Consider the following 57,133-nt stretch of genomic DNA (forward strand, 5'->3'; position numbering starts at 1 on the left):
TGCCGAAGCCACCCGGCACGCGCATGGCCTCGACGAGCAGCTCGTCGCTGGTGCGGGTGCCGTCGCCGGCGAGCTCCTGCTGGCGGAGGCTCAGCCGGAGCCGGCGGAGCGCGATGGCGTCGAGCCGGCCGAGCGGGCCGGTCAGGATCTCCACGGCGGCCGGGGCGGTGAGCTCCCTGACGCCGATGGCGACGGATGCCGCGGCCAGCAGCTGGGCGGCGGCCGGGTCGTCGCGGAGCGCCCGCCTGGCCGTGGCGGCCCGGGTGGGCACGTCGCTGAGGGAGAGCCCGCGCTCCAGCCCGGCGATGTCGGCGCCGGAGCGCACGACGACCGCCATGCGCGCCCACGGCATCCCGCGGAGCAGGTGGTGCTCGCGCAGCAGCCGGGCGAGCTCCCCGCACTCGGCGGCGTGCGAGCTGGCCTCGATGCGCACGGTCGCGGCGTACCCGATCCGTTCGGAGGCGCCCGGCGCTGCAGTCGTCGATGGGTCGGCTTCCGGGGCTCCAGCATCCGGGACTCCGACGTCCGGGGCTCCGGCATCTGTCGCGACAGCCGTCTCGCCCCTCGCGGGGCCGGCGAACGCCGACGGCGCCAGCTCGGCGCGCCGTTGCAGCCCGGCGAGCGCGGTTCCGATGTGGCCGACGACGGCGCCGACCAGCTCGCGCAGCTCCCGCCGGCCGCGGTAGACGGTGGAGAGCACGAGCCGAGCCGTTCCGGGCACGCCGAGCGCCTCCCCCAGCCGGCCGAGCACCTCCGAGCGGGCCCCGCGGAACGCCGTGCTGGCGACATCCGGGTCACCGAAGGCGACGATTGCGACGCCGCGGGCGGCGAAGGCCTGCAACAGCGCGATCGTCGAACCGGTGGCGTCCTGCGCGTCGTCGACGGCGATCAGGCGCACCCCGGCCAGCGGCCCGAGGGTGGCCGCCCCGGCGGCGCCGGGCTCGGCGCGCGCCACGTACACGGCGGCCTCGGTGGAGAGCTCGGCCGAGTCGTACTGGCCGGGCCGGGCCTGCTCCTTGTTGTCTGCGTAGCCATCGAGGAACTCGGCGGCCGCCACCCACTCCGGGTGGTCGTGGGCGCGGCCGAGCTCGGCCAGCCGCGGCATCGACACCCCGTGCTCCGCGCAGCGCATGCTGAGCTCGCGCAGCTCGGTGCGGAACCCGCGCATCTGGCGCACCTCCTCGCCGAGCGGGTGCGGCCAGTCCGGGCCGGCCTGGTCGAGAATGTCGCCGAGGAGCAGCTCGGACATGATCGAGTCCTGCTCGCCGCCGGTGAGCAGGGTGACGGGCTGCTCGGATGCCGCCCGCACGACCTGGAACGCGACCGAGTTCGCCGTGCGTGCGATCGGGCCGGCGCTCGGCACGCCCAGGCGCACCGCCAGCCGGTCGCGCAGCCGAGTGGCCGCGAGGCGGTTCGGGGCCAGCACGAGCACCTGTTCAGGGGCGAGGCCATGGTTCAGCACCCGGTCGGCGATCAGCTCGACGAGGGTGAGCGTCTTGCCGCTGCCCGGGGCGCCGAGCACCGCGGCCGTCGCGGTCAGCGGCAGCTCCAGCACGGCCCGCTGCGCGTCATCAAGCACCGCGGCGCCGACGGGATGCCCCGCCCCGGCACGGGGCACGAAGGCGCGCGCTTCTGGCGCCGGTTTCTGCTCTGTTCTGGCCACGTCTCCCACGGTAGCGCCCGGCACTGACAGGCCCCCGCGACAACGCCGTGCGCGCGCGGTTGCGCCAACAGTGAACGGGCAGCGAGCGGCGCCCGATCTGGAATACTCTGACAGGAACGCCCTGGCGTCAGGGCAAAGGAAAGGCACACCCGGTGGACATTCGCATTGGCATCCAGAACTCTCCTCGCGAGATCAACTTCGAGACTTCCCAGCCGGTCGCCGACATCGAGACCGCCGTTGCCGCGGTGCTCGCCGGGGAGACCGGTTACCTGAAGCTCGGCGACGACAAGGGCAACACCTACATCGTGCCCTCCGCGACCTTCGCGTACATCGAGATCGGCACCGAAGAGAGCCGCCGCATCGGATTCGTGGGCTAACCATGGAGCTGCTCTTCGTGGCGCTCGGCGGGGCGATCCTTGGCATCGCAGCCCGGTACACCCTGCCGCGCCGCGCCGAGTACGGCGTGGTCGTGGTGCCGGCGATCGGCACCGCCGCCGCGGCGATCCTCTGGGTTGCACTGACCTGGCTCGGCATGGCGTGGGACAGCGGCTGGATCTGGCTGATCACGCTCGTCGGCGCTGCCGCGGTCTCCGCCGGCGCCGCGCTGCTGATCGGCCGCAGCCGTGCGGCATCCGACGAGCGCCTGCTCGCCGCGCTCAGCTCCGGAACCGCCACGGCCTGAGGCCCGGCGATGACCCCGCAGGAGCTGGAGAACCTGGCACACCTGCGCCGCGCCCGCGACCTGATTGACCGGGAGTACGCGCGGCCCCTGGACGTGCCGACGATGGCGGCGCGGGCGCTGATGTCGCCCGCGCACTTCTCCCGGCGCTTCCGTGCCGCCTACGGCGAGACGCCGTACAGCTACCTCATGACCCGCAGGATCGAGCGTGCCATGGCCCTGCTCCGGGGCGGGGCCAGCGTCACCGACGCCTGCCTCGCCGTCGGCGCCACCTCGCTCGGCTCGTTCAGCTCGAGCTTCACCGAGATCACCGGCGAGACGCCATCCGCGTACCGTCGCCGCGAGCACAGCGCGGTGCGGGCCATGCCCAGCTGCATCGCCCAGGCGCACACGCGCCCGGTGCGGGCCGCTCGCCCCGCGCGGCCCGCGCGCGAATCGAGCAGGATCGAAGAAGCGGGCGGATCGGCCGCGGCGTAGTGTCGCGGGCATGACACTCTCACTCCAGTTCACCAATGTGACGGTCAACGACGTCGACGAGTCGATCGCGTTCTACAGCGGTGCACTCGGCCTCGACGTGCAGAACGACGTCGGCTCCGGCGGGCACCGCTGGGTCACGCTCGGCACCCCCGCGCAGCCCGGCCTCGGCATCGTGCTCTCCGAGCCGCACGCCGGCCGCTCCCAGGCCGACGGCGACGCGCTGCAGGAGCTGCTCACCAAGGGCGTGCTGCCGATGCTCGTGTTCCGCACCGACGACCTCGACGGCCTCTATGAGACGGTGCGCGCGTCCGGCGCCGAGGTGCTGCAGGAGCCGATGGACCAGCAGTGGGGCCCGCGCGACTGCGCCTTCCGCGACCCGTCCGGCAACACCGTCCGCATCGCGCAGGCGCCCGCCGCCTGAGCCCACAGCCCGTGCCCGCGGCATCCGCGCGCCCGTGCCCGCGGCATCCGCATCGACTCGCCAGGAAACGTCCCACAACTGCGGCCTTGGCACGTTTTCTGGCGAGTCGATGGCGCGGATGCCGGGCGGGCTCCGGCCTGGCACCGGGCTGTGGATAACTTCTGCGAGGAGCGGGTGCTTCGCGGCATCATGAGGCATGCCCCGTCGTGTTCCGCTGCCACCCAGCCTCACCGGGCGCGCGTTCACCGTCGATGAGGCACGCGACGCGGGTCTGAGCCCGGAGCGGCTGCGCGGCGAAGACCTGAGCAGCCCCTTTCACGGAGTGCGCGTCGCTGCCCCGGACGGCGGCGCTCTGCTCGATCGCTGCCGTGCCTACGCCACGCGGATGCGACCGGGGCAGTTCTTCAGCCACCTGACCGCCGCCCGGATCTGGGGCGCGCCCCTTCCCGTGGCCTTCGGCCCCGAGGAGAAGCTCCATGTCGCCAGCTTTGCGCCGCAACGCCCGCCGCGCACCCGCGGGGTGATCGGGCATGAACTCCCGCCGGGGTCGGCGCCGCTCGTTCTGCGCCACGGGCTTGCGGTCAGCAGCGCGGCCTCGAGCTGGGTGCAACTGGCCGGGCTCCTCCCCTCCGACGAGCTCGTGGTGGTCGGCGATCATCTCGTGCTCAACCCGGCGCTGCTCGACCCGGTCGACCCGCGCCCGTTCACGTCCGTCGACGAGCTCTCCGAGCGGCTGGCCGGCTACGGCGGACGCGGGAAACGCGTGGCCCTCCGCGCGCTCGCCCGAGTGCGCGCGGGCGCCGAGTCGCGGCCAGAGACATTGCTACGCCTGCTCCTCGTGGATGCCGGGCTGCCCGAGCCGCTCCTCAACCAGGTGCTGCGAGACCCTGCGGGGCGCTTCCTCGGTCGCGTCGACATGGTCTACCCGGAGTGGCGGCTGGTCGTGGAGTACGACGGCGACCAACACCGCACGAGCACCACTCAATACGAGCGCGACCTGAGCAGGCTCGAGGCCATCCGCCGTGCGGGCTGGACGGTGGTCACGGTGCGCAAGCACGGGCTGTTCGTGCGCCCAGACCTCACAGTCGCGCGGGTGCACACGGCCTTGATCGAGGCGGGCTGGCGCCGGTGAAGGTCGCCCGCGGCATCCGCGCTCCTGCGACACGATCGACTCGCCAGGAACTGTCCCAAAACTCGGACCTTGGCACGTTTTCTGGCGAGTCGATCGCGTGAGCGGCGCAAGGCCAGCGGATGCCGCAGGCTAGAGCAGCGCGCTCAGCTGAGCCCGCACCTGCCGGCGCAGCACCTTGCCGATCATCGAGCGGGGCAGCTCCTCGACGGCCACGATCTGCCTGGGCACCTTGTAGGCGCTCAGACGGCCGCGGCAGTGCTCGCGCAGGGCCTCCACGTCGAGGGTGGCGCCCGGCTGCAGCACGACGGCGGCCGTGACGGTCTCGCCGCCGCCCGGCGCCGGCAGTCCGACGACGGCGGCATCGGCCACCGACTCATGCGAAATCAGCGCGTCCTCCACCTCGCTCGGCGCGACGTTGAAGCCGCCCGTGATGATGAGCTCCTTCATCCGGTCGACGATGGTGATGAAGCCGTCGGGCGAGACCGAGACGATGTCGCCGGTGCGCAGCCACTGGCCGCCGCCGTCTCCGGAGGACAGCAGCACGGCGAGGGACTCCTCCGGCCGGTTCCAGTAGCCGGAGAACACCTGCGGGCCGCGCAGCAGCAGCTCGCCCTCCTCGTCGAAGCCGCGGTCGATGTGCGGGTTCTCCGGGTCGACGACGCGGATCTGGGTGCTGGGGAACGGCACCCCGACGGTGCCTGCCCGCCGGGCGGGGCTGAACGGGTTGCCGGCCGCGACCGGCGAGGTCTCCGTCATCCCGTAGCCCTCCACCAGCTGGCCGCCGGTCGATTTCTCCCACGCCTCGACGGTCGCGAGCGGCAGGTTCATCGCCCCCGAGATGGCGAAGCGGATGCTGCTCAGGCTGACCCCGCGCTTGTCCGCCGCCTTCGACAGGCGCTCGTAGATCGGCGGCACGGCGGGCAGGAATGTGGGCGGGCTGGAGCGCACGGCATCCAGGACCAGGCCCTCGTCGAACTTCGGGAACAGCACCAGGCGGGAGCCCGTGCTCATCGCGAAGGTGAGGCAGAGGGTCAGCCCGTAGGCGTGGAACATCGGCAGGACCGCGTAGACGACCTCCTTGCCCGGGCGGAGCCCCTGCACCCACGCCTCGCCCTGCAGCGCGTTCGCGCGCAGGTTCGCGTGACTGAGGATCGCGCCCTTGGGCGCCCCGGTCGTGCCGCTCGTGTACTGCAGCACCGCGGTGTCGGCCGGCGCCGGGCGCGGGTGCGACTTCTTCAGCTTGCGGGTCTCGAGCAGGTCCTCCCAGCGCAGCGCGTTCTTGGCCCGCGGCTGCCCGGTCAGCGCCGCCCTGGCGTCCTTGGCCTTCTTCACCGGCAGCCGCAGTGCGAGGCGCTTCATCAGCGGCATCGCCCGGGTCAGGTCGACGGCGACGACGTGCGCGACCCCCATGTCGTCCGGGAAGTCGATGACCGTGTCGTGCACCTTGTCCCAGACGATGGCCGTCGTGGCGCCGTGGTCCTCGAACTGGTGCCGCAGCTCGCTCGGCGTGTACAGCGGGTTGTGCTCGACGGCGATCGCGCCGAGCCGGAGCACCGCGTAGAAGGCCACGATGTGCTGTGGGCAGTTGGGGAGCACGAGCGCCACCCGGTCGCCTGCTCGCACGCCGAGCTTGCGCAGGGCGTTGGCGACCCGGAGGATCTGCTCCCCCATCTCGGCGTACGTGGTGGTCTCGCCGAAGAACTCCAGGGCGACGGATGCCCGGTACGTGCGCACCGCGGCATCGATCATGTCGACGAGGCTTCCCTTCGGCGGCGTGATGTCGAACGGGACGCCCGGCGCGTACGCGCTCAGCCAGGGGCGGCTCGAGAAGACGGATGCTGCGGTCATGGCGACCTCTCTCAAATCTGACGCGGCAGGCTCAGGCGGTGAGGCCGAGGCCGTCCATGCGGCGGGTGTGCGCGGCGATGAGCTCGGTGAAGACGGGTTCAATGTTCGCCTCTGCGGCGTGATGCGCCGCGCTTCCGGGTGAGTCGAGGTTGGCCAGGGCCGAGCGGGCGACGAGGAGGGTGTCCCCCACCAGCCGGCGCCCCCACATGGCCAGACTGGAGGTGAGCTGGGGGTCGGCGTTGATGGCGCTCTGCAGCAGCTGGCGCAGCTCCTCGGCCCCGGCATCCGCGGCCAGCAGGGTGGCGACGCGCTTGCCGACGTCGCCGCCGATGCCGCGGGCGAGCTGCTCGAAGAAGTCGCCGAGCATGCCGGCGCTCAGGTAACAGGTGAGCAGCAGCTCACGCCAGTCGCTGCCGGTCGCCAGCGTGCGGTAGTGCTCCAGGGCCTCGGCGAAGGGGCGCATCAGCGCGTCGGGATCGGCATGCAGCGCCCGGATCTCCGCCACCAGCTTGTGCTGGGCGGCGAGCACCTGGGAGGCCGCGTAGCTGATGCCCTGCTTGGTCTCGAGGCTGGGCGCCGCGGCGAGCGCGCGGGCCAGGTTCTCGGCGACCTCGAGGTGCACGGCCGCGGCCTGGCCGAGGAACGGCAGCAGTTCGGGGGTGTACTCGGCGAAGTCAACCTTCGTCGCCGAAGACTCCCCGCGGGCTTTGAGCCGCGGGATCTCCACGCGGATGTTGCTCCGACCGAACCATGAGACCACGAGTTCAGCTTAGGGCGTGCGCGGGGCGAGCGTGCCGGGAACAACCCCTCGCCGACCCGGAACCGGTGCCGCGAACCATCCACGGCGGGCTCCCGCACCGGGTGACAGGGCGAGGGGCCGGGCGTAGACTGCGCTCAATGCGGCCGGGACGATGCCGTCCCCGTCGCGCCCCCGGCCGTCCACCGCCGAACCGCCACCCCTCCCGAAGCCTTGTGCGATCTCCGACGCGTGCCTGAACCACGCCCATCCAGGGCGCGCTGAGAAACACCGATCAAGGAGGTCATCATGTCAAGCCTCGTGCGCAAGAGTCTTGATTCGCCCGACGAGACGCGGAAATTCGAGGCCGGGGCCGGCCAGCTCCAGCTCGTCGAGGCCACAACGGGCGGCGTCGGCCGCGCCACCTTCCAGCCCGGCTGGCGCTGGTCTGAGCACGTGAAGCCGATCGCCAAGACCGACAGCTGCCAGACGGCGCACGTCGGCTACTTCCTGTCCGGCCGGATGAAGGTCGTCATGGAGGACGGGGAGGAGATGGAGTACGGCCCCGGCGACTTCGCCAGCATGGCCCCCGGCCACGACGCGTGGACGCTCGGCGACGAGCCGTGCGTGTTCCTCGATTGGAACGGCTACAGCAACTACGCGAAGGCGTGAGCCGCGGCATCCGCACGCAGAGGGCCACGCCCGGAATGCCGTGGCCCCGTTTTTGCCTCCCGCCCGCGCGGCGTCAAGCGGCCACCCAGACACGCCGCGCTAGGCTGGAGGCATCCCGCGGGCGATGGATCCGCGGCCGTGCGCCTGATGACACAAGGGCGCATCCTCAGTGAACGCAGTACGACAGGCCTAAAACACGTGACTACATTTTCAGATCTGACCATTGAACAAGACATGGTCGACGCCCTCGCCTCGAAGGGCATCATCGAGCCGTTCCCCATTCAGGAGCAGACGATCCCGCTGGCTCTGACCGGCCAGGACATCATCGGCCAGGCCAAGACCGGCACCGGCAAGACCTTCGGCTTCGGCCTCCCGCTGATCCAGCGCCTCGGCCTGAACCCGGAGCCCGGCGTGCAGGCACTCATCGTCGTGCCGACGCGCGAGCTCTGCGTGCAGGTTGCCCAGGACCTCGAGCTGGCGACGTCCAACCGTGCGACCAACATCGTCGCGATCTACGGCGGCAAGGCCTACGAGGGCCAGATCGAGGAGATCAAGGCCGGCGCGCAGATCGTCGTCGGAACCCCCGGGCGCCTGCTCGACCTCGCCTCGCAGCGACTGCTCGACCTCGGCAAGGTGCGCGAGATGGTCCTCGACGAGGCCGACAAGATGCTCGACCTCGGCTTCCTCGCCGACATCGAGAAGCTCTTCGCCAAGACCCCGGCCGACCGCCACACCATGCTGTTCTCCGCGACGATGCCCGGCCCGATCGTGGCCCTGGCCCGCCGCTTCATGAGCAAGCCGATCCACATCCGCGCGACCGACCCCAACGAGGGGCTCACCCAGGCGAACATCAAGCACGTCGTCTACCGGGCGCACTCGCTCGACAAGGACGAGGTCGTCGCCCGCATCCTGCAGGCAGAGGGCCGCGGCAAGACCGTCGTCTTCACCCGCACCAAGCGTGCAGCGGCCAAGCTCGTCGAGGAGCTGAACGACCGCGGCTTCAACGCCGCCGCCGTGCACGGCGACCTGAACCAGGACCAGCGCGAGCGCGCCATGGCCGCGTTCAAGGCCGGCAAGAAGGACATCCTCATCGCCACGGATGTCGCGGCGCGCGGCATCGACGTCAACGACGTCACCCACGTCATCAACCACACGGTTCCCGACGACCACGACACCTACCTGCACCGTGCCGGCCGCACCGGCCGCGCGGGCAAGACCGGCATCGCGGTCACCTTCGTCGACTGGGACGACCTGCACAAGTGGGCGCTCATCAACAAGGCGCTTGAGATGAACCAGCCGGAGCCGGTGGAGACGTACTCCTCCTCGCCGCACCTCTACGAGGACCTGGACATCCCGGCCGGCTCGAAGGGCCGCCTGAAGCCGACGCCCATCAAGGAGCGCGCCCCGCGCGAGCAGTCGGCGGATGCAGGCCGTGGCGGCCGTGACGGCGGCCGCGATGGCGGCCGCGGCGGATCCCGCTCCGCCGACGGCACCGGGGCGGCAGCCGGCGAGGGCTCCTCGCGCAGCAGCCGCTCACGCAGCCGCACCCGCACCCGCGGTGGCGCCGGTTCCGAGGCCGCGGCCCCCGCCGCAGACGCGACGGGCGCGGCCCCGGCCGTGGCGACGATCACCGACCCCTTCCAGGCACCGGGCCACCCGGCATCCGGAGCCCACGACGGCGGCGGACACGAGCACCACGACGGCAACAGCGCCCCGCGCCGCCGCAACCGCAACCGCTCGCGCCGCAGCGCGCCCAGCGCCGAGTAACAGCGGCCAACAGTTGAGAGAGCCCGTCGAGATCTGATCTCGGCGGGCTCTCTCTGTGGGCGGCCACCGCACCGCTGGTCGAGGAGGCCGTCTACGGCCGTATCGAGACCGAGGTCCGTGCGACGACTCCAGCCCGCGGGGTCTCGAAACGCTCGTTCCTCGCTACTCGACCGGCGGGTGGTTTCGCTCCTCGACCGGCGGGTGGTTTCGACGGGCTCAACCGGAGGGCGGGCGGATGCGGCAGCCTGCCTACTCGCAGCCGATCCCGTCGCCGTCGCGATCGAGCTTGCGGGAGTAGCCGGGGTCGCCGACGCGGATGGGTGCCGCACCCGCCGCGCGGACGGCATCACAGTTCGCGTAGCTGACGTTGGGTGCGGGAGCCGGTTCGGGCGCGGGAGCGGGCGCCGGGTCGGGTGCCGGCGCGGGGGCGGGTGCCGGCGCGGGGTCTGGAGCAGGCGCCGGTGCCGGAGCCGGGTCCGGCGCGGGTGCCGGCACGGGCTCGGCCACGACGACGATCGGCGTGAACGCCGAGGTGACGGCGGGCTCGTCCGGGCAGCTCGCCAGCACCCGGGTGATGGCGTCGTGCTCGGCCTGCGTCACCCAGAGGCCGTATGTCGCCTTCACGGAGACCTGGCGGGCGACGTAGGTGCAGCGGAACGCATTGTTCGCGGGCAGCCACGTCGCGGCATCCCCTGCACCCTTCTGCGCGTTGCTCCGCCCGTCGACGGCGAGCAGGTTGATCGGGTCGTTCGCGAGGCTCACGCGCTGCGCCTGGCTGAGCTGCTGCGCCCCGGTCTCCCAGGAATTCATGAGCGCCACGACGTGGTCGATCTGCACGGCGAGCGAGGTCTTCTGGCCGCGGACGAAGTCGATCGTCGTCGCCGTGTACGGGTCGTTCAGCACCCCGGACGTGACCTTGCAGCGCCCTGACATCACCTCGGGATCGAGGTCGCGGGCGAGGATGTCGTTCCGCGTGTCGCAGCCGTTCCTGTCGACGTCCAGCCAGGCCGTGCCGTACATCCCGGTCCGGTCGTATCCGGTCTTCGGGGCGCGCCCCTTGACCTCGAGCGTGCCCAGCAGGGCGAGCGCGGTGCCCGCGGTGGCCGAGGAGTTGGCGACGCTCACCACCGCCTCCTCGTCGGCTGCGAGCACCTTCTCCGGGGCGTCCGGCTCACCCGTGGGCGTCGGTGTCGGAGTCGGGGTCCGGGTCGGAGTCGCCGACGGCGCGGGGGCGGCCGTCTCGCTCGGGGCCGGGCTCGGCAGGGCGACGGCGACCTCGTCGGTCGCCGCCCGCGTCTCCCCCATGATGCCTGTGCTGATGCTGAGCGCCAGGAAGCTTCCGATGACGACGAATCCGGCAAGCTTGCGGCTGGCGATGCGCGCCCACGACGGCCGCGCGGAGATCAGCGTGTACAGCGCGGTGAAGAATGCGACGAGCGCGATCACGAGGATTCCCGGGCCGAAGCCGCCGGCGGTGAATGCAAGGAGCGCGATCACGGCGGCGACGCCGAACACGACCCAGGAGGTCGTGCTGAGGCTCGCAACCCAGTCCCCCATACGCGCGAGAGGGGGCGCTGCGCTGGGGGTCGCCGTGGCGCCGGCCGCCGACTCCCCGGCGGGCCCGGTCACAGGTGCGGCGGGGACCACGGGGGCCGCCGGGGCGGACTTCGACGCCCGCCGGGCGAACAGGGCTCGTGCCTGCAGAGCAACGTTTGCCATCAGTCCCGGCGCAGCCGCTGCTGGTGCGGTGTGCGCCGTCCACGCGGCGCCGTCCCAATAGCGCTGCTCGGCCGGGTTCTCGGGGTTCGGGTACCAGCCGGCGGGCGGCAAGGGGGCACTGTTCATCGGGTCTCCTCAGATGGGCAAGCCCACAGTGTATGGGGCTGCCCGGAGCCGTCCAGACCACTCCACGAGCCGCGTTCGGGGGCCTCCCCGGCATCCATTCGCCGCAGCTGGCTCAGAAACGGGTCAGTTCTGGACCGTCTGTGGCGACGCGATGCGGGCGGATGCGGCGGGCGGGCGGATGCGGTGGGCGGGCGGATGCGGCGGGGCGGTCAGCCGGCGTAGACGGGTTCGCTGCCGCGCGCCTCGGCGATGAGCGCCTCCAGCACCTCCGGGGCGGTCGTGTTCTCGCCGAGCCGGTTCGGCTTGCCGTCGCCGTGGTAGTCGCTGGAGCCGGTGACGGCGAGGCCGAACTTGTCGGCGAGCACACGCAGCCGCTCCTTGGCATCCGGCAGGTTCTCGCGGTGCTCGATCTCCAGGCCGAACAGGCCGGCCTCGACGAGCCGCTTCAGCGCGGACTCCGAGAGCACGTTCATGGCGCCGCGGGTGCCGGGGTGGGCGAGCACGGGCACTCCCCCGCCGCTCGCACCAGGCGCACGCCGGTGACCGGATCCGGGGCGTAGTGCGGCTTCACGTAGCCGCTGCGCCAGTGCAGGATCCCCTCGAAGGCCGCGGAGCGGTTCGGCTCGTAGCCCCGGGCGACGAGCGCATCGGCGATGTGCGGCCGGCCGATGGTGGCCCCCTCCGTGGACTGCGCCAGCACGTCGTCCCAGCTCAGCGCGTAGTCGCGGCCGATGTGCTCAACGATCTCCTCGGCCCGCGACATCCGGGCGTCGCGGATGCGGGTCGTCTCGGCCAGCAGCGCCGGGTCGGCGGGGTCGAAGAGGTAGGCGAGCAGGTGCACGCTGGAGTGCTGCAGGCGGGTGGAGAGCTCCATGCCGGGGATCAGGCTCACGCCCGCGGTGCGCGCGGCGGAGGCCGCGGCGGCCCAGCCGGCCGTCGAGTCGTGGTCGGTCAGCGCGATCGTGCCGAGCCCGGCGGCCGCGGCGGCCTGCACCAGCTCGCCCGGCGTCTCGGTCCCGTCCGACACGCTCGAGTGCGCGTGCAGGTCGATGGGGCCGTGAAAACGCCGAGAGTCCATCCCCCCATGCTAGTTCTGGCCGCGCGTCCGACGCCGCGCGGCGGCTGCCGTGTGGCCGCGTCGCATATGGTGATCAAGCCATGATCCGCCGCATCCTCAGCTCCCTCATCGCGCTCGGCGCCGCCGTCGGGCTGCTCGTGCTGGCCTGGCCACAGCTTTTCGGGCTGCAGAACACGTGGATGATCGCGCAGATCGTGTCGTTCCGGGGCGTGCTCGTTGCGGCATCCGCCGTCGGAATCGTGCTGCTGATGGTCATCGGAATCCTCCGCCCGTTCCGCCGCATCACCGGCACCCTGGCCGTGCTGGTGCTCGTCTTCGCGGTGGCCACGAGCGGGATCCTCGCGCTGCGCGGCGCCGCCAATGGCGACGTCTCGCTCGCGACGAACGGCGCGGACGACTCGATCACCGTGCTCAGCTGGAACACGCGCGGCGAGGAGCCCGGCGTCGACGCGATCGTGAAGCTGGCCCTGGAGAGCGGCGCCGACATCGTGTCGCTGCCCGAGACCACCGACGAGCTCGGCACCGAGGTGGCCGTCGCCATGAAGGAGGGCGGCCGGCCGATGTGGGTGTGGACGCTCAACTTCAACGACGTCTACAAGGCGCGCTCCACAGCGCTGCTGATCAGCCCCGACCTCGGCGAGTACACGCTCGCCTCCGCCGCGGGCAGCGGACCGCCCGGCAACACCAACATCTCCCCCACCGTCGTCGCGACCCCGGTGAACGGGGACGGCCCGACGATCATCGCCGTGCACGCCGGCGCGCCGACCGAGGGCGCCATGAGCGACTGGCGGAGCGACCTGGACTGGCTGGCCGAGCAGTGCGACGCCCCCAACGTGATCATGGCCGGTGACTTCAACGCCACGCTGGACCACATGGCCGGGCGCGGCATCGACGGGGCCGCGCTGGGGCGTTGCGCGGATGCCGCCCTCTCCGCCGGCAGCGCGGCGCTCGGCACCTGGCCGACCGCCGTCCCGCCCCTGCTCGGCGCCCCGATCGACCACGTCCTGGCCACCGACAACTGGCGCGTCGACGCCTTCCGCGTGCTCGACGAGGTCGACGACTCCGGCAGCGACCACCGGCCGCTGCTGACCCGCTACCTGCCAGCCGACGGGTGAGAGCGGGCACAGGCGGCTCCCGTCTCGCGGTGCGAGAATGGGGGCATGGACAACACCGCCGACGCCACCACCGACATCCTGACCGCTGCCCCGGAGACGGACCCGAACGCCAGCCGCTCGACGACGCCGAAATCCGATGTATTCAAGTCCTACATCAGCACCGGGTGGGCGCACAGGGAGGACACCCTCCCCGCCGCCCGTGAGCAGGCGAGCTTCGCCGCGGCACGCCGCGACGCCCTCTCCGCCCGCTTCCCCGGCCAGCGCCTGATCGTGCCGGCCGGCAGCCCGAAGCAGCGCTCCAACGACACCGACTACCCGTTCCGCGCGCACAGCGCCTTCGTGTACCTGACCGGCTGGGGCGCCGACGCCGAGCCGGAGGCGGTTCTCGTCTTCGAGCCCACCGCCGCCGGGCACGAGGCAACCCTGTACTTCCGCGAGCGCGCCGGCCGCGACTCGGAGGAGTTCTACCACAACCCCGCAATCGGTGAGTTCTGGATCGGCCCGCGCCCCTCCATCGCCCAGGTCGCCGCCGACCTCGGCATCCACACCCGCGGCATCGCCGAGCTCGACGCCGTCTACGGCGCGGTCGACTCCACCACGCTCGTCCTGCGCGAGGCCGACCCGGCCGTCACCGAGGCCGTCGACTCCGCCCGGCTGCGCTTCGCCGCAGAGGAGGCGCTGCGCGACAACGCCCAGGACTCGCCGTTCAGCCTCGAGATCGGGGCGGAACACGAGCCGGACGCCGAGCTGCACGTCGTGCTCAGCGAGATGCGCCTCGTCAAGGACTCCTACGAGATCGCCCAGATGCGCCTCGCCGTCGACGCCACCGAGCGCGGCTTCAACGACGTCATCGCCGACTTCCCGCGGATCTCGGCCAGCCCGCGCGGCGAGCGCATCGTCGACGGCGTGTTCTACACCCGGGCCCGCCTGGACGGCAACGCCCTCGGCTACGACACCATCGCGGCATCCGGCGCCCACGCCACGATCCTGCACTGGACCCGCAACGACGGCCCGGTGCGCCCGGGCGAGCTCATGCTGCTCGACGCCGGCGTCGAGGTCGACAGCCTCTACACCGCCGACGTCACGCGCACCCTGCCGATCAACGGCACCTTCAGCCCGGTGCAGCGGATGATCTACGACGCCGTCCTGGACGCCGCGGATGCCGCGCTGGCCGTGGTCAAGCCGGGCATCGTGTTCCGCGAGGTGCACGCGGCGGCCATGGCCGTCATCGCCGAGCGCACCGCGGAGTGGGGCTTCCTGCCCGTCTCGGCCGCCGAGTCGCTCGAGGCCGACAAGCAGTACCACCGCCGCTACATGGTGCACGGCACCAGCCACCACCTCGGCATCGACGTGCACGACTGCGCCCAGGCACGCCGTGAGATGTACATCGACGGCATCGTCGAGGAGGGCATGGTTTTCACGATCGAGCCCGGGCTGTACTTCCAGAGCGACGACGAGACGGTTCCGGCCGAGTTCCGCGGCATCGGCGTGCGCATCGAGGACGACATCCTGGTGACCGCCGACGGTGCGGAGAACCTGTCCATCGGCATCCCGCGCACGGCGTCCGACGTCGAGGCGTGGGTGCGCTCCGGCGGCTGGAGCTAAGCTCTCGCGCCCGGCCCGGCGGCAGCGGTCGGCCGGAGCCGCACACGGTGCGCGCTGAAAAACAGGAGGAGAGCCTCGCGGGGCCGCATATGCGGTCGGCGAGGCTCTCCTCCTGTTTTTTGCGTCTCGTCGAGACCCGATGCCCACGCATCCGGCCGACTTCGCCCCCGTCGACTTCGGGACGGGGGTCGTCTTCTCCTTCCCGTCGCGCAAACTGGCCTGCGGCGTTCGAGAGCGAGTACCGCGACACCACAGTCGTGCTCCCGGTCGGCTCGGCGATCGTCTCCGGAGACGTCATCTGCACGTCGACGGATGCCGGCATCTCCTGCGCGCACACGCAGGGCGGGCACGGTTTCACCCTCTCGGAGACCGCCAACGACAGCTGGTGAGCGGGGAGCGCCCGCCAGTTGCTAGGCGCCCGGCAGTTGCTAGGCGGCGGGCAGTTGCTAGGCGGCGGGCGGCGCGGGCGGCGTCTGCTCGCCGGCATCCGCCCCAGCGGGAACGGGCTCGCCGTGCAGGATGTTGCGGGCCTTGTGCACCAGCTCGCTGGGCGCCTGCACGGTGTAGCTGACGGCGATGAGCTGCATCACTGAGCTGAAGTCGCGGCGCTTGCGCTTGACCGAGTAGCTGACGATGCCGAACAGCATGCCGAAGCCGGCACCAATCAGCAGCGCCGCGAAGATCATCGGCATGCTCGCCCCGCTCGGCGCGAAGATGAACAGGATGAGGCCGAGGAAGATTCCGAGCCAGGCCCCGGACGCTGCGCCGCCGAGCGCGGCACGGCCGTAGCTCATCTTGCCGGTCACCAGTTCGACGCTCTTCAGGTCGTTGCCGATGATCGCCAGTTGCTTCACCGGGAAGTCGGCGCGTGCCAGGACGTCGACCGCGGTCTGCGCCTCGGCGTAGCTGGCGTAGTTCTCAACGGCCTCTCCCTGCGGCAACACCGGGTATCGCGTGGCGTTGCGGGCAGAGAAGGGGTTCTGGGCACTCATGCGGCCATTCTCCCATGTGGGCCTGAAAACGGTGTGAGTGGCCTAGATTTGAAGGGTGAGTGCCAACAGAGTCTTCGTCGCCCGTCTGGCAGGGTGCACCGTCTTCGACCCCGCGGGCGACCGCGTGGGCAAGGTGCGCGACGTTCTGGTTGTGTACCGCAAATCGGATCCGCCCCGCGTCGTCGGCCTGATCGTGGAGATCCCCGGCCGGCGCCGCGTCTTCATGTCGATCGGGCGGGTGACCAGCATCGGCAGCGGCCAGATCATCACCGACGGACTCATCAACGTGCGCCGATTCGAGCAGCGCGGCGGCGAGGTGCGCGTCATCGCCGAGATGCTCGGCCGCAAGGTGAGCTTCGTCGACGGCTCCGGCGAGGCGACCATCGAGGACGTCGCCATCGAGGAGCAGGGCCAGGACCAGAGCGAGTGGGCCATCAGCCAGCTCTTCGTGCGCCGCCCCAAGACCAGCCCGTCGCCGTTCGCCAAGGGCCAGACGGTTTTCGCCGACTGGGCCGAGGTGCGCGAGACGGTCACCGCCGGACAGGCGCAGTCCGCCGAGCACCTCATCGCCACGTTCTCCGAGCTCAATCCCGCCGACCTGGCCTCCACCCTGCTCGACCTGCCCACCGAGCGCATGCTCGAGGTGGCCGGCGAGCTCTCCGACGACCGCCTCGCCGATGTGCTGGAGGAAATGCCGGAGGTCGAGCAGGTCGGCATCCTGGCCAGCCTGGGCGATGCCCGCGCCGCCGACGTGCTCGACCACATGCAGCCGGATGACGCGGCCGACCTGATCGCCCAGCTGCCCGAGGAGCGCGGCGAGCAGCTGCTCGAGCTGATGGAGCCGGAGGAGGCCGACGATGTGCGCTTCCTGCTCTCCTACGCCCCGGACACCGCAGGCGGCCTGATGACCCCGGAGCCGATCATCGTCTCCGCCGACGCCACCGTCGCCGAGGGGCTGGCGCTGATCCGCCGGCACGACCTCGCCCCCGCGCTCGGCGCCGCGATCTGCGTGACGCTGCCGCCGTACGAGCCGCCGACCGGCCGCTTCCTCGGCATGGTGCACTTCCAGCGGATGCTGCGCTACCCGCCGCATGAGCGCCTGGGCACCCTGCTCGACCAGGGCCTCGAGCCCGTGACGGCGAACACCTCCGCGGCCGAGGTCAGCCGCATCCTGGCCAGCTACGACCTGGTCTCCGTCCCCGTTGTCGATGAGCACCACCGACTTGTCGGGGTGGTGACCATTGACGATGTTCTCGATTATCTTCTTCCCGCCGACTGGCGAAGTCATCCCGACGACGATGCCGACTTCACCGCGCGCGCCGCGGCGCGCGCGCAACTCAAGACAGGCAGCATCCCGCTGATCGGGAACGACACCGCGGGGCGGAGGACCGGCAATGGCACGAGCTAACAAGAGCGACATCCGCCTCGACACCCCCCGCGGGCTGCGGGGCCCGGCCATCTCGGCGCGCGACAAGGCCAACAGCCGCGACCGCTTCGGCCGCTTCACGGAGGCGATCGCCCGCGGCATGGGCACGCCGGGATTCCTCGTCGGCCTCTCGTTGTTCTGCCTGGGCTGGCTCGCGTTCAACACGTGGGGCCCCGAGCAGTGGCGCTTCGACTCCGCCGCGATCGGCTTCACTGCGCTGACCCTGATCCTCTCGCTGCAGGCCTCCTACGCCGCCCCGATGATCCTGCTCGCGCAGAACCGCCAGGACGACCGCGACCGGGTGCAGATCGAGCAGGACCGCCAGCGGGCCGAGCGCAACCTCGCCGACACCGAGTACCTCGCCAGGGAGGTCGTCGCCCTGCGCCTGTCCATCTCGGACATGGCCTCGAAGGACTTCATCCGCTCCGAGCTGCGCAGCCTGCTCGAGCAGCTGGACGAGCGCGACTCCGCGGCGGCGAAGGCCGAGTACGAGAACGGGGCGGCGGATGTCGGCAAGCCCTGAGCCTGCCGGCATCCGACCGGCCGGAATCGAGGCGCTGCACCAGGCCCTCGCCCGCGTCATCGACCCCGAGATCCGTCGACCGATCACCGATCTCGACATGGTCGGCGAGCTCTCGCTCGATGACGCCGGGCGCGCGCACGCCGTCATCAAGCTGACCATCATCGGCTGCCCGGCCGCCCGCCGCATCGAGGACGACTCCCGCGCCGCCCTGGAGGGCGTCGTCGGGGCCGGCAACGTCGAGCTGGCGATGACCGTCATGAGCGTCGAGGAGCGCAAGGCGCTCACCGCGAAGCTGCAGGGCACGGGCACCCGCACGATGCCCTTCACGCCCGACTCCCTGACCCGCGTCATCGCCGTCACGAGCGGCAAGGGCGGAGTCGGCAAGTCGACGCTCACCGCCAACCTGGCGGTCGCGCTCGCCGCGCGGGGCCTCCGCGTCGGGCTGCTCGACGCCGATGTGCACGGTTTCTCGATCCCCGGCCTGCTCGGCCTGGCCGGGGTGAAGCCGACCCGGGTCGGCGAGATGATCCTGCCGCCGGTCGCGTTCGGCGTGAAGGTGATCTCGATCGGCATGTTCCTCGATGACACATCCGCCGCCGTCGCCTGGCGTGGCCCCATGCTGCACCGCACCATCAACCAGTTCCTGACCGACGTCTACTTCGGCGACCTCGACGTGCTGCTGCTCGACCTTCCGCCCGGCACCGGCGACGTCGCCATCTCGATCGGCCAGCTGCTGCCGCACGCCGAGGTGCTCGTCGTCACCACCCCGCAGCCGGCGGCCGCCGACGTCGCGGAGCGCAGCGGGGTCGTCGCCCGGCAGACCGGGCAGAGCGTGTTCGGCGTGATCGAGAACATGGCCGGGCTCGCCCAACCGGACGGCACCGTGCTGGAGCTGTTCGGCTCCGGCGGCGGCGCCGAGGTGGCCAGCCGGCTGGGCGTGCCGCTGCTGGCCCGCATCCCGCTCAGCGTGCCGCTGCGCGAGGGCGGCGACACCGGCTCCCCCATCGTGTTGAGCGACCCGGATGACGCGGCCGCCGCGGCCATCCTCGGCGTCGCGGATGCCCTCGCCAGCACGGGCCGCGGCCTGGCCGGCCGTCCGCTGCCGCTCAGCTTCGCCTAGCCCGCGGCCTCGTCGCTCGCGCTTCCAGGAGCAGGGCGTCGTGGGGCCGCAGAGGGCCCCCACGGCGCCCTGGTCCTGATTTTCAGTGCTGGCTGCTGAGCGTCGGGAAGGTCCACTCGCCGTCGAGGATCTCTGCGCGCGGCCGGTACATCCGCACCAGGTAGTTCCAGCCGTCCGTGAGCGGCAGCGCGTTCACCGCGCCGGGAGAGGTGTCGCCGAAGCGGACGGTGATGGTGCCGTCGTCGTTCGGCACGCCGGTGATGTTGTTGATCGTGTACGCGCCCTGCTCGTTCGGCTCGAAGTAGCCGCCGGCGTTGTAGACGGAGATGGACCAGAAGCCGTCGACGGGCACCGGGCCGACCGTCAGCTCATACTCGCCGACCGGCAGGCGCGGGTCGACGCCGATGTAGCTCGCCTCGGCGGAGGGAAGCCCGCCCCAGCCGGCCGCGGTTCCGATGAGGTGGCGGACGGGGTCGACCTCCTCCTTCCTGCCGAACGTGCGGTCGAAGTCGCTCAGGTTGCGAGCCAAGGAGAGCAGCGCGGTGCGCGTCTCGTCGAGGCTGGTCGTGTCGTAGTCGGGCATCTCGAAGGGCGCCGCCGCGGTGGCGGTCAACTCGAGCTGGTCCTGCAGTGCCGCGACCGCCGCGGCATCCGCCGGGTCGGCAGGATCGACCAGGATGCGCACCGCCACCACGACGTGCGGCGTGCCGAACTGCTCCTGGGTGAGCTCGTAGCGGCCGGCGTCGTGGAAGATCGCGTCGACGTAGTGGTGCTCGTTGACGACCATGGCGGAGAGGTACCGCTCGCCGTGCTCCGGGATGCTCAGGGTGGCGCCGGCGCTGATGTCGACGACCGCGAAGCTGTACAGCGTGTCGCGGTTCAGTCGGATGACGGTCTGGTTGTCGATCGCGGCTGGCTCGCGGTTGTGCAGGAAGCGGTTGACGCCTCCGGCATTGGCTTGGAGGTCCCGCATCATGCGGTGGGTCTCGGCGAGGGCGAAATTGTCTACATTGACGAGAGTGGCCATGGAGCGATCATGGCAGCGCACGCTCGCCAGCGCTAGGGCCACGGTGTGCCTGCCGTCCACCGGGCGCGCACGGCGAGTGCGCACGCGCCCGGCGCGGGCGATGCCCGCTAGGCCGGCTCGACCAGTCGGGCGATCAGCTCGGTGAGCAGCGGTTCGGCCACGGCCGGCGGCAGCGCCTCGACCAGGGCGAGGAACGGCGCGAGCCGCTCGGGCAGCGCCGCGTCCGCGCCGCCGGCGCCGGCTTCGGGGCTGCCCTCGGCATCCGGGGCCAGCCCGATCGCCTGCAACAGGGCGAACGCCGACGCCGCGTCCAGCGCGGCGGGCAGCGCCCCGCCGAACGCCCCGCCGAGCGAGGCCAGAAGCGGTGTGACGTCGACGGCGGGCACGCCGCGCACCTCGTCCGCGGCCGCCACGAGGGCGGTCGTCAGTTCGGCCAGCCGGGACTCGGTCACCGGGGTGACGGTCAGGTGCGCCGTCGGGGGCAGCCGGGTGCCGTCGGACTGCGTGAAGCCCGGCTGCAGTTGCAGCTGCCAGCCATGGGTGCGGGCCTGGTCCGCCCAGTGGTGCGGGTCGACGCGGCGCTCGGCCGGCACAGACTCGTCCACCGCGACGGCGATGGCCGGGCCGGTCGGGTGCCCGACGACGCGGAGGCCGTCGATCCCCGTGATGGTGTCTGCAAGCGCCGCAGTGGCCCGCGCGCAGCTCTCCGTCAGCCGGGCGAAGCCGCTGGCGCCGAGGGTCTGCGTGATCGCCCATGCCGCGGCGAGGGCCGCCGCCGACTTGGAGCCGAGCAGGGTGGAGTTGACCACCGGGTAGCCGGGCCAGCCGGTCGTCGCGAAGTACTGCTGCCGCTGCCGGTCCCGGCCGCGCTGCAGCAACACGGAGGCCCCCTTCGGCGCGTAGCCGTACTTGTGCAGGTCGGCGGAGAGGCTCGTGACGCCGGGCAGCTGCAGGTCCCAGCTGGCTGCGTCGACTCCCGGCCACCAGGGCAGCACGAAACCACCGAAGCAGGCGTCGACGTGACAGCTGACGCCGGCCGCCGCGGCCAGCGCCGACACCTCAGCGATCGGGTCGAGCACCCCGTGCGGGTAGGCGGGGGCGCTCAGCACGACGAGCGCCACGTCGTCGGCACCTGCCAAGAGCGCGGCGAAGTCCGCGGCCAGGGGCCGGCCGGATTCCGGGTCCACCGGAACGAGCTCGAGGCGCAGCCCGAAGTAGTCGGCCGCCTTGTGGAACGCGGCATGCACGGTGCTCGGGGCCAGGATGCGGGGCACCACGGTGCCTGCCGGGGTTCCGCGGCGCGCGGCATCCGCCCGCCACAGCTCCCGCGCCGTCTTGACTGTGAGCAGGCAGCTCTCGGTGCCGCCGCTCGTGACGGTGCCGACGACCTGCTCGTCGCCGTGGAAGACCGCGCGGGCGAAGCCGATGACCTCACGCTCCATCGCGGCGACGGAGGTGAAGGTGGTCGGGTCCAGGGCGTTCACCGGCTGCACGGCGCGGATCGCGCTCGCGGCCAGCTCGTCGAGCTCGGCCACGCCGGAGTCGTAGACGTAGGAGAGCACCCGGCCGCCGTGGGTGGGCGCGTCGCCCTCCCGCAGCGCGTCCAGGCGGGCCAGCACGCTCGCCGGGGTCTGCTCGAAGTGTGCGCTCACACGAGCACCTTCCTGTCGATGTCGGATTTGCGGAGGGTGTAGCGCCGCAGGCTCAGCAGGCTGGCCGCGATGAGGGCGGCGGGCAGGGCGCTGAAGCTCAGCACGATGCCGGTGACGGCGGCCTCGCTCTGCACGACCGTCGCCGACCCGATGCTCTCGATGTAGCCGGTGGCGGCGAGCATCACGGTCAGGGCGGTGGCACCGAGGGCCATGCCGGTGGTCTCCCCCGCCGTCCAGACACCGCTGAAGGTGCCGGCCTGGCCGTCGCCGTGCTCGGCGGCGTCGTGCGAGATGACGTCGGGCAGCATCGCCATCGGCAGCGATTGCATGCCCGCATAGCCGGCGCCGGCGAGGGCGACGGGCAGGTACACCCATGCCCCCGGTGCCCACAGCATCGCGGTGAGCGAGAGCGCGGCGACGCCGAACAGCACGCTGGCCAGCACGAAGCCGCGTTCCTTGCCCACGCGCCGGGCGATCACACCCCAGAGCGGTGCGCAGAACAGCGCAGGGGCGATCAGCGCAACGAACAACAGTTCGAGTGCGGCCTCCGAGTGCAGCACCCAGACGGCGACGTAATTGGCGCCGGCCAGCATGACGCCGGTCGCGAGCCCCTGCAGCATGAACGTGAGCAGCAGGGCGCGGAACGACTGCGAGCGACGCAGCACGGCCAGTCCGGCCCTGTAGTGCTCGCGGATGCCGCCGCCGGGGTGCGCGCCTGAGGCGGCCGCGTGCGCCCCGACGCCCCGCGGCGCGACGCGGGAGGCCAGCAGCATCCCGACCCCGATCACCACGCCAGCGACGACGGCCATGATCAGGTAGCCGAGGTACTCGTTCTCGCCGCCCAGACGGCGCAGCATCGGGCCGCCGGCGCCGAACAGCAGGATCGCGGCGGTCAGCACCACGACCCGCCAGGTGAGCAGGCGGGTGCGCTGGTCGTAGCCGTCGGCAAGCTCGGCCGGCAGCGCGATGTATGGCACCTGGAACAGGCTGAACGCCGTGGCCGTGAGCACGAAGGCGATGAGCACCCAGACGCCGGATGCCGCGGGCTCCAGCTCGGCCGGCACGGCGAACGTGAGCACGAAGAACACGGGCAGCAGCAGGGCGCCCGCGCGCATGAAACCGCGCCGCGAGCCGTGGCGGGCCAGCGCCCGGTCGCTCCGGGCACCGATGACCGGGTCGATCAGCACGTCCCAGATCTTGGCCACCGTCACCAGCGCTCCGGCCAGCAGGGCGGTCACGCCGAGGGTGTCGGTCAGGTAGAACACCAGGACGAGCCCGGGCAAGGTGGCGAAGCCGCCGGTGCCGAGGGATCCCAGGGCATAGCCGACGATTGTCTTACGAGAGAGTGCACGCTCCGTTGCGGTCATCCCGGCAGTGTATCGAGCCGCAAACCAGAACTGGGTCAACTGACCTAATTCGGTGTCGGCTGACCTAGAATGGCGCTCATGTCTGCCTCTCCGCTGCACCCGACGTTCATAGCCGAACTCGACCGCGACCTGGTCGCCACCTCCGGCACGACCCGCTCCGTGCAGGCGCCGTTCACCGGCGAACTGCTGCACGAGCTTCCGCACAGCACACCCGCCGACGTCTCCGACGCCTTCGCGCGCGCCCGGCTGGCGCAGCTCGCCTGGGCCAGAGCCGGCTTCGCGCACCGCCGCGCCGTGCTGCTGCAGGCCCACGACAACATCCTGGAACGCCGCGAGATGCTGCTGGACGTGCTGCAGTCCGAGACCGGCAAGACCCGCGGCCAGGCCTTCGAGGAGCTCTACCAGGTGCTCAGCGTCACCCGCTACAACGCGCTGGCCGCGCGGCCGGTGCTCCGCGGCGGGCGCCGCCGCAGCGGCGTCCCGACCGTCGTCGCCACCCGGGTGGCCTACAAGCCCAAGGGCATCGCCGGCGTCATCACGCCGTGGAACTACCCGCTCAGCCTGGCCGCCATGGATGTCGTGCCCGCGCTCGCGGCCGGCTGCGGCGTCGTGCAGAAGGCCGACGACCAGGGCGCGCTCAGCGTGCTCGCCCTCCGCCAGGCCTTCATCGACGCCGGTGTCCCCCGCGCGCTCTGGGCGGTCGTCGCCGGCGCCGGCGCCGAGATCGGCGGGGCCGTCACCGACCATGCCGACTACATCTGCTTCACCGGCTCGACCGCGACCGGCCGCGGCGTGGCAGAGAAGGCCGGCCGCCGCCTGGTTGGCGCCTCGCTCGAGCTCGGCGGCAAGAACCCGCTGATCGTGCTGGACGACGTCGACCCGGAGAAAGCCGCCGCGGATGCCGCATACGCCTGCTTCTCGTCGATGGGCCAGCTCTGCGTCTCGATCGAGCGCATCTACGTCGAGCGCGCCGTGGCCCCGGCCTTCATCGCCGCCCTCGCCGCCCGCGTCGGCACCCTCGTGCCGGGCGCGAACTACGACTTCGGCAGCGATGTCGGCTCACTGACCACGCCGGCCCAGCTGGCGCGGGTGCAGGAGCATGTGGCGGATGCCGTGGCCAAGGGCGCCACGGTCATCGCCGGCGGAAAGGCCCGCCCGGATCTCGGCCCGCTGTTCTTCGAGCCGACGGTGCTGACCGGTGTGACGAGCGAGATGGACTGCTTCGCCGGGGAGACGTTCGGCCCCGTCGTCTCGATCACCGTGGTGGACAGCGAGGAGGAGGCGATCCTCGCCGCCAACGCGAGCGACTACGGCCTGAACGCCGCCGTGTTCAGCGGCTCGACCGCACGCGGGCTCCGACTGGCCCGGGCGATCGATGCGGGCAGCGTCAATGTGAACGAGGGCTACCGGGCCAGCTTCGGCTCGATCGACGCCCCGATGGGCGGCGTCAAGCAGTCCGGCGTCGGCCGGCGCAACGGCCGCGAGGGCCTGCTGCGCTTCGTGGACTCGGTCACGATCTCGCACGCGACCGGCCTGGTGCAGCTTCCGCGCACCGGCGCGGAGTTCGCCAAGCTCGGCGGCGTGATGCTCGTCATGGCCGCCGTGCTCAAGGGCATCCGCCGCCGGTAGGGCGCCCGGCATCCACGACCCGGCCGCGCCCGCCCGGTGCGCCCGCGACCGTGACCGTGACCGTGGCCGACCGTGCCCGGCCGCGCCCGTTTGGGAGGCCGACGGACGATCGGGAGGCAGCTTCAGGCCGGCTTCGGCCTCCCGATCCGCCGATTGCATCCCGATCGGATGCCGCGGCAGACTCCTCGTGACCGGCGGAGTTGGCTTCGGTCGCTGGCGCTCCCTGCGCCGACGGGAGAGGCGCTCGCGCGGCGGGCGCGGCCCGGCCGCGCCCGCCGGGTGCCCCCGTGGCCGTGCCCGTGACCGTGGCCGTGCCCGGCCGCGCCTGTTTGGGAGGCCGACGGAAGATCGGGAGGCAGCTTCAGGCCGGCTTCGGCCTCCCGATCCGCCGATTGCCTCCCGATCGGATGCCGCGGCGGACGCCACGTGACGGGCGGGGTTGGCTTCGGTCGCTGGCGCTCCCTCGAGCCAACGGGAGAGGGCCGGGCGCTCGCTGCGCCGACGGGAGAGGGCCTGGCGCTCCCCCGCGCCACGGGAGAGGGAGCGGGTCCGTTAGCCGAAGAGGTTGATCGGTTTCACGATGTCGGCGTAGACGAGCAGCGCGCTCATTCCGCCGAGGATGATCACCACGGCCATGGTGAGCGGCATCAGCCGCGCGGTGTCGACGGGGCCCGGGTCGGCGCGGCGGAACAGCTTGGCGAAGCGGCGCCGGATGGCCTCCCAGAGCGCGCCGGCGATGTGCCCGCCGTCCAGCGGCATCAGCGGCACCAGGTTGAACACGAACAGCGCGATGTTCAGCGAGGCGAGCAGTCCGATCAGGCTGGCCACCTTGCTCTCGACGGTGAGGGTGTCGAGGGCGGCGATCTCTCCGGCGACCCGGCCGACGCCGACGACGCTGATCGGCCCGTTCGGGTCGCGCTCCTCCGGGCCGAAGGCGGCCTGTGCCACGTCGACCATGCGCTGCGGCAGGTTCAGGATGATGTGGGCGACGCCACTGATGTTGTCGCCGACTGCGGGCAGCACGGCCGTCGCCGGCTGCGGGACGAGCTCGCTGGCCGGGCCGATGCCGGCGAAACCGACCTCGGTCGTGACGGGCTTGCCCGCGGCATCCGTCACCGGCTTGCCGGCCTCGTCGAACACGGGGCGCTCGGTGAGCAGCGGGGTGAGGGTGAGCGTCTTCTCGGCGCCGTCGCGCTCGACGACGACGATGAGCGCGGTGCCGGCCGAGGCACGGATCTTCTCGGTGGACTCTTGCCAGCTGGTGACGGGGGCGCCGTCGATGCTGACCAGGCGGTCGCCGGGCAGGATGCCGGCCGCGGCGCCCGGCGCGGCCGGGTCGTTCGGGCCGCACTCCTGGCTGGCGGAGCCGGCCGTCTGCACGCAGGCGGAGACGCTGCCGATCGTGGTGCTGGCCTGGGCCGCGCCGAAGCCCATCAGCAGGATGGCGAACAGCACGACGGCGATGAGCAGGTTCATGAACGGCCCGCCGAACATGATGATGATGCGCTTCCACACCGGCAGCAGGTAGAAGGCCCGGTGCTCCTCGCCCTCGCCGATCGTCTCCGCGCTGGCGGTGCGCGCGTCGCTGGCCATGCTGCTGAGGAAGCCGGTGTTGGCGCTGCGAGCCGCCGTGCCGTCCTTGGCCGGCGGGAACATGCCGATCATCGAGATGTAGCCGCCGAACGGGATCGCCTTGACGCCGTACTCGGTCTCGCCCTTGCGGCGCGACCAGATCGTCGGGCCGAAGCCGATCATGTACTGGGTGACCTTCACACCGAAGCGCTTGGCCGGGACCAGGTGCCCGATCTCGTGCAACGCGATCGACACAGCGAGGCCGACCGCCAGAATGACGACACCCAGAACGAAGAGAAGCACGGAATCCACGTCGACAGCGTAGCCCTCCCTCGCTGCGAGCCCGCTGAGGTCGAGCTGAACGGAGTCTGCACCGGGGCGCCCATCGCGGCCGGCGCTCCCCGCGCATTTCGGGACCCCGGCAGGTGTTGCGGCGCGGCCCGCTGTGCTTTGATGTCTCTGCCGCCCCGAAGCGGCAGGGATGGGGTCACCATGTCACGTCAACTCGTCGTCGGTGCCGGGCTCATCGGCGGCGGGGTCGCACGCCGCCTCGCGGCTCGCGGCGACGACGTGGTCATCGCCTCCCGGCACGGCACCGCGGTGGACGGCGCCCGCGCGCTCGCCCTCGATGCGACGGATGCCGAGGCGTTCGCCGCCGCGGCGGGCGGCGCGGCCACGATCTTCCTCTGCACCAACCCGCCGTACACACGGTGGCCGACGGACTGGCCGCCCGTCTTCGCTGCGGCGATCGACGCGGCCACGAGAAGCGGCGCCGGCCTCGTGATCATGAGCAACCTCTACGGCTACGGCCCGCCGGAGGGACCGATGACGGAGGATTCACCGGAGCTCAGCACCGAGACGAAGGGCCGCGTGCGGCTGGCCGGCTGGCACGCCGCCCTCGCCGCCCACGAGCGCGGCGACATCCGGGCCGTCGAAGTGCGGGCCAGCGACTACTTCGGGCCGGGCGCGACCGGCACCGCGCATCTGGGCGAGAGCTTCTTCCACGCGGCGGAGAAATCGAAGACGGCCAGGGTCGTCGGCGACCCGGCGCTGCCGCACAGCTGGAGCTACCTGCCCGACATCGTGTCGACGCTGATCGCCGCCGCCGACTACGAGGGCGCGTGGGGCCGCGTCTGGCATGTGCCGAGCGGCCAGCCCCGCGCCCGCACCGTGATCATGGAGCAGCTGAACGAGCACTACGGCGGGCATGGCCGCGTCGCCGGGTACCCGCAGTGGGTGCTGCGCGCCCTCGCCGCGGTGAGCCCCCTGATGCGCGAGATCGAGGCGTCCAGCTATCAGTTCCGGATGCCGTTCGTCATCGACTCCGCCCAGACGGAACGCCTGCTCGGGGTGAGCGCGACCGGCTGGCTGGAGGCCCTGACGACGACGGCCGACACCTACCGCTCAGCGCGGCACTGAACGGCGCCGCGGTCAGCGGGCCGCGATCAGCGCGCCGCGATCAGCGCGCCGCGATCAACTTGTCTGCACTCGCCCGCGCCCAGCGCTCGGCCTCGCCCAGCGACTCGCGGGTGAGCGTGCCGTCCGCCTCGTGCGTGTCGACGACCCGGCGCACCGTGTCGACGATGTCGGTGAAGCCGATGGCACCGGCGTGGAAGGCGTGCACGGCCTGCTCGTTGGCAGCGTTGAAGACGGCCGGGTAGCTCGAGCCGGCGCGGCCGACCTGCTTGGCCAGGGCGACGGCCGGGAACACGGTGTCGTCCAGCGGTTCGAACGTCCAGCTCTGCGCGGTCGTCCAGTCCAGCGGCGCACCGACGCCGCCGACCCGGTTCGGCCAGTCCAGCCCGAGCGAGATCGGCAGCTTCATGTCCGGCGGGGAGGCTTGGGCGATCGTGGAGCCGTCGACGAACTCCACCATGGAGTGCACGATCGACTGCGGGTGCACGACGACGTCGATGCGGTCGAACGGCACGTCGAAGAGCAGGTGCGCCTCGATCACCTCGAGCCCCTTGTTGACGAGCGTCGCCGAGTTCGTCGTGACGACGCGGCCCATGTCCCAGGTGGGGTGGGCGAGCGCCTCGGCGGGAGTGACGCCGGCCAGCGACTCCCTGCTGCGGCCGCGGAAGGGGCCGCCGGATGCCGTGACGACGAGCCGGCGCACCTCGGATGCCGCGCCGGAGCGCAACGCCTGGGCGATGGCCGAGTGCTCGGAGTCCACCGGCACGATCTGGCCGGGCGCGGCGATGCCCGTCACCAGCTGGCCGCCGACGATCAGCGACTCCTTGTTCGCCAGCGCCAGCGTGCGCCCGGTCTCCAGCGTCGCCAGCGTCGGCCCGAGACCCACGGAGCCGGTGATGCCGTTCAGCACGACATCCGCCTCGACACCGCGCACCAGGGCCTCGGCATCCTCTGCGCCGAGCGCGGTGTCGTCGACGAAGAACTCCTCGGCCTGCGCCGCCATCAATTCGGCGTTGCGGCCCGCGGCCAGCCCCACCACCTCGAAGCGGTCGGGGTTGGCCCGAATCACGTCGAGTGCCTGCGTTCCGATGGAACCTGTCGAACCGAGAATGATCACTTTGCGCACCCCCTCAGCCTACGGCGCGGGCGTAGCCTGGGCACGACTGTGGGAATCATCCAATGTGAATGCCGACAGCGGCATATAAATACGCGTACTGTCGTCAGGTGACCGAAGCAGCCAACACCCCCGCAGAACCCATCGACGACGAGGGTGTCGAGGCCCCGACGAAGTCGCCGGGGGCGGTCTACTACCTCGGCCGCACGCTCATCTCCCTGGTCGCCAAGACCGTCTTCCGCCCGACCATCACGGGCCGCGAGAACGTGCCGAAGACCGGCCCGGTGATCCTCGCCAGCAACCACCTCTCCTTCATCGACAGCATCGTGATCCCGATCTCGGCGCCGCGCCCCGTGCAGTTCCTGGCCAAGTCGCACTACTTCACCGGCACCGGCTTCAAGGGCTGGGTGTCCCGCTCCTTCTTCACCGCGATCGGCGCCGTCGGCGTCGAGCGCGGCGCAGGCCAGGCCGCTCAGAACGCGCTCGACCAGGGCAAGCGCATCCTCGACGGCGGCAACGCCTTCGCCCTCTACCCGGAGGGCACCCGCTCCCTCGACGGCCGCCTCTACCGCGGCCGCACCGGCATCGCCTGGCTGGCCCTGACCACCGGCGCCACCGTCGTTCCTGTCGGACTGATCGGCACCCAGGAGATCCAGCCGGTCGGCTCGAAGGTGCCCCGTGTGCGCAAGGTGACGGTGAAGTTCGGCGAGCCGCTCGACCTCTCCCACTACGGCGCCGCGACATCCGGCAAGGCGCGTCGGCAGGCCACCGACGAGATCATGGCGGCCATCCACGCGCTCACCGGGCAGGAGCTCGCCGGCACCTACAACGAGGCGCCGCCGTCGGGCACCCTGCACAAGCTCGCCGACAAGGTGTTCCCCAAGGAGCGCCTGTAAGCGCGCCCCGCGCCTTTCGGCAGCGTTTTCCGAGGTGCAGCGGCTAGGGTCGAGCCTGATGACTTCTCGCCGACACCAGAGCCACCGCCCCGACCAGCACCGACGGATGCCGCGAGCCGGCGCCCTGCTGATCGCCCTCCTCTCGGCGCTCCTGCTGGCCGGGACGGGAACCATCACGGCGCAGGCCGTGCAGGCCCAGCCGGCCGGACCGGCCGTCGCCGCCGCGCTCGGCGCCGGAATCGTGCCGGCCGCGGCATCCGCCGACGGGGACTTCGTGCCGACCGTGTACGGCGAGTTCGACCCCGGCTTCATCATCAGCGACGCGAACTTCTACGACAGCCGGGCGATGAGCGAGGCCGAGATTCAGCTCTTCCTCGAGCAGCAGGACTGCGTGGCCAAGGACGGCGTCTCCTGCCTGGCCGACTTCACCCAGACCACCACCTCGCAGAAGGCCGAGGGCGGCCAGCACTGTGCCGCCTACACCGGGGCCCGCTCCGAGCCGGCCAGCCGGATCATCGCCAAGGTGGCCGTGGCCTGCGGAATCAGCCCGCGCGCCCTTCTGGTGCTGCTGCAGAAGGAGCAGTCGCTGCTCACCCGGCCGAGCGAGCACGGCTACACGCGGGCGATGGGCTACGGCTGCCCGGACACGGCCGACTGCGACACCGAGTACTTCGGCTTCTTCAACCAGGTCTTCAACGCGGCCTGGCAGATGCGCCAGTACACCGAGCAGCCGGAGCGCCAGTACAAGGTCGGCACGGTCGAGGTGGGCTACCACCCGGATGCCGGCTGCGGCTCCTCCGCCGTCGACATCCGCAACCAGGCCACCGCGAACCTCTACAACTACACGCCGTACCAGCCGAACCGCGCCGCGACCAGCGATCTGGCCGGCGAGGGCGACGGCTGCTCGACGCACGGCAACCTGAACTTCTGGCTGCTCTACTCGAAGTGGTTCGGCGACCCGCAGACGGTGCCGTTCCCGGCCATCTTCGGCGCCTGCACGAACCTCGTCGGCGGCCATGGCTGCGGCGTTCCGCGCTGGCCGCTCGCGCCGCTGCCGGCCGAGTTCAGCACGGAGTAGCGGGCGTCCCGGCGCTGGCCGGGGGCTTCGACAGGCTCAGCCAGCGGGAACCCGGTTTCGACAGGCTCAGCCGGCGGACGTGACGGGCTCGTGCCCGACCGGGAAGTTCACCGAGTTGGCGATGAAGCAGAGCTGCGAGGCCTCGGCGTGCAGCGAGCCCGCAAGCTCGATCTGCCCGGCATCCGCCACGAGCACCCGCGGCCGCAGCGTCGCCGAGGTGAAGCGGCCCGCCCCGGAGGAATCCGACTCCATGGTGCCGACGGCGTCGTCCTCGTAGCCGAGCACGACGACGCCGTGCCGAACCGCCACGTGCAGGTAGGAGAGCATGTGGCACTGGCTGAGCGCCGCCAGCAGCATCTCCTCCGGGTTCCAGCGCTCCCGATCGCCGTGGAAGGTGCGGTCGGCCGAGCCCTCGATCGGGTGCTTGCCCGCCGCGCTCACCTCATGCTGGCGGCCGTACTCCCGGTAGCCGCTCGTGCCCGTGCCGCGGTTTCCCTGCCACTCGACACGGACGGCGTAGTTGTGCTCGTGCACCATGGCCGGCTCCTCCTTCTGCGCGCGGGGCCGCGCGATAAGCTGACTTCATCATGACTGACGTTTCCGCCTCCCCCGCACCCGTGACCAGTATCTGCTCCGAGCGGGCGGCGTCGGAATGTCGGTGATCGTGGCCGAGACCTTCCGCCTCACGGATGCCGTCGAGCTCGCCGTCGTCGAGCGCAGCGGCTTCGTGGAGTCCCGGCACGCCGGCTCGGCCGTCGTTCTGGCCCCAGACGGCAGCGTGCTGCGGAGCCTCGGCGACCCGTCCGCGCCGGTCTTCCCGCGGTCGACGCTGAAGCCGTTCCAGGCCATCGCCGCGATGACCAGCGGCGTCACGCTGCGCGGCGAGGATGCCGCCATCGCCACCGCCAGCCACTCCGGCACCGCCCGCCATGTCGAGTTGGTGCGCGGCCTGCTCGCCCGGGAGGGGATTCCGGAGAGCGCGCTCGGCTGCCCGCCCTCCTACCCGCAGGACGCAGAGGCCCGCGACGCCGCGGTGCGCTCTGGCGCCGGCAAGCAGCGCATCCAGATGACCTGCTCCGGCAAGCACGCCGCCATGCTGCTGGCCTGCGTCGCCAACGACTGGCCGTTGGAGAGCTACCTGCACCCGGAGCACCCCCTGCAGAAGCGAGTGCTCGACGTGATCGAGCGTTTCACCGGCGAGCGTCCCGTCGCGACCGGCATCGATGGCTGCGGCACCCCCGTGCACGCGATCTCGCTGCTCGCGCTGGCCCGCGGCATCCACCGCATCGGCACCTCGACCCCCGCCTCCCCGTTCGCGATCTTCCGTGAGGCCGGCGTGCTTGCCGAGGCCGTGCGCGAGAACGGCTGGGTCGTCGCCGGCCCCGGCCAGCCGGACACCGTCGCCATCGACCGGCTGGGCGTCTTCGCCAAGTTCGGCGCGGAGGGCATCATGACCATGGTCGCGCCGAACGGCACCACGGTCACGCTCAAGGTGCTCGATGGCAGCCTGCGCGCGGCCAGCGCCGTCGCGCTGCGCCTGCTCGCCGATGCCGAGGCCGTGGACGGCGCCGCGGTCGAGTCGCTCACCTCCGAGCTCGGCCTGCTGCTCTCCGGCGGCGACGCCATCGTCGGGCGGGTCCGCGTCAGCATCTAGCGCGAGCCGCCGGCTGGGACGCCCCTCGCCCGGCATATCGGCAGCGGCACCTGCGCGAGTATGCTGCCGTGTGCAGGACGACGACGTCCCCCAAGTGCAAGGAGCGGCATGAGAATCTCAGTCCCCCGCGAGGTCAAGAACAACGAGTTCCGGGTGGCGATCACTCCCAGCTGCGTGCACGACCTGGTGAGCAACGGCCACGAGGTTTTCGTGCAGGCCAGCGCGGGCGTCGGCTCCGGCATCTCGGATGCCGACTACGCGGCCGCCGGGGCCAGGATCCTCGCCGACGCGGCGGAGACGTGGGCGACGGGCGAGCTGGTGCTCAAGGTGAAGGAGCCCGTCGAGAGCGAGTACGGCTTCTTCCGGCCGGGGCTCGTGCTCTTCACGTACCTGCACCTGGCCGCGGAGGCCGCCCTCACCCGTGCCCTGCTGGAGCACGGGGTCACGGCCATCGCCTACGAGACGGTGCAGCTGGCCAACCGGTCGCTGCCGCTGCTCGCCCCGATGAGCGAGGTGGCCGGGCGGCTCGCCCCGATCGTGGGCGCCAACGCCATGTTGAAGCCGGCCGGCGGCCCCGGCCTGCTCGTGCCCGGTGTGCCGGGGACCCCGGCCGCCTCCGTGACGGTGCTCGGCGGCGGCGTCGCCGGCACCAGTGCCCTGCAGCTTGCGATCGGCATGGGCGCCCGGGTGACGGTGCTCGACACGAACCTCTTCCGGCTGCGCGAGCTGGACGCCCTCTATGGAGGGCGCATCACCACGATCGCCTCCAGCACCCTGGAGGTGGAGCGCGCGGTGATCGCCAGCGACCTCGTCATCGGGTCCGTGCTCATCCCCGGCGCCAAGGCCCCCAAGCTTGTCAGCAATGAGATGGTCTCCCGGATGCGGCCGGGCAGCGTGCTCGTGGACATCGCCATCGACCAGGGCGGCTGCTTCGCCGACAGCCGCCCGACGACGCACGCCGACCCGACGTTCCTGGTGCACGGCTCGATCTTCTACTGCGTCGCGAACATGCCGGGCGCCGTGCCGATCACCTCGACGTACGCCCTGACGAACGCGACGCTGCCCTACGTGCGCGCGGTGGCCAACCACGGCTGGCGCGCGGCGATGCAGGCCGACCCGGCGCTGGCCCGCGGCCTCAACGCGCACGACGGCGAGCTGTGCAACGCCGCCGTCGCCGCCGCCCACGGCCAGTCGGTGCGGGAGCTGGCCGCGATCCTGGCCTGAGCCGCCGCGCGTCGGCCGCTCTGCGCCAGCCGCTAGCCGCTAGCCGCTAGCCGCTAGCCAAGCCACTAGCCACTGGCCGCTGGCCGCCGGCCGCCGGCCGCTGCACGTCACCCGATCCGCACCCGCTGCGCCCGGCCCTCCGGGTCGATCAGGATCGCCCGCAGCGCGCCGTCGCGGCGGGCGAGCAGCGGGGGCAGCTCGCGCAGCCGGGCCAGCGTGCGGAAGTCGGCCAGGCGGCACTCGTGGAAGAGGAGCCGCGCGCGCGGGCGGAGCCCGGCGAAGAGCCCCCAGCGCGCCTGCCACGCGTCGGGATCCCCGACGATCACGCGCACCCCCTCGCCCGGCCCGGCTGCCAGCAGGTCCAACTCGCCGAGCTCCACCACGCTGCCCGCGGAACCGTCCCACGGGCCATCCCATGGGCCGTCGCCCGCACCGTCCCCAGCGCCGAGGCCGCCGCCCACGGATCGGGCCCCGGTCGGGCCGGCGGATGCCACGAGCGCGCGCAGCGCGGGCAGCACCCGGGCCGGCGCCGAGGAGACCACGAGCAGCAGTTCCTGCCCGAGTTCGAGCGGCTCGTCCGGCCTGGCCTCCGCGGCCGCTCCGGACTCGCCCGGGCCGGCGCACTGCAGCTCGAGGCCGCGCCACTCGCCGCGCCCGGCCGGGGCGCTCTCCCTCCAGGTGGCGGCCTTCCCGCCCGCGCGCAGGTGCTCGCCCCGCTCCGCCTGCCGCAGCAACACCGTGGCGTCGAACAGGGCGCGGTGGGTCTGCAGCGCGCCCGAGACGCCGCGGCTGGCCAGGGCGATGCTGCGCCCGGTGCGCGCGCCCTCGCGCAGCGCGATGCCGAGCATCTCACCGGCCTCCGCCTGGTACTCGGCGGGCCACCGGGCCAGCACGGCATCCCAGTCGTCCAGGAGCAGCAGGCGCTTGGCGCCGGCGCTCGGCCACGGCTCGGTCGCCGAGATGAGTGCGTCCCAGTAGCCCTCCGGGTCCTCCGTGCCGCAGCGCTGCACCGCCCACCCGACGGCCGACGCCTGCTCGGCGAGGGCCCAGAGCACGCTGCTCCGCCCGCTGCGGGCGACGCCCAGCACGAGCAGCGGGCCGTGCTCGGCGGGCGCCCAGAGCGCCGGGCGCCGCCGCTGCCGCTCCGGCTCGTCCACGATGCCGAGCGTGAATGCCGTGCCAGCCGCGGTGCCCGCGACCGGCCCCGATTCCGCCCCGAGCAGCGCGGCGGGCACCTCGGTGAGGTTCAACGCGTCGGGCAGCGGGGGCAGCCAGGGCCGTCGCACGCCGGCACCGGCCGCGCCGCCCGCACCGGCAGACCCCGGGCCGTCCGCCGAGCCGCCCACGGCCGCGTCGAGTGCTGTGCCGACGGCCCGCTCCAGCTCCTCCCGCTCGCTGATCGCCGACTGGAACTCGATCAGGCGCCCGTCGCCGGCGGCGACGATGGCCCGACCGGGTTTGCCGGGCGGAAGCAGGGCGGCGGAGTCGGTGCCGATGGTCGCCCTGCTGTCATCCCGGTTGTTGACCCGGAGCGAGATGCGCAGCGTGCAGTTGGCCAGCAGCGCGTCCCGCAGCACGCCGGCCGGCCGCTGCGTGCAGAGGATGAGGTGCATGCCGAGGGAACGCCCGCGGGCGGCGATGTCGACGAAGACCGCGTGCAGATCGGGTGCGCTGCCGAGCATCGCGGCGAACTCGTCGACGACGATCACCAGGCGCGGCAGCTGCCCGCGCACCGCCGGGTCGTCGATCTCGCGGGCCCGGACGGCGCGCAGGGTGCGCTCCCGGTGGCGCAGCTCGGCCTGCAGGCTGGCCAGCGCCCGGGCGGCCTCCGCCTCCTCGAGGTCGGTCAGCACCCCGACGCAGTGCGGCAGCCGGGCGAGCTCCCCGAACGCGGAGCCGCCCTTGAAGTCGACCAGCAACACCGAGAGCGCGCTGGGCGGGTAAGCCGCGGCCAGCGAGAGCACCCAACTGACCAGCAGCTCGCTCTTGCCGCTTCCCGTCGTGCCGCCCACCAGGGCGTGCGGCCCGTTCGCGACGAGGTCGAGCTCGATCGGCCCACGCTGGGCGACCCCGAGCACGCAGCTGAGCCCGGCTCCGCGCCGGCCGAAGCGCTCCAAGTCGTGCAGGCGCACGAGGTCCGGCAATCGGGCCTCGACCGGCGCCACCCCGGCGCTCCCTGCGGCGCGGGCCAGCCGGCCGGCCGCGACGGCCGCCTGCTGCCGGCCGAGCAGCTCGGGCACCAGCCGGGTGCCGATCGCCCCGCCGCCCGTGCGGAGGAGCAGCGCCGACCGCGCCGATTCCACTCGGAGGATGCTCTGGCAGCCGGTCGGCAGCTCTTCGATCGAGTCGGCCACGGCCAGCAGGTGCGGCGGGGATCCGCCGGAGGATGCTTCTCCGCCGTGCGCGGGCACAGCCGGTTCCGCGCCGTCCACTCCCCCGGCCCGGTCCACGAGCAGCAGGCCCGCACCGCCCGGTGCCGCCACGCGGCAGTGCGGCAGGGCGGCGGCCCACTGCCACTCCGCACCGGGCGGCAGCTGCAGCGACACCGAGCCGGGGTGGGCGGAGCGCAGGAATTGCAGCAGCAGGCCCCTGAGCACCGGCCGGGCGAGGGCGGCAGGGCCGACGACGCCGATGCCGCCGGCCAGGGGCTCCGTCACCGGTGCGTCCTGCACGGTCTCCGCCCGGTCACAGATCTCGCGCAGCGCGCCGAGCGCGGCCCAGCCCGCCGGGTCCAGGTCGCCGGCGGCGCCGCCGGCCGGGGCCGGGTCGAGGCGCACCGAACTCGGCATCGGCCCGCTGCCCAGGGTGACGAGGCCGGGGCCCCGCCCCTGCCAGCGCCCGGCGTCCTCCTCGCCCGCCGCGATGTCCAGTGCCGACGGCGTCAACAGGCGTGCCGCGCGCCGCTCCTCGTCGTGCCGGGCCGCCAGCTGCCCGTCGAGCTCGGCCAGTTCGCTGTCGAATCGCGCTCGGGCGCGGCGCAACGCCCTCCTGCCCTGCCGCCTCCCGTCGAGCATGCCCGCCACGGCCACCACCGGCCCGAGCAGGGCGAAGAGCAGCACAAACGGTGAGTGGGTGAGCAGCCAGATGCCCCCGGCCGCCACGACGGGGGCGACGCTGGCCACGAGCGGGAAGGGCGTGCGCGCGGGCCGCTGCGGCAGGGCGGGAGCGGTGAGGGTGCCGGATGAGGGCCCCTGCCGCATCGGGGAGGACGGCGACATGATCGCAGTCGACCACCGGCTGCCGCCGCCGTCACCCCTCTCGTGCCCGGCGGTGCAGAACTCCGCGCGCGGCACGGGCTGTGCACAACAGGGCGTGGCGCTCAGGATGGGTGCGCCCGGGAAGCGTTGACACAGGAGTCAGTGACGCTGCCCTCGTTGACGCAGGCCTCGTTGCCGCACGCCTCGTTGACGCAGTGCCAATCGACGCAGGACTCGCGCGCTCAGGCGACGACGAAGAACTGCTCGCCGATCTCGACCCGGGTGCCCCGGCCGGCCAGGTAGCGGCGCCCGGCCTCGCAGAGGGTCACGGTGCCGTCCGCGCGACGCAGCACGGTGCCGTTGCCGGAGGCGCGGTCGCAGACCCAGAGCTCGCCGTCGTGCTGGCCGAACTCGAGGTGGGTCTTGGAGACAGAGCGCCCGGCATCCGTGATCTGGACCAGATGATCGAAGCGCTCGTTCGCTGCGGGCAGCGGGCGGCGTCCGATCAGGCCGCTGCCGCTGACGTCGAAGGTCTCTCCGGTGCTGAACTGCAGCACGAAGCTGATGCCGGAGACCGCGCTGCGCGGTTCGCTGACGGCCGGCTCGGTGCCGGCGGGGGCCTCGGCGGCGGGCTCGGTCGGCGCTGTCGGGGCGTCCAGCGAGATGCTGACGATGCCGGTGGTCTGCCGTGGGCGGATCGGCTGGATCACGGTCGTGTCGGTCGGGCGGGCGTCGGTGCGCTGGCGCGACTGGGGGGTCGCGCTGGTCGAGCTGCCGCATTCGCCGCAGAAGAGGGCGTCGCTCGGGAGCTCCGCACCGCAGATCTGGCAGTTCACGATCGCTCTCCTTCCATCCCCCCAGCGTACTGGCTGCCGGCGGGCTTCACCGCGACCACGTCGACGACGACCACCGTCACGTTGTCGCGCCCGCCGTTGCCGAGGGCCGCCCCGACCAGTTCCGCCGCGGCATCGGCAGGGCGCGGGTTGGCCATCAGAAAATGCCGGATGCCGTAATTCGTCAGTTCCTTGGTGAGCCCGTCCGAGCAGATCAGCAGGCGCACGCCGGGCTCGACCGCGAGCAGCTGGTAGTCGGGGACGGGGGCCTCGTGGAAGCCGACGGCCCGGGTGATGACGTTGCTGTGCGGGTGGACCTCGGCCTCTTCCGGCGTGATGTGGCCGGAGTCGATGAGCTCCTGCACCACGGAGTGGTCACGGGTCAGCTGCTCCAGTTGGCCGGCGCGCAGCGCGTAGACCCGGGAGTCGCCGATGTTGAACACCAGCCAGGCGGCATCCGCCCCGGCGGTCGTCGTGATCGCGGCCCCCGTCACCGTCGTGCCCGAGCCGGAATCCGTGAGCCCGACCTGGTGGTGCATGTCCTGCACGGCGAGGCGGAGGGCCTCGTCGATCGCGGCGGGGCCGACGGCACTCTCGCCGGTGTGCTCGGCGAGCCGGCTCACGACGGCGGCGCTCGCGACGTCCCCCGCCGAGTGGCCGCCCATCCCGTCGGCGACGGCGAAGATCGGCGTCGCAGCCAAGAAGCTGTCCTCGTTGGCCTCGCGGCGGCGCCCCGTGTCGGTGAGCGCGGCCCAGGCCAGCGTGATCTCCGTGCCGTTCGGGGTCGAGAATGTCTCGGTGTGGCCGATGTGTTCCTGGCCGTTCTGAATCACCTGGTGCGCCTTTGCTAGGTGGTGGGTGGGATCCAACTTTATCGCCACCTGGCGGCCCCATCGGCCGAATGCGGCAGCAACTCGACCACCACGCCGTCTCCGAGCAGGATTCTGCTGCCCGGCACGACGACGGTGGCGACCCCGGCCTGCAGGTGCAACTGGGCGCCGTCCGGCAGCTCGACGAGGGTGCCGTTGGTCGAATGCAGGTCGGTCACGACCACGTCCTCCCCGCGCGGGCCGAGCAGGATGTGGGTCGCGGAGACCTCCTGCGCGGGCGAGACCACGGTGATCAGCCGGGCGGTGCCCTGGCCGAGCGCGGTGGCGCGCGGGCGCCGGCCGATGTAGCTGTCGACATCGAGCACGAAGATCTCCCCGGCGATGCGCATCCGGGGCGCGGCGGCCTCCCCGCCTGCCGGCCCCTCCTCGGCATCGCCCGGCACGCCCAGCACCAGGTCGAGCCGGCGGCCGTGCAGCGCGCTGCCCTGCTGGGCGCCGCCCTGCTCCGCCCACTGCCCGTCTCCGTCGACGCTCGCCGTCGCGCCGCGCGGCGGCAGTTCGGCCGCGGTGATCGGGCGGGCATTCTCGACCGAGAAGGAGAGCGCCCTCACCTCGCGGAAGTCGGCGAGCAGCCAGGGGCGGATGCCGCGGCTCGTGAGCCGGCTGGGTCCGCCGCTGCCGAACACATCGACGGCGGCGCTCCCGCGCACGATGACGCTGACGGTGCCCTCCGCGCCGTCCCCGGCGGTGCCGTCGATGTCCGCCGCCAGCTCGACGACGGCGAAGTCCTCAACGGCGTTCTCGCCCTGCAGCGGGATCACGGCGAGCACGCGCTCCAGCGTGCCCTCAGCGGCGCCGCGGAGGCCCAGCAGCGCGTCGAGCACCGGCTCCGGCGTGCTGCCGGGCACCGCCGCCACCCAGCTCTGGGCGATGACGTAGTTCCAGAGCGTGCTCGGGTCGACACCCTGCACGTCTGGGACTGCGCGCCACCGCGGGGCACTCATCCGATGTAGCTCATCACGTGCTTGATCCGCGTGTAGTCCTCGAAGCCGTACATGGAGAGGTCCTTGCCGTAGCCGGAGTGCTTGAACCCGCCGTGCGGCATCTCGGCGACGATCGGGATGTGCGTGTTGATCCAGACACAGCCGAAGTCGAGGTGCTTCGCCATCCGCATGGCGCGGCTGTGGTCCTTGGTCCAGACCGAGGAGGCGAGGGCGTAGTTGACATCGTTCGACCAGCGTAGGGCCTCCGCCTCATCGCTGAACCTCTGCACCGTGATGACCGGGCCGAAGATCTCGTTCTGCACGGCGTCGTCGTTCTGCTTGAGGCCGGAGACGATGGTGGCCGGCCAGAAGTAGCCCCGGTCGCCCTGGCGCGCGCCGCCGAGCTCGAGCGTGGCGTGGTCGGGCAGGCGGTCGATGAAACCGCTGACCTGGGCCAGCTGGCCCGCGTTGTTCACCGGTCCGAACAGGATGCCCTGCTCGCTCGGAGCGCCGGTGATGGCGTTCGCGCGGGCGTAGTCGCGCAGCGCCTGCACGAACTCGTCGTGGATCCCGGCCTGGACCAGCACCCGGGTCGCCGCAGTGCAGTCCTGTCCGGCGTTGAAGTAGCCGGCGGCGGTGATTCCCCGCACGGCGGCCTCGATGTCGGCGTCGTCGAAGACGACGACGGGGGCCTTGCCGCCGAGCTCCAGGTGCACCCGCTTGAGGTCGCTGGCCGCGGCCTTGGCCACCTCCATGCCCGCACGCACCGAGCCGGTGATGGACACCATCTGCGGCGTCCGGTTCTCGATCATCGCCGCACCGGTCGAGCGGTCGCCGGTGACGACGTTGAGCACGCCCGGCGGCAGGAACTCGGCCGCGACCTCCGCCAGCAGCAGGGTGGAGAGCGGGGTGGTGTCCGAGGGCTTCAGCACCGTGGTGTTGCCCGCGGCGAGCGCGGGTGCGAACTTCCACACGGCCATGTTCAACGGGTAGTTCCAGGGGGTCACCTGCCCGATCACGCCGACCGGCTCGCGGCGGATGAAGGAGGTGTGGTCCTTCATGTACTCGCCGGCCGAGCGGCCCTCCAGATTGCGCGCGGCGCCGGCGAAGAAGCGGATCTGGTCGACGGAGAGCAGGATCTCGTCCTCGACGAGCGTGCCGCGCGGCTTGCCGGTGTCCTGCGACTCCGCGTCGGCGAACTCCTCGGCGCGCGCCTCCATGGCGTCCGCGATCCGGAACAGGGCGAGCTGGCGCTCCCCCGGCGTGGTCTCGCCCCAGACCTCGAACGCGTCGGATGCCGCGGCATACGCGTCGGCGACATCCTCTGCGGTGGAGATCGGGCTGGTGCCGTAAACCTCCTCGGTTGCGGGGTCGACGAGCTCGAGCCGGGACTCGGAACGCGACTCGGTGTAGTCGCCATTGACAAAATTGCGCAGTTCACGGTGGGTCATGGCCAACATCCTAGGCTGCTCCTGCATCAGGATCGAGCCCGCTATTCGATGGAATCAGTCGAAGATGTGCCTTTCAACCACGGATTCCCTTGTCAGAGTGGCCTCGCACTGACAGAATCAAGCCATGAGCACGCAGGGTCGCATATCTCCGGTCAAGCCGGTGCAGCTGGATGCTGTCTCCAAGGCGATCATCGAGCAGCTGCAGGTCGACGGCCGACGCAGCTACGCCGAGATCGGCAAGGCCGTCGGCCTCAGCGAGGCCGCCGTTCGCCAGCGGGTGCAAAAGCTCACGGATGCCGGGGCGATGCAGGTCGTCGCCGTCACCGACCCGATGCAACTCGGTTTCTTCCGCCAAGCGATGATCGGCATCCGGGCCAGCGGCGACACCCGCGTGCTCGCCGATGCCATCTCCGCTCTCAGCTCCGTCGACTACGTCGTGCTCACGGCTGGCAGCTTCGATCTTCTGGTTGAGGTCGTCTGCGAGGACGACGAGGAGCTGCTCACTCTGCTGAACACGCAGATCCGCAACCTGGACGGCGTGATGAGCACCGAAACGTTCGTCTATCTCCGACTTCACAAGCAGTTGTACAACTGGGGAACACGGTAAATCATGGGAATCTCAACTCGTCCGCAGCTCAGCGAAGAGCAACTCCAGCAGAAGGCCAAAGACCACCTCTGGATGCACTTCACCCGCCAGTCCGGCTTCGAGCAGAACGATGTGCCGATCATCACCAGGGGTGAGGGCCACCACATCTTCGACTCGAAGGGCAAGAAGTACTTCGACGGCCTCTCCGGGTTGTTCGTCGTGAACGCGGGCCACGGCCGCAAGCGCCTGGCCGAGGTCGCGGCCAAGCAGGCGGAGGAGCTCGCCTTCTTCCCGCTGTGGTCCTACGCCCACCCCTCTGCGATCGAGCTGGCCGACCGGCTGGCCGACTACGCGCCGGGCGACCTGAACAAGGTGTTCTTCTCCACCGGCGGCGGCGAGGCCGTCGAGACGGCGTTCAAGCTCGCCAAGTACTACTGGAAGCTGCAGGGCCGCCCCACCAAGCACAAGGTGATCTCGCGCGCCGTCGCCTACCACGGCACACCGCAGGGCGCCCTCGCCATCACCGGCATCCCGGCGATGAAGGAGATGTTCGAGCCCATCACGCCCGGCGGCTTCCGGGTGCCGAACACCAACTTCTACCGGGCCGGCGAGGTCGGCGCCCCGAGTGATGACCTGGAGCAGTTCGGCGTCTGGGCGGCCAACCGCATCGAGGAGATGATCCAGTTCGAGGGCCCGGAGACCGTCGCGGCCGTGTTCCTGGAGCCGGTGCAGAACTCGGGCGGCTGCTTCCCGCCGCCTCCCGGCTACTTCCAGCGCGTGCGCGAGATCTGCGACAAGTACGACGTGCTGCTGGTCAGCGACGAGGTCATCTGCGCCTTCGGCCGGATCGGCCACATGTTCGCCTGCGACCAGTACGGCTACGTGCCGGACATGATCACCTGCGCCAAGGGCATGACCAGCGGCTACTCCCCGATCGGCGCGACCATCGTGAGCGACCGCATCTACGAGCCGTTCTCCAAGGGCGACACGACGTTCTACCACGGCTACACCTTCGGCGGTCACCCCGTCTCGGCCGCGGTGGCACTGGAGAACCTGGACATCTTCGAGGAGGAGAAGCTCAACGAACGCGTCCGCGAGAACTCCCCCTTGTTCCGGGCCTCGCTGGAGACGCTGCTCGACCTCCCGATCGTCGGCGATGTGCGCGGCGACGGCTACTTCTTCGGCATCGAGCTGGTCAAGGACAAGGCGACGAAGGAGACCTTCAACGATGAGGAGTCCGAGCGACTGCTGCGCGGCTTCCTCTCCAAGGGCCTCTACGACGCCGGCCTGTACTGCCGGGCCGACGACCGCGGCGACCCCGTCGTGCAGCTGGCGCCGCCGCTGACCATCGGGCCGGCCGAGTTCACCGAGATCACCGACATCCTGCGCGGTGTGTTGAGCGAGGCGTGGTCGCGGCTCTGAGCCGGGAGGCTGCGGCACCGCCCAGCCTCTGGCTCGACGCGTTGGTGGCCTCCGGCGCCGACGACTTGCGGCCGCGCCCAGCGCTCGGCCGCAACGCCGCCTTCGACGTCTGCATCGTCGGCGGCGGCCTGACCGGGCTGTGGACTGCGTACTACCTGGCGAAGGCCGACCCGAGCCTGAAGATCGCCGTGCTGGAGAAGCACATCGCCGGCTACGGCGCCTCCGGGCGGAACGGCGGCTGGTGCTCGTCGCTGTTCCCCACCTCCGCGGAGGCGTTGGAGCGCAGCCACGGGCGGGAGGCGGCCGTCGCCATGCGGCAGGCCATGATCGACACCGTCGACGAGGTCGCCCGGGCGAGCGCCGCCGAGGGCATCGACTGCGATTTCGCCCAAGGCGGCACGGTCTCCTTCGCGCGCAACGCCCCGCAGCTGGCTGCGGCCACGGCCGACGTCGCCGCCGCGGCCGCGTACGGCGTCGACAAGCTGGAGCTCTGGGGCGCCGAGCAGGTCGGCGAGCGGTTCGGGGCGCGGGGATCCGGCAGCGAGCGCCCGCTCGGCGCCGTCTTCGACCCGTCCTGCGCCCGGATCCAGCCGGCGAAGCTGGTGCGCGGGCTGGCCCGGGTGGTCGAGTCGCTCGGCGTCTCCCTCTTCGAGCACACCGAGGTCACCAACTGGTTCGCCCGCCGGGTCCGGTTCCGCTCCGAGCTGCCCGACGGCAGCAGCGTCGACGGCGCGGTGTCGGCGACGAACATCGTGATCGCCGTCGAGGGGTACGGGGCGGCGCTGCCCCGGGTCGGCCGGCACGTGCTGCCGCTGTACTCGCTGATGATCGCGACAGAGCCGCTCAGCGACGACGTCTGGCGCGAGATCGGCATCGAGCACGGCCAGACGTTCACCGACTACCGCCACCTCGTGATCTACGGCCAGCGCACGGCCGACAACCGGCTCGCCTTCGGCGGGCGCGGCGCCCGCTACCACTGGGGCAGCGCAATCCGCGAGGAATACGACCGCGACCCGCGCGTCTTCGGCCACCTGCAGCGCACCCTCGTCGACCTCTTCCCCGCTGCGGCGGATGCCGCCATCACCCACCGGTGGGGCGGGCCGCTCGGGGTCAGCCGCGACTGGCATGCGACGGCGAGCTTCAACCCGAAGACCGGTGTCGGCATCGCCGGCGGCTATGTCGGCGACGGGCTGAGCACCACGAACCTGGCCGGCCGCACCCTCAGCGCGCTGATCCGGGACGAGCAGGGCCCGCTGACGGAGCTGCCCTGGGTCAACCACCGCTCGCCGCGCTGGGAGCCGGAGCCGCTGCGCTTCGTCGGCTCTAACCTGGGGCTTCTCGCCACGGGCCTCGCCGATGTCGAGCAGGGGCTGACCAAGCGGCCGTCGCTCGCCGCGAAGCTGATGGCGCCGCTCACCGGCCACTGACCCGGACAGGCACCGGCCCGGACGGGTTCCGGCCCGGGCAGGCACCGGCAGCGGAGCTGCGCCGGCACCGGAGCCGGCCACCGGCACCGGCGCTGCGCCGCACGGCGGACGTTGAGCTGCCCGGCTCGGCTGTTGCCGCGATTCCCGGGCGCGTCGCGCCGCCCAGGGTGGAACGATCCGTACACTGAGCGACTATGTCCACCATTACAAGCACCCCACTCTGGGCGCCCCTCTACGGCGCATCCTTCGGCGAGGCCTTCTCGCGTTTCTGGAAGAAGTACGCCACCTTCTCTGGCCGCGCCAGCCGCAGCGAGTACTGGTACTGGGCGCTGGCCAACGGCCTGGTGCTGCTGGTGCTGTTCGGCGCCACCCTCGCGCTCGGCCTGCCCACCTCCACCGTCGATCCGGCTACGGGCACCTCGACGCCCGGTGTGATTGCAGTGATCGGCCTCGTGCTCATCGGGGCATGGACGCTCGCGACCGTCATCCCGGGGCTCGCCCTCACCGTGCGCCGACTGCACGACATCAACTTCAGCGGCTGGATGTGGTTCCTCAACCTGATCCCGTCGATCGGCTCACTGATCATCTTCATCTTCACCGTGCTGCCCTCCGACCCGCGCGGGGCGCGGTTCGACCAGCCGACCGCCTGATCCGCCGCGGTGCCGGCCGCTCCACCGGCACCGCGAACGCCCACTCCGGCAGGTGCCCGGCCCGGAGCATGGCATCCAGCAGGCCGGCCAGCCCGTAGCCGGGGTCGATGCCCAGGGCCATGCCCAGCAGCACCCGGCCCTGCTGCTGCGCCCGAGCGCCCAGTTCAGCCAGGCGAGCAGGGTGAGTGGCGGCGGCTTGCGGCTGCGCGGGGCCCGCGCCACGAGCTCCAGCAGGAGGGCGATCGCCGCCTCGATCCGCTCCGGGTCTGGTCGCGGCCCCTCCCCCCAGAGCAGTCGGGCGCTCTGCTCACCCGCACCCGGTTCGCCGGCGGCGAAGCGCTCGTTCTCGCGCTCCGCCGCGAGGCCAGCGCCCGCCCCGAAGGCGAACTGCAGCAGGAGCACGTCCCTGCTGGGCGGCGACTGCATCGTGAAGAGCAGCGCGGCCGCGTGCAGGTCACTCAGCTCGCCAGGCTGCCCGGCGAGGCTCGACTCCACGATCGCCGGAACATCCAGCAGGACGTCCAGCTCGGCCGACGGCACGCCGAGCGCCACGGGGTCACGGGCCATCTCCCGGAACCGGGCGAGGAGGCGGCCGATCCGCTGCCGGGTCGCGAGGTCCGCCGAGGACTCCTCCAGCGCTGGACCGTGCTGGTCATCGAGGGCGGCCGGCCGGCCGGCGCCCGCCGGGCGGGCGGCCGCGATCAGCTCGAGCGCGCGCCCGCCGCGCGGCACCGCCGTGTCGAAGTAGGACGCCCAGCCGTCGGCGGCGACGCACAGGGCGTCCCGCACCCGGAAGCCGGACTGGCCGGCGTGGAAGATCAGCGCGTTCATGAGCTCGCCGTGCGGCGGGATGCCGCCGGCGCCGAAGCGGGCAGCCGTGTACGCCACCGGCACCACGGCATCCACCTCGGGGATCTTGCAGAGCATGCCGATCAGCGAGGACGCCATGGCGCTCACGGTGTCGGCATCGACCGGTCCGTCCGGCGGCAGGTCGACGCGGAGCGCCCCGCAGCTGCGTGAGCCCCGAAAGGCGACAAGCACCATGCTCTGAACCGGCCGGAAGCCGGCCAGCTCGGGCACGATGGCCAGGAACTCCTGCGGCTCGTGGGCCGTGATGATCGTTGTCATGCGGCGATTCTTCGCCGGGCACGCACCCGTCGGAAGCCCCCAGCTGGCGGGTGTGCACAACTGCTGGTCCGGGCCGCCCTGTGCACAACTCACGCGGTGCACAACTCGCCCGGTGCACAACTGACGCGGTGCACGCACGCGGCGGGGAGCCCGGCCCGGCCGGTTAGGCCGCGCCCTCCTCGCCCTCCAATGCCGGAGCCTCGAACTGCGCGTTGTACAGGCGGTAGTACGCGCCGCCCTCCTGCAGCAGCTCGGCATGCGTGCCCTGTTCGACGATCTGCCCGTTCTCCATCACCACGATGAGGTCGGCGTCCCGGATCGTGGAGAGCCGGTGGGCGATGACGAAGCTGGTGCGGTCGCTGCGCAGGGCGTTCATGGCCTTCTGCACGAGCAGCTCGGTGCGGGTGTCGACCGAGCTCGTCGCCTCGTCCAGGATCAGCACGCTCGGCTGGGCGAGGAAGGCGCGCGCGATCGTGATCAGCTGCTTCTCGCCGGCACTGATGTTGCCGGCCTCGTCGTCGAGCACCGTGTCGTATCCCTCCGGGAGGGCGCGCACGAAGCGGTCGACGTAGGTGGCCTGGGAGGCGGCGAGGATCTCCTCCTCCGTGGCACCCGGCCGGCCGTAGGCGATGTTCTCCCGGATGGTGCCGCCGAACAGCCAGGTGTCCTGCAACACCATGCCCATCCGGCCGCGCAGCTCCGCCCTGGTCATCGTCGCGATGTCCGTGCCGTCCAGCGTGATCCGGCCGGAGTCCAGTTCGTAGAAGCGCATGATCAAGTTGACCAGCGTGGTCTTGCCCGCACCGGTCGGCCCGACGATGGCGATCGTGTGCCCGGGCTCGGCGACGAGATTCACGTTCTCGATCAGCGGCTTGTCCGGGGCGTAGCGGAAGCAGACGTCCTCGAACACGAGGCGGCCGCTGCCCTCCCCGGATGCCGCGCGACCGGACCCCGCGCGCTCAGACTCCGCGCGCTCGGATGCCGCGGCCAGGGCGCCTGCGCGCGCCGGCGCGGCGGGGGCCGGTGCCGCCCCGGCAGACGCCACGGCATCCGGGCTCTGCTCCTCGGCGTCGAGCAGCTGGAACACCCGCTCGGCCGAGGCGACGCCGGACTGCAGCAGGTTCGCCATCGAGCCCAGCTGGCTGAGCGGCTGCGTGAACTGCCGGGAGTACTGGATGAAGGCCTGCACGTCGCCGAGGCTCATCTGGCCGCTGGCGACCATCAGGCCGCCGATCACGGCGATGGCGACGTAGACGAGGTTCCCGACGAACATCATCGCCGGCATGATGATGCCGGAGACGAACTGGGCGCCGAAGCTGGCCCCGTACAGCTCCTCGTTCTTCTCGGTGAACTCGTCGTTCGTCTCCTGCTGGCGGCCGAAGACCTTGACCAGGGAGTGCCCGGTGTAGGTCTCCTCGATGCGCGCGTTCAGCTCGCCGGTGTGCTTCCACTGGTCGACGAAGAGCTTCTGCGAGCGCTTGCCAATGATCACCGTGATGAGCAGCGTCAGCGGGATGGTCACGAGCGCGACGAGCGCGAGCAGCGGCGAGATGGTGAACATCATGACCATCACGCCGATGACGGTCAGGATCGACGTCAAGGCCTGGCTCAGCGTCTGCTGCAGGCTCTGCGAGACGTTGTCGATGTCGTTCGTGACCCTGCTGAGCAGTTCGCCGCGCTGCGTCTTGTCGAAATAGCTGAGCGGGAGCGCGTTCAGCTTCACCTCGATGTCCTGCCGGAGCCGGTAGACGGTGCGCTGCACGCTGCCGTTCAGCACGAAGCCCTGCAGCCAGAGGAACAGCGAGGCTGCGAGGTAGAGCGCGAGCACGCCGAGCAGCACGCTGCCGAGTGCGGCGAAGTCGATGCCCTGCCCCGGGGTGAGGTTCATCGAGGAGAGCATGTCGGCCAGCTGGCCCTGCCCGGAGGAGCGCAGCTGCTCGAGCACCTCCTCCTTCGTCGCGCCGGCCGGCATCTGGGCCGAGACGACGCCCTCGAAGATGATGTTCGTGCCCTGGCCGAGCAGCTTGGGGCCGAGCACGCTGAACACGACGCCGATGACGGCGAGGATCGTGACGGAGATGATCTGGAACCACTCGGGGCGGAGCCGGCCGAGCAGCCGCTTCAGCGACGGGCCGAAGTTCATCGCCTTCTCGACGGGGGCGGCGCCCGCCATCGGCCCGCGCCCCATCGGGCCGCGCCGGGGAGCAGCGGTCGCGGCGCCCTCCGTCGTGTTGTCGTCTGCCTCGCTCATGCTGCCTCCTCCGCGGTGAGCTGCGAAGAGACGATCTCCGCATAGGTCTCCGAGCTCTCCAGCAGCTCGTCGTGCGTGCCGCGGCCGACGATCTCACCGCCCTCGAGCACCAGGATCTGGTCGGCGTCGACGATGGTCGACACCCTTTGAGCGACGATGAACAGCGTGGCGTCGCCGATGTCGGCCCGCAGCGCCCGACGCAGGTTCGCATCGGTGGTGAGGTCCAGCGCAGAGAAGGAGTCGTCGAAGATGTAGATCGCCGGCCGCTTCACGAGGGCTCTGGCGATCGCCAGCCGCTGTCGTTGGCCGCCGGACACGTTGGTGCCGCCCTGGCTGATGGGCGCGTCGAGCCCGCCGGGCATCGAGGCGACGAAGTCCCGGGCCTGGGCGACCCCGAGGGCGTGCCAGAGCTCCTCATCGGTTGCATCGCTCTTGCCGTAGCGCAGGTTGCTGGCCACCGTTCCGGAGAACAGGTAGGGCTTCTGCGGCACCAGGCCAATGTGGCCCCAGAGCAGCTCCTGATCGATCTCCCGCACGTCGACCCCGTCGATCTCCACCGTGCCGGCGGTGGCGTCGAACAGCCGCGGCAGCAGGTTGACGAGGGTGGTCTTGCCGGAGCCGGTGCTGCCGATGACGGCGGTCGTCGTGCCCGGGCGCGTGATGAAGCTCACGTCGGTCAGCACCGGCTGCTCGGCCCCCGGGTAGGAGAACGCGACGTCATCCAGCGCGATGGAGCCGACCCCGTGCAGGCTGACGACGGGGTTCGCCGGCGGTGTGACGCTCGGCTCCGTGCCGAGCACCTCCTGGATGCGGTCGGCGCAGACGGCGGCGCGCGGGATCATGACCGCCATGAACGTCGCCATCATGACGGACATCAGGATCTGCATGAGGTAGCTGAGGAACGCCGTCAGGGTGCCCACCTGCATGGAGCCGTCATCGATCCGGAATGCCCCGAACCAGAGCACGGCGATGCTGGAGACGTTGAGCACGAGCATCACGACGGGGAACAGCAGGGCCATGAGGCGCCCCGCCCGCAGCGCCGTGTCGGTGAGCTCGGCGTTGGCGGTGCCGAAGCGCGCGGCCTCGATCGGCTCGCGCACGAAGGCGCGGATCACCCGGATGCCGGTGAGCTGCTCGCGCAGCACCGTGTTCACCCGGTCGATGCGCTTCTGCATGGAGCGGAACAGCGGCACCATGCGCATCACGATCAGCCCGACCGCGATGAGCAGCACGGGCACCGCGACCGCGATCAGCCAGGACAGCTCGAGGTCCTGCCGCATCGCCATGATGATGCCACCGACGCAGAGGATGGGCGCGCTGACCAGGATGGTGCAGGTCATCAGCACCAGCATCTGCACCTGTTGCACGTCGTTGGTGGAGCGGGTGATCAGCGAGGGCGCGCCGAAGAGCGCGACCTCGCGCTCCGAGAACTGGCCGACCTTCTCGAACACGCCCTGGCGGAGGTCCCGGCCGAGCGCCATGGCGGCGCGCGCGCCGAAGTAGACGGCCATGATCGCGCAGATCACCTGGCCGAGGGTGATCAGCAGCATCCACCCGCCCGTCGTGATGATGTACGCCGTGTCGCCCTTCGCGACGCCCTGGTCGATGATGTCGGCGTTGAGCGTCGGCAGGTAGAGCGAGGCGATCGACTGCGCCAGTTGGAACACGACCACCCAGAGGAGCAGCCAGCGGTAGGGCTTCAAATAGCGCCAGACCAGTGGGAGAAGCATGGGACTCCTAGTCGTTCGAGGGGGCGGTGGTGAGGGTCTGTGCCGGGGCGGATGCAGCAGCGGCCAGCCCGTGCAGGAGCAGCGCGGCGATCTCCGCCGTCGTGAAGTTCTCCCCCTCGCTGAGCAGCGGGTGCGTCATCGAGAGCGTGGTCAGCCGGATCATCTGGGCGGCCCGGCGGGGTGGCACGCGCAGCTCGTCGGTGTGCCGCGCGAGCACCTCGGCGACGGCGAGGAGGATCGGCTCGCTGTCCGGGCGCGCGTGCCTGCCGGCATCCGCCCGCGACCTCGACCAGAAGTCGAGCGCGACCATGAGGCCGAAGAGTTCGCGCACACGCACCTGCAGCAGCGACACGATGGTCGCGACCGACTCGTCCAGGTCGGCGGCGGGCGGGATCTGAAGCAGGGACGCCGCGAGCGCCCCGCCGTCCATGTGCCGGTGCAGGGCGGCGGCGAGCAACTCCTCCTTGTCGGCGAAGACACGATAGATGGTGCCCTCGGCGATGCCGGCGGCGGCCGCGATCTGCTTGCTGGTGACATCGCGCCCGTGCGCGATGAGCAGCGGGATGGTGGCGTCCAGGATGGCGCTGCGCCGCTCGTCGCGGCCGAGCGGCTTGGCTCGGCCGGGCTTCACGGATGCGGCGGCGGGAATCACTCGTGAATCGTAACTGAGTGAGCGCTCACTCAGCTAGGGACGGCCTTCCGCTCTCGGTGAACACGCAGCGCGTGCAGTGCGCACTCGCGGCCGGCGCGTTCCCGCGGCCCCGGGCACGCCGACGAGCCGCGTCCGGACATGCGGGGGCCCGGCCGGTGCGCTGCACCGGCCGGGCCCCTGTCCGTGCTCAGGCGTAGGCCGCGACGACGCGCTCGATCTCGCGGACGGTCTCCGCGCTCGGCGCCTCGATCGCCATCCGGACGGTTCCGCCCCGGATGCCGAGCGCCCGGTAGGCCGCCTTCATGCGCCCCATGTTGCCCTGCACTGTGTCGACGGCGTCGTCCACGTCCCTCTGGGCGGCGGCGATGGCCTGCGCGTCACCGGTTGCCGCGGCGGCGGCCAGCGCCCGGAACGGCTTGGGCAGCACGGAGGAGATGCCGGAGATGACGCCCTGCGCGCCGTAGCGCTCCGCGCGCGCCAGATCGCGGTCTCCCCCGGTGTAGATGAGGAAGGACTCCGGCACGACCGCCCGGTAGGCGGCCAGCTGCTCGAGCGGCTCGTCGCTGACCTTGGCGCCGACGAAGTTGGGCAGCTGGGCGATGCGGGCCATCAGCTCGTTGCTGACGAAGTTGCCGCTGACGGCCCGGAAGACGTAGACGTACACGTCGATGCCGTCGGCCGCCGCGCTGATCTGGCTGAAGTAGTCCAGCAGCGCGGCATCCGTCGCCTTGAGGTAGTACGGGGTCAGCACGGCGACCTCGGTGGCGCCGGCCTCGCGGGCCTGCTGCAGGTAGCGCAGCGCGTCGTAGACGCTTGCACCGCCGACGTGCACGACGACGCGCATGACGGGGGCCAGCACCTCGAGGCTGAGCGCGGTCAGCGCGCCGCGCTCCTCGAAGCTGAGCGCCGGGAACTCCCCCGTCGTGCCGAGCACGAATGCGCCCTCGTTGCCGGATTTGGCGACGTACTCGAGGATCTCGCGCGAGCCGTCGAGATCGAGCCGCCCGTCCTCGTGGAAGGCGACGGGGACGGCGGTGAGGATGTCTCTTCTGGTCATGATTTCTTTCTGTGGGTGAGGGATGTCTGGGGCCGGCTCACACGCCGGTGGGGGCGTGCTCGCGCTCGGCCGGCAGGGCGGCCAGCGCGGCGGCGGCCTTCTTGCGCGCGCGCAGCCGGCCGACGATCGGCACGACCAGCGAGATCAGCGCGAGCCCGAGCATGGCGGCGGTCAGCGGGCGGCTGACCACGTCGAAGAAGTCGCCCTGGGCGATGAGCAGCGCGCGGCCGAGTTCCTTCTCGGCCAGGGGGCCGAGCAGCATGCCGAGCACGACCGGCCCGGCCGGGAAGCCGGTGCGCTTGAGGATCACCCCGACGACGCCGAAGGCGAGCATCATGATCACCGTGGTGAGGTTGTTCGTCGTCGCATAGGTGCCGATGACGCAGAAGATCAGGATCGTCGCCCAGAGGTAGTGGTTCGGCACGTCGAGCAGCTTGACCATGCCCTTCATCCGCACCAGGCTGACGCCGAGGGAGAGGATGGTCGCGATCAGCATGATTCCGGCGATGCTCACGACGAGGTCCGGCCGGTTCGTGAAGAGGCCGGGGCCGGGGCTGATGCCCCAGATCATCATGGAGCCGATCATCACGGCCATCACGGAGTCGCCGGGTACGCCGAGCGCCATCGTCGTCGTGAGCGAGCCGCCGAGGGTGGCGCTCGACGCGGTGTCGGATGCCGTGATGCCCTCGATGGAGCCCTTGCCGAAGTCCTGCGGCCGCTTGGAGACGGCGCGTGCGCGGTCCCAGCCGATGAGACCGGCGATGTCGCCGCCGGCGGCCGGGACGAGCCCGACGCCGAGCCCGACCGCGCCGGAGACGAGCATCGGCTTGCCCATCTGCTTGACTTCCGACTTGTTCGGCCACCAGCGGCCGAGGCTGGAGATCGGCTTGACCTTCGACTTGCGGTAGGTGAGCAGCTGGTCGAAGAGCTCGCCGATGCCGAACAGGCCGATGATCACGGCGATGAAGCTGAAGCCGTCGCGCATGTCGGTCAGCCCAAGCGTGAAGCGGGCGTCGTTCGTGATCGCGTAGGTGCCGACCGCACCCAGGGTGAGGCCGAAGACGCCGGCGAGGAGCCCCTTGAGCAGCGACTTCGAGGAGATGCTGACCATGATGGTGAGGCCGAAGACGACGAGCGCGAACATCTCTGCCGGGCCGAAGAGCTTGTTGGCCATGGTCGCCAGCGGCACCGCCACGGCGATGAACAGCACGAGACTGGCGAGGATGCCGACGGCGGAGCCGAGGGCGGAGATAGTCAGTGCCAGCCCGGCCCTGCCCTGCTTCGCCATCGGGTAGCCGTCGAAAGTGGTCGCGATCGAGGCCGGGGTTCCCGGCGTGTTGACGAGGATCGACGGCACCCGGTCGCCGAAGTTGGCGGCGACGTAGATGGTGAGCAGCACGGCCAGGCCCTGCACCGGTTCCAGCGTCAGGGTGAAGCCGGCGGCGAGCGCGACGGCCATGGTCGCCGTGATGCCGGGGAAGGCGCCGACGAGCAGGCCGAGGCCGAGGCCGAGCAGCAGACAGAGCCCGACGGTGGGGTCGAGCAGCGACGCCATCCCCTCGGCGAATCCGTTCATAGTGCGATCCTTAGCAATTGGCCGAACAGGAGGTAGATGAAGCCCGTCGTCACGACCGGGTAGATCACGAGGGACTTCCAGCCGCGGGCGCCGAAGACGAAGAGCAGTGCGGCGAGGTAGAGCGGTGCGACGATGACGAACAGCTTGAAGCCGATCACCAGCCCGAATAGGGTCAGCGTCGCCGTCTTCCAGGACCACACGCCGAGGAAGCCGGCCGTCAGGGCGAGGGCGATGAGCAGCTTGCCCATCTGGCCGGGCTGCACCCGTTCGAGGTCGTCGCGCTCGTCCGGCTTGCCGACGATGGCGATCACGAGGCGGGCGACCGCGAGGCCGATGCCGAGGAGGGCGAGGATGGTCGGCCAGAATCGGGCGTCGATCTGGCCGGGGTCGGCCGCGCGGCGCAGCTCGATGGACTGCGCGGCGACGAGCAGGATGACGTTGAAGAGGAGTGCCGCTGCGGCCACGATGATCTCGAGACGCTTCGACGGCTGGGCGACGACGTCGGGGTCGACCGTGGAGACGATGCCGGTCTCGGCCTCGGCCTCGGGGGCCGGCGCCGTGGCCGCGATGGTGGTCGCGGCCACGGCGTCGTCGGTGCCGAGGCCCAATGGTTGTGGGCTCATGGCTGGTGGTTAGCCCAGCAGCTCAGCGAAGCGCGTGAACTGCTCGTTCACGAACGTCGTCCAATCGGCGGAGTTGCGGTAGACGACGAGGTTGCCCGCGTTCTTCTGGAACGCCTGGTACTCGTCGGACGCGACGGCCTCCTTGATGGCGGCCTCCAGCGTCGCGTGCACGTCGGTCGGCAGACCGGCCGGTGCGTAGATTCCGCCCCAGCCACCGAACTCGAGCGGGTAGCCCGCCTCAGCAGCCGTCGGGATGCCGGGGAAGTTCGGGTGCTCCTCGTCGTGCAGCACGGCGAGGACACGCAGCGTGCCGTCGTCGTTGCCCGCCTTGGCCTCGCCGGCGCCGGAGACAACGGCGTCGATCTGGCCGCCGATGACGGCGGCCACGGCCGGTGCGCCGCCCTCGTGCGGAACGTTGGTGAACTGCGCACCGGACTCGCCGGCGAGCGCCTTGGCCGCGGCCTCCCAGATGGAGCCGGTGCCGGAGTTGCCGACGGTCAGGGGCTGGCCCTTGGCCGCGGCGATCAGGTCTTCGAGGGTCTGGTAAGGGCTGTCGGCGCTGACCGAGATGACACCGGGGGCGAGCATGATCTGGCCGAGCAGGTCGTAGTTCTCCGGGAGCACGTCGGCGCCCTGCGTGGTGTTGAGCATCGCGATCTCGACCGGGCCGAAGCCGAGCGTGTAGCCGTCGGCCGGGAGGCCGGCGACGTACTCCATGGCCGTCGCGCCGCCTGCGCCCGGGCGGTTCTCGACGATGATGTCGGTGTCGAGGATGCGAGAGAGCTGGTCGGCGAGCGCACGCGAGGAGAGGTCGGAGCCGCCACCGGGGTTGGCCTGCACGATCAGGGTGATCGGCTTCTCCGGGAAGGTGCTCACCGGCTCGGCGGCTGCGGCGTCTTCTTTCGGCTTGGTTTCGGCCGCGGTGCCGACGGTGCAACCAACGAGCGAGAGCGAGAGTGCTGCGACGGCGATGCCGACGAGAGCTTTCTTGGGATTCACAGGCTTAACTCCTTTGTCTTGGCCACTGCCGAGCGCGCCACTGCGGCCGGCATGTAATCGATTTCTCGGATGCGGAGGCATCGAGTCTGCTGTGTCTGTAATCGATTTCCGAGAAGACTATTGAGCGGCATCCGGTTTGTCAATTGCCCCAGCCGTGACCGCGTCGGGGCTCAGCGTGGCGTGCGCAGCAACTCGGTCTGCACGACGATGCTGCGCGCGGGGCCCTCGAAGCCGCGGATGCGCTCAAGCAGCATCTGGGCCGCGCGCTGGCCGAGCTCGTAGCTCGGCACCGCCAGCGTGACCACGCGCCCGCCCGGATCCGCCGCCCACGGCAGCGGCTCGAACGAGGCCAGCGCGATCTCGCTCGGGTCGTCGAGCACCTCGCTGATGGCCCGCATCGCCCCCAGGGCCATGGCGTGGTTCCCGCAGAAGATCGCCTCCGGCCGCTCCTCCAGCGCCAGCAGTCGATGCGCCGCGGCGTACCCGCCGGACTCGGAGTAGTCGGCCTCGACGAAGAGCTCCGGCTCGAAGTCGATGCCGACGTCGCTGAGCGCGCGCCGGTAGCCGACGAGCCGCTCGCTGCCTGTCGTCGTCACCAGCGGCCCGGTGATCGTGGCGACCCGGCGGGCGGATTCCAGCAGCCGTGAGGTCACGGCGATCGCCCCGCGCACATTGTCGAGGGTCACGGTGTCGACGCCGTTCATCGTGCGGTCGACGGCGACCACCGGGATGCCTGCGAGGTCGAAGGACGCGGCCTCGATCGTCGAGCGCACCGGGGCGATCACCAGTCCGGCCACCTGCTGGTCGACCAGCAGCTCGAGGTAGGCCTCCTCCTTCGCCGCCGTCTCATCGGTGTTACAGAGCACCAGGAGGTAGCCGTTCTCCCTGACGAGGTCCTCGATGCCGCGGACCAGGTCGGTGAAGAAGGGGTTGGTCACGTCGGGGATGACGACGCCGACGACCGCGTTCGCCCGGGTGCGCAGCCCACGGGCGAGGCTGTTGTAGCGATAGCCGAGCTCCGCCTTGGCCTTGAGCACGCGCTCGACCAGCTCCGGCGCGACCCGGTCGTTGTCGTTCAACACCCGCGAGACCGTCGCGGTCGACACGCCGGCGAGCCGCGCCACGTCGCTGAGCTTCGCTCGTGCGGCCATGCTTCCCCCCCTGCGTTGTCAAAATCCGCGCCGGCGCGGGCCGGCGACGCTTGGCACATGCTATCGGCTGTGGGCCCCGGGAGGCCTCAGGCGGGCCGGGCGCGGGGCGGGCCGGCCGCGGTCCGGCACGGCCAGCCGTTAGTGTCTGCAGGGGATCGAGGAGGATCAGATGACGCAGACACTGAGAGCACACTGGACGAGCGGAGCGCCGTGCCACGGCGCCTGGAGCACGATCGACGACCCGGTGCCGGTCGAGCTGCTGGGCCGGGCGGGGTACGACTTCGTGACGATCGACCTCCAGCACGGCTACGCCTCGCCGCACTCGCTGCCCGCCCTGCTCCGCGCCCTGGGCGACACACCCGCCCGGCCGTGCGTGCGCGTCGCGTGGAACTCCCCGGAGCAGATCATGCGGGCGCTCGACCTCGGCGCGGAGGGAGTGGTAGTGCCCATGGTCAGCACTGCCGCGGAGGCGGCGGCCGCCGCATCCGCCTGCCGCTATGCCCCGCGCGGCACGCGCAGCTGGGGCCCGATCCTGGCCACCGCCAGCCACCGGCCGATCGAGCCGGCCGCCGGCGACGCGGCCGCGGTCTGCATCGTGATGATCGAGACGGCGGCCGGGCTGGCGAACGTCGAGGCGATCGCCGCGACGCCGGGCGTCGACGCCCTCTACATCGGGCCGAACGACCTCTCGCTCAGCCTGGGCCTCGGGCGGGTCGGCTACCGCGACTCACCGGAGCTGCTGGGCGCCATGCTGCAGATCATCGCCGCCGCCGGCGCCTCTGGTGTCCCGGTCGGCGTCGACTGCTCGGGCAACGCCGAGGCCCGGTTCTGGCAGGAGCAGGGCGCCGCCTTCACCATG

49 protein-coding genes and 1 pseudogene (1 of these 50 cut by a window edge) are annotated in these 57,133 nt (G+C 71.6%); 24 read left to right on the forward strand and 26 right to left on the reverse strand.

Annotated features, from left to right (window positions below; genetic code table 11):
- Positions 1-1,663 (reverse strand): UvrD-helicase domain-containing protein (locus GY24_RS06335; protein WP_161498695.1); only part of this gene is annotated, 1,663 nt, incomplete at its 3' end.
- A gap of 152 nt (positions 1,664-1,815) precedes the next feature.
- Between GY24_RS06335 and GY24_RS06340 the strand changes: the two genes are divergently transcribed.
- The 5 genes from GY24_RS06340 (at position 1,816) to GY24_RS06360 (ending at position 4,372) form a co-directional block, all read left to right on the forward strand.
- Positions 1,816-2,040 carry a DUF3107 domain-containing protein gene (locus GY24_RS06340; protein ID WP_104474880.1) on the forward strand — a complete coding sequence of 75 codons (225 nt, stop codon included), beginning with the start codon at positions 1,816-1,818 and terminating at the stop codon, positions 2,038-2,040.
- 2 nt (positions 2,041-2,042) lie between these two features.
- A complete protein-coding gene (locus GY24_RS06345) occupies positions 2,043-2,345 on the forward strand; it encodes a hypothetical protein (protein ID WP_104474881.1) in 303 nt (100 codons plus the stop codon).
- 9 nt (positions 2,346-2,354) lie between these two features.
- Positions 2,355-2,819, forward strand: coding sequence for a helix-turn-helix domain-containing protein (locus tag GY24_RS06350; RefSeq protein ID WP_104474882.1), 465 nt, complete (start codon positions 2,355-2,357; stop codon positions 2,817-2,819).
- Between the two features lie 10 nt (positions 2,820-2,829).
- The gene (locus tag GY24_RS06355) at positions 2,830-3,240 is read left to right on the forward strand and encodes a VOC family protein (protein WP_104474883.1); all 411 of its coding nucleotides are present in this window, start codon (positions 2,830-2,832) and stop codon (positions 3,238-3,240) included.
- A gap of 196 nt (positions 3,241-3,436) precedes the next feature.
- The gene (locus GY24_RS06360; RefSeq protein ID WP_202972918.1) at positions 3,437-4,372 is read left to right on the forward strand and encodes an endonuclease domain-containing protein; all 936 of its coding nucleotides are present in this window, start codon (positions 3,437-3,439) and stop codon (positions 4,370-4,372) included.
- A 129-nt stretch (positions 4,373-4,501) separates the two neighbouring features.
- Here the strand turns inward: GY24_RS06360 and GY24_RS06365 are convergent, their stop codons facing one another.
- Together GY24_RS06365 and GY24_RS06370 are read right to left on the reverse strand one after the other, a co-directional pair.
- Positions 4,502-6,220, reverse strand: a complete 1,719-nt coding sequence (locus GY24_RS06365; protein WP_104474884.1) for a long-chain-fatty-acid--CoA ligase — start codon at positions 6,218-6,220, stop codon at positions 4,502-4,504.
- A gap of 31 nt (positions 6,221-6,251) precedes the next feature.
- Entirely contained in the window at positions 6,252-6,980 is a 729-nt protein-coding gene (locus tag GY24_RS06370; RefSeq protein ID WP_104474885.1) for a ferritin-like fold-containing protein, read from the reverse strand.
- A gap of 285 nt (positions 6,981-7,265) precedes the next feature.
- Between GY24_RS06370 and GY24_RS06375 the strand changes: the two genes are divergently transcribed.
- A complete protein-coding gene (locus GY24_RS06375) occupies positions 7,266-7,628 on the forward strand; it encodes a cupin domain-containing protein (RefSeq protein WP_104474886.1) in 363 nt (120 codons plus the stop codon).
- 147 nt (positions 7,629-7,775) lie between these two features.
- Positions 7,776-9,395, forward strand: coding sequence for a DEAD/DEAH box helicase (locus tag GY24_RS06380; protein ID WP_104474931.1), 1,620 nt, complete (start codon positions 7,776-7,778; stop codon positions 9,393-9,395).
- Between the two features lie 249 nt (positions 9,396-9,644).
- On the opposite strand, the gene GY24_RS06385 is transcribed toward GY24_RS06380, so the two are convergent.
- A complete protein-coding gene (locus GY24_RS06385; protein ID WP_104474887.1) occupies positions 9,645-11,240 on the reverse strand; it encodes a GmrSD restriction endonuclease domain-containing protein in 1,596 nt (531 codons plus the stop codon).
- 209 nt (positions 11,241-11,449) lie between these two features.
- Positions 11,450-12,318 (reverse strand): annotated as a pseudogene (locus GY24_RS06390) (PHP domain-containing protein).
- Between the two features lie 80 nt (positions 12,319-12,398).
- Here GY24_RS06390 and GY24_RS06395 point away from each other — a divergent pair.
- From GY24_RS06395 to GY24_RS18155, 3 genes are all read left to right on the forward strand, one after another.
- A complete protein-coding gene (locus GY24_RS06395) occupies positions 12,399-13,433 on the forward strand; it encodes an endonuclease/exonuclease/phosphatase family protein (protein WP_104474888.1) in 1,035 nt (344 codons plus the stop codon).
- A 45-nt stretch (positions 13,434-13,478) separates the two neighbouring features.
- Entirely contained in the window at positions 13,479-15,038 is a 1,560-nt protein-coding gene (locus GY24_RS06400; RefSeq protein WP_104474889.1) for an aminopeptidase P family protein, read from the forward strand.
- Between the two features lie 257 nt (positions 15,039-15,295).
- A complete protein-coding gene (locus GY24_RS18155) occupies positions 15,296-15,427 on the forward strand; it encodes a hypothetical protein (RefSeq protein WP_267892604.1) in 132 nt (43 codons plus the stop codon).
- A gap of 57 nt (positions 15,428-15,484) precedes the next feature.
- On the opposite strand, the gene GY24_RS06405 is transcribed toward GY24_RS18155, so the two are convergent.
- Positions 15,485-16,030, reverse strand: coding sequence for a general stress protein (locus GY24_RS06405; RefSeq protein ID WP_104474890.1), 546 nt, complete (start codon positions 16,028-16,030; stop codon positions 15,485-15,487).
- A 55-nt stretch (positions 16,031-16,085) separates the two neighbouring features.
- Here GY24_RS06405 and GY24_RS06410 point away from each other — a divergent pair, with 55 nt between their 5' ends.
- From GY24_RS06410 to GY24_RS06420, 3 genes are read left to right on the forward strand one after another with little or no spacing between them, the layout of a single operon-like run.
- On the forward strand, positions 16,086-17,438 hold the full coding sequence (locus tag GY24_RS06410; protein WP_104474891.1) for a magnesium transporter MgtE N-terminal domain-containing protein: 1,353 nt from the start codon (positions 16,086-16,088) through the stop codon (positions 17,436-17,438).
- Complete coding sequence (locus tag GY24_RS06415) at positions 17,425-17,979, forward strand: DUF1003 domain-containing protein (RefSeq protein WP_104474892.1); 555 nt, start codon at positions 17,425-17,427, stop codon at positions 17,977-17,979. Before GY24_RS06410 ends, GY24_RS06415 begins: the two co-directional genes overlap by 14 nt.
- The gene (locus tag GY24_RS06420) at positions 17,963-19,099 is read left to right on the forward strand and encodes an Mrp/NBP35 family ATP-binding protein (RefSeq protein WP_104474893.1); all 1,137 of its coding nucleotides are present in this window, start codon (positions 17,963-17,965) and stop codon (positions 19,097-19,099) included. The genes GY24_RS06415 and GY24_RS06420 overlap by 17 nt, the downstream gene beginning before the upstream one ends.
- Positions 19,100-19,181: 82 nt before the next feature.
- Here GY24_RS06420 and GY24_RS06425 read toward each other — a convergent pair whose 3' ends face one another.
- The 3 genes from GY24_RS06425 to GY24_RS06435 all read right to left on the reverse strand — a co-directional run bounded on the left by GY24_RS06425 (position 19,182) and on the right by GY24_RS06435 (position 23,145).
- On the reverse strand, positions 19,182-20,126 hold the full coding sequence (locus GY24_RS06425) for a DUF1214 domain-containing protein (RefSeq protein WP_104474894.1): 945 nt from the start codon (positions 20,124-20,126) through the stop codon (positions 19,182-19,184).
- Between the two features lie 107 nt (positions 20,127-20,233).
- Complete coding sequence (locus GY24_RS06430) at positions 20,234-21,778, reverse strand: pyridoxal phosphate-dependent decarboxylase family protein (RefSeq protein WP_104474895.1); 1,545 nt, start codon at positions 21,776-21,778, stop codon at positions 20,234-20,236.
- Positions 21,775-23,145 (reverse strand): MFS transporter, encoded by a 1,371-nt coding sequence (locus tag GY24_RS06435; protein ID WP_104474896.1) that lies wholly within the window; start codon positions 23,143-23,145, stop codon positions 21,775-21,777. The genes GY24_RS06430 and GY24_RS06435 overlap by 4 nt, the downstream gene beginning before the upstream one ends.
- A gap of 78 nt (positions 23,146-23,223) precedes the next feature.
- On the opposite strand from GY24_RS06435, the gene GY24_RS06440 reads away from it, so the two are divergent.
- Positions 23,224-24,774: a succinic semialdehyde dehydrogenase gene (locus tag GY24_RS06440; protein WP_202972919.1), complete on the forward strand. Its 1,551-nt coding sequence runs from the start codon at positions 23,224-23,226 to the stop codon at positions 24,772-24,774.
- Between the two features lie 552 nt (positions 24,775-25,326).
- On the opposite strand, the gene GY24_RS06445 is transcribed toward GY24_RS06440, so the two are convergent.
- On the reverse strand, positions 25,327-26,658 hold the full coding sequence (locus GY24_RS06445; RefSeq protein ID WP_162842925.1) for a M50 family metallopeptidase: 1,332 nt from the start codon (positions 26,656-26,658) through the stop codon (positions 25,327-25,329).
- A 180-nt stretch (positions 26,659-26,838) separates the two neighbouring features.
- On the opposite strand from GY24_RS06445, the gene GY24_RS06450 reads away from it, so the two are divergent.
- Positions 26,839-27,765 carry an NAD-dependent epimerase/dehydratase family protein gene (locus tag GY24_RS06450; RefSeq protein WP_104474899.1) on the forward strand — a complete coding sequence of 309 codons (927 nt, stop codon included), beginning with the start codon at positions 26,839-26,841 and terminating at the stop codon, positions 27,763-27,765.
- 40 nt (positions 27,766-27,805) lie between these two features.
- On the opposite strand, the gene dxr is transcribed toward GY24_RS06450, so the two are convergent.
- Positions 27,806-28,888, reverse strand: a complete 1,083-nt coding sequence (gene dxr / locus GY24_RS06455; protein WP_104474900.1) for a 1-deoxy-D-xylulose-5-phosphate reductoisomerase — start codon at positions 28,886-28,888, stop codon at positions 27,806-27,808.
- Positions 28,889-28,986: 98 nt separating this feature from the next.
- Between dxr and GY24_RS06460 the strand changes: the two genes are divergently transcribed.
- Together GY24_RS06460 and GY24_RS06465 are read left to right on the forward strand one after the other, a co-directional pair.
- Entirely contained in the window at positions 28,987-29,772 is a 786-nt protein-coding gene (locus GY24_RS06460; protein ID WP_407662150.1) for a lysophospholipid acyltransferase family protein, read from the forward strand.
- A 58-nt stretch (positions 29,773-29,830) separates the two neighbouring features.
- The gene (locus GY24_RS06465) at positions 29,831-30,850 is read left to right on the forward strand and encodes a hypothetical protein (RefSeq protein ID WP_133161133.1); all 1,020 of its coding nucleotides are present in this window, start codon (positions 29,831-29,833) and stop codon (positions 30,848-30,850) included.
- Positions 30,851-30,916: 66 nt separating this feature from the next.
- On the opposite strand, the gene GY24_RS06470 is transcribed toward GY24_RS06465, so the two are convergent.
- On the reverse strand, positions 30,917-31,387 hold the full coding sequence (locus GY24_RS06470; RefSeq protein WP_083363382.1) for an OsmC family protein: 471 nt from the start codon (positions 31,385-31,387) through the stop codon (positions 30,917-30,919).
- Positions 31,388-31,502: 115 nt separating this feature from the next.
- On the opposite strand from GY24_RS06470, the gene GY24_RS06475 reads away from it, so the two are divergent.
- Positions 31,503-32,504, forward strand: a complete 1,002-nt coding sequence (locus tag GY24_RS06475) for an asparaginase (RefSeq protein WP_104474903.1) — start codon at positions 31,503-31,505, stop codon at positions 32,502-32,504.
- A 108-nt stretch (positions 32,505-32,612) separates the two neighbouring features.
- Positions 32,613-33,728, forward strand: coding sequence for an alanine dehydrogenase (gene ald, locus GY24_RS06480; protein WP_104474904.1), 1,116 nt, complete (start codon positions 32,613-32,615; stop codon positions 33,726-33,728).
- 107 nt (positions 33,729-33,835) lie between these two features.
- Here ald and GY24_RS06485 read toward each other — a convergent pair whose 3' ends face one another.
- From GY24_RS06485 to GY24_RS06505, 5 genes are all read right to left on the reverse strand, one after another.
- A complete protein-coding gene (locus tag GY24_RS06485; RefSeq protein ID WP_104474905.1) occupies positions 33,836-36,946 on the reverse strand; it encodes an FtsK/SpoIIIE domain-containing protein in 3,111 nt (1,036 codons plus the stop codon).
- A 221-nt stretch (positions 36,947-37,167) separates the two neighbouring features.
- Complete coding sequence (locus GY24_RS06490; RefSeq protein WP_104474906.1) at positions 37,168-37,761, reverse strand: zinc-ribbon domain-containing protein; 594 nt, start codon at positions 37,759-37,761, stop codon at positions 37,168-37,170.
- Positions 37,758-38,591, reverse strand: coding sequence for a PP2C family protein-serine/threonine phosphatase (locus GY24_RS06495; RefSeq protein ID WP_104474907.1), 834 nt, complete (start codon positions 38,589-38,591; stop codon positions 37,758-37,760). Before GY24_RS06495 ends, GY24_RS06490 begins: the two co-directional genes overlap by 4 nt.
- Positions 38,592-38,629: 38 nt before the next feature.
- Positions 38,630-39,592: an FHA domain-containing protein gene (locus GY24_RS06500; RefSeq protein ID WP_133161134.1), complete on the reverse strand. Its 963-nt coding sequence runs from the start codon at positions 39,590-39,592 to the stop codon at positions 38,630-38,632.
- Complete coding sequence (locus GY24_RS06505; RefSeq protein WP_104474909.1) at positions 39,589-41,022, reverse strand: gamma-aminobutyraldehyde dehydrogenase; 1,434 nt, start codon at positions 41,020-41,022, stop codon at positions 39,589-39,591. The genes GY24_RS06500 and GY24_RS06505 overlap by 4 nt, the downstream gene beginning before the upstream one ends.
- Before the next feature lie 124 nt (positions 41,023-41,146).
- On the opposite strand from GY24_RS06505, the gene GY24_RS06510 reads away from it, so the two are divergent.
- From GY24_RS06510 to GY24_RS06525, 4 genes are all read left to right on the forward strand, one after another.
- Positions 41,147-41,629 (forward strand): Lrp/AsnC family transcriptional regulator, encoded by a 483-nt coding sequence (locus GY24_RS06510; protein ID WP_083363374.1) that lies wholly within the window; start codon positions 41,147-41,149, stop codon positions 41,627-41,629.
- Positions 41,630-41,632: 3 nt separating this feature from the next.
- A complete protein-coding gene (locus GY24_RS06515; RefSeq protein ID WP_104474910.1) occupies positions 41,633-43,030 on the forward strand; it encodes an aspartate aminotransferase family protein in 1,398 nt (465 codons plus the stop codon).
- Positions 43,015-44,457: an NAD(P)/FAD-dependent oxidoreductase gene (locus GY24_RS06520; protein WP_233279230.1), complete on the forward strand. Its 1,443-nt coding sequence runs from the start codon at positions 43,015-43,017 to the stop codon at positions 44,455-44,457. Before GY24_RS06515 ends, GY24_RS06520 begins: the two co-directional genes overlap by 16 nt.
- 194 nt (positions 44,458-44,651) lie before the next feature.
- Positions 44,652-45,107 (forward strand): DUF805 domain-containing protein, encoded by a 456-nt coding sequence (locus GY24_RS06525; protein ID WP_104474911.1) that lies wholly within the window; start codon positions 44,652-44,654, stop codon positions 45,105-45,107.
- Here GY24_RS06525 and GY24_RS06530 read toward each other — a convergent pair.
- The 9 genes from GY24_RS06530 to GY24_RS06570 form a co-directional block, all read right to left on the reverse strand.
- A complete protein-coding gene (locus GY24_RS06530) occupies positions 45,033-46,235 on the reverse strand; it encodes a DUF4192 family protein (protein WP_161498696.1) in 1,203 nt (400 codons plus the stop codon). The genes GY24_RS06525 and GY24_RS06530 overlap by 75 nt on opposite strands.
- Before the next feature lie 163 nt (positions 46,236-46,398).
- On the reverse strand, positions 46,399-48,486 hold the full coding sequence (locus GY24_RS06535; RefSeq protein ID WP_104474913.1) for an ABC transporter ATP-binding protein: 2,088 nt from the start codon (positions 48,484-48,486) through the stop codon (positions 46,399-46,401).
- Positions 48,483-50,216 (reverse strand): ABC transporter ATP-binding protein, encoded by a 1,734-nt coding sequence (locus tag GY24_RS06540; protein WP_104474914.1) that lies wholly within the window; start codon positions 50,214-50,216, stop codon positions 48,483-48,485. Before GY24_RS06540 ends, GY24_RS06535 begins: the two co-directional genes overlap by 4 nt.
- A gap of 7 nt (positions 50,217-50,223) precedes the next feature.
- The gene (locus GY24_RS06545; RefSeq protein WP_161498697.1) at positions 50,224-50,868 is read right to left on the reverse strand and encodes a TetR/AcrR family transcriptional regulator; all 645 of its coding nucleotides are present in this window, start codon (positions 50,866-50,868) and stop codon (positions 50,224-50,226) included.
- A gap of 187 nt (positions 50,869-51,055) precedes the next feature.
- Positions 51,056-51,925, reverse strand: coding sequence for a dihydrodipicolinate synthase family protein (locus GY24_RS06550; protein ID WP_104474916.1), 870 nt, complete (start codon positions 51,923-51,925; stop codon positions 51,056-51,058).
- 37 nt (positions 51,926-51,962) lie between these two features.
- The gene (locus GY24_RS06555; RefSeq protein WP_083363366.1) at positions 51,963-53,501 is read right to left on the reverse strand and encodes a tripartite tricarboxylate transporter permease; all 1,539 of its coding nucleotides are present in this window, start codon (positions 53,499-53,501) and stop codon (positions 51,963-51,965) included.
- The gene (locus GY24_RS06560) at positions 53,498-54,124 is read right to left on the reverse strand and encodes a tripartite tricarboxylate transporter TctB family protein (RefSeq protein WP_104474917.1); all 627 of its coding nucleotides are present in this window, start codon (positions 54,122-54,124) and stop codon (positions 53,498-53,500) included. The genes GY24_RS06555 and GY24_RS06560 overlap by 4 nt, the downstream gene beginning before the upstream one ends.
- A gap of 9 nt (positions 54,125-54,133) precedes the next feature.
- Complete coding sequence (locus GY24_RS06565) at positions 54,134-55,123, reverse strand: tripartite tricarboxylate transporter substrate binding protein (RefSeq protein ID WP_233279231.1); 990 nt, start codon at positions 55,121-55,123, stop codon at positions 54,134-54,136.
- Positions 55,124-55,293: 170 nt separating this feature from the next.
- Positions 55,294-56,274, reverse strand: a complete 981-nt coding sequence (locus GY24_RS06570) for a LacI family DNA-binding transcriptional regulator (RefSeq protein WP_104474919.1) — start codon at positions 56,272-56,274, stop codon at positions 55,294-55,296.
- A 169-nt stretch (positions 56,275-56,443) separates the two neighbouring features.
- Here GY24_RS06570 and GY24_RS06575 point away from each other — a divergent pair, with 169 nt between their 5' ends.
- On the forward strand, positions 56,444-57,133 hold the 5' portion of the coding sequence (locus tag GY24_RS06575) for an HpcH/HpaI aldolase family protein (protein WP_104474920.1). 66 nt of this gene lie beyond the right edge of the window; only the first 690 of its 756 coding nucleotides appear in the window; it begins with the start codon at positions 56,444-56,446; its stop codon lies beyond the right edge, outside the window.

Origin of the sequence: Microterricola pindariensis, assembly GCF_002936985.1 — a bacterium.
In the GTDB taxonomy this organism is placed as follows: Bacteria; Actinomycetota; Actinomycetes; order Actinomycetales; family Microbacteriaceae; genus Microterricola; species Microterricola pindariensis.

Excerpts from the sequence above, each read along its gene's own strand:
- GY24_RS06345 (WP_104474881.1), top strand. The coding sequence starts at position 2,043 with ATGGAGCTGCTCTTCGTGGCGCTCGGCGGGGCGATCCTTGGCATCGCA.
- GY24_RS06350 (WP_104474882.1), top strand. The coding sequence starts at position 2,355 with ATGACCCCGCAGGAGCTGGAGAACCTGGCACACCTGCGCCGCGCCCGC.
- GY24_RS06355 (WP_104474883.1), top strand. The coding sequence starts at position 2,830 with ATGACACTCTCACTCCAGTTCACCAATGTGACGGTCAACGACGTCGAC.
- GY24_RS06360 (WP_202972918.1), top strand. The coding sequence starts at position 3,437 with ATGCCCCGTCGTGTTCCGCTGCCACCCAGCCTCACCGGGCGCGCGTTC.
- GY24_RS06365 (WP_104474884.1), bottom strand. The coding sequence starts at position 6,220 with ATGACCGCAGCATCCGTCTTCTCGAGCCGCCCCTGGCTGAGCGCGTAC.
- GY24_RS06375 (WP_104474886.1), top strand. The coding sequence starts at position 7,266 with ATGTCAAGCCTCGTGCGCAAGAGTCTTGATTCGCCCGACGAGACGCGG.
- GY24_RS06380 (WP_104474931.1), top strand. The coding sequence starts at position 7,776 with ATGACACAAGGGCGCATCCTCAGTGAACGCAGTACGACAGGCCTAAAA.
- GY24_RS06385 (WP_104474887.1), bottom strand. The coding sequence starts at position 11,240 with ATGAACAGTGCCCCCTTGCCGCCCGCCGGCTGGTACCCGAACCCCGAG.
- GY24_RS06395 (WP_104474888.1), top strand. The coding sequence starts at position 12,399 with ATGATCCGCCGCATCCTCAGCTCCCTCATCGCGCTCGGCGCCGCCGTC.
- GY24_RS06400 (WP_104474889.1), top strand. The coding sequence starts at position 13,479 with ATGGACAACACCGCCGACGCCACCACCGACATCCTGACCGCTGCCCCG.
- GY24_RS06405 (WP_104474890.1), bottom strand. The coding sequence starts at position 16,030 with ATGAGTGCCCAGAACCCCTTCTCTGCCCGCAACGCCACGCGATACCCG.
- GY24_RS06415 (WP_104474892.1), top strand. The coding sequence starts at position 17,425 with ATGGCACGAGCTAACAAGAGCGACATCCGCCTCGACACCCCCCGCGGG.
- GY24_RS06420 (WP_104474893.1), top strand. The coding sequence starts at position 17,963 with ATGTCGGCAAGCCCTGAGCCTGCCGGCATCCGACCGGCCGGAATCGAG.
- GY24_RS06425 (WP_104474894.1), bottom strand. The coding sequence starts at position 20,126 with ATGGCCACTCTCGTCAATGTAGACAATTTCGCCCTCGCCGAGACCCAC.
- GY24_RS06435 (WP_104474896.1), bottom strand. The coding sequence starts at position 23,145 with ATGACCGCAACGGAGCGTGCACTCTCTCGTAAGACAATCGTCGGCTAT.
- GY24_RS06440 (WP_202972919.1), top strand. The coding sequence starts at position 23,224 with ATGTCTGCCTCTCCGCTGCACCCGACGTTCATAGCCGAACTCGACCGC.
- GY24_RS06450 (WP_104474899.1), top strand. The coding sequence starts at position 26,839 with ATGTCACGTCAACTCGTCGTCGGTGCCGGGCTCATCGGCGGCGGGGTC.
- GY24_RS06465 (WP_133161133.1), top strand. The coding sequence starts at position 29,831 with ATGACTTCTCGCCGACACCAGAGCCACCGCCCCGACCAGCACCGACGG.
- GY24_RS06470 (WP_083363382.1), bottom strand. The coding sequence starts at position 31,387 with ATGGTGCACGAGCACAACTACGCCGTCCGTGTCGAGTGGCAGGGAAAC.
- GY24_RS06475 (WP_104474903.1), top strand. The coding sequence starts at position 31,503 with ATGTCGGTGATCGTGGCCGAGACCTTCCGCCTCACGGATGCCGTCGAG.
- ald (WP_104474904.1), top strand. The coding sequence starts at position 32,613 with ATGAGAATCTCAGTCCCCCGCGAGGTCAAGAACAACGAGTTCCGGGTG.
- GY24_RS06485 (WP_104474905.1), bottom strand. The coding sequence starts at position 36,946 with ATGTCGCCGTCCTCCCCGATGCGGCAGGGGCCCTCATCCGGCACCCTC.
- GY24_RS06500 (WP_133161134.1), bottom strand. The coding sequence starts at position 39,592 with ATGAGTGCCCCGCGGTGGCGCGCAGTCCCAGACGTGCAGGGTGTCGAC.
- GY24_RS06505 (WP_104474909.1), bottom strand. The coding sequence starts at position 41,022 with ATGACCCACCGTGAACTGCGCAATTTTGTCAATGGCGACTACACCGAG.
- GY24_RS06510 (WP_083363374.1), top strand. The coding sequence starts at position 41,147 with ATGAGCACGCAGGGTCGCATATCTCCGGTCAAGCCGGTGCAGCTGGAT.
- GY24_RS06515 (WP_104474910.1), top strand. The coding sequence starts at position 41,633 with ATGGGAATCTCAACTCGTCCGCAGCTCAGCGAAGAGCAACTCCAGCAG.
- GY24_RS06525 (WP_104474911.1), top strand. The coding sequence starts at position 44,652 with ATGTCCACCATTACAAGCACCCCACTCTGGGCGCCCCTCTACGGCGCA.
- GY24_RS06530 (WP_161498696.1), bottom strand. The coding sequence starts at position 46,235 with ATGACAACGATCATCACGGCCCACGAGCCGCAGGAGTTCCTGGCCATC.
- GY24_RS06535 (WP_104474913.1), bottom strand. The coding sequence starts at position 48,486 with ATGAGCGAGGCAGACGACAACACGACGGAGGGCGCCGCGACCGCTGCT.
- GY24_RS06540 (WP_104474914.1), bottom strand. The coding sequence starts at position 50,216 with ATGCTTCTCCCACTGGTCTGGCGCTATTTGAAGCCCTACCGCTGGCTG.
- GY24_RS06550 (WP_104474916.1), bottom strand. The coding sequence starts at position 51,925 with ATGACCAGAAGAGACATCCTCACCGCCGTCCCCGTCGCCTTCCACGAG.
- GY24_RS06555 (WP_083363366.1), bottom strand. The coding sequence starts at position 53,501 with ATGAACGGATTCGCCGAGGGGATGGCGTCGCTGCTCGACCCCACCGTC.
- GY24_RS06560 (WP_104474917.1), bottom strand. The coding sequence starts at position 54,124 with ATGAGCCCACAACCATTGGGCCTCGGCACCGACGACGCCGTGGCCGCG.
- GY24_RS06570 (WP_104474919.1), bottom strand. The coding sequence starts at position 56,274 with ATGGCCGCACGAGCGAAGCTCAGCGACGTGGCGCGGCTCGCCGGCGTG.